At 41.0% G+C, this 54676-nt stretch carries 49 protein-coding genes, 2 tRNA genes and 3 rRNA genes (1 of these 54 only partly in view); 29 read left to right on the forward strand and 25 right to left on the reverse strand.

Features of this window, described 5'->3' with window-relative positions:
* The 4 genes from fahA to F968_RS03360 all read left to right on the forward strand — a co-directional run.
* On the forward strand, positions 1 to 49 hold the 3' portion of the coding sequence (fahA, locus tag F968_RS03345; RefSeq protein WP_004790181.1) for a fumarylacetoacetase. 1259 nt of this gene lie to the left of the window's left edge; 49 of the gene's 1308 nt are visible here — the last part of the coding sequence; the start codon falls outside the window, past its left edge; its stop codon occupies positions 47 to 49.
* Positions 36 to 668 (forward strand): maleylacetoacetate isomerase, encoded by a 633-nt coding sequence (gene maiA / locus F968_RS03350; RefSeq protein WP_004790182.1) that lies wholly within the window; start codon positions 36 to 38, stop codon positions 666 to 668. Before fahA ends, maiA begins: the two co-directional genes overlap by 14 nt.
* A gap of 17 nt (positions 669 to 685) precedes the next feature.
* Complete coding sequence (locus F968_RS03355; protein WP_004790185.1) at positions 686 to 1234, forward strand: VOC family protein; 549 nt, start codon at positions 686 to 688, stop codon at positions 1232 to 1234.
* Between the two features lie 296 nt (positions 1235 to 1530).
* Entirely contained in the window at positions 1531 to 2310 is a 780-nt protein-coding gene (locus F968_RS03360) for an IclR family transcriptional regulator (RefSeq protein ID WP_004790187.1), read from the forward strand.
* Between the two features lie 70 nt (positions 2311 to 2380).
* Here F968_RS03360 and hppD read toward each other — a convergent pair whose 3' ends face one another.
* Complete coding sequence (gene hppD / locus F968_RS03365; protein WP_004790189.1) at positions 2381 to 3436, reverse strand: 4-hydroxyphenylpyruvate dioxygenase; 1056 nt, start codon at positions 3434 to 3436, stop codon at positions 2381 to 2383.
* 525 nt (positions 3437 to 3961) lie between these two features.
* On the opposite strand from hppD, the gene F968_RS03370 reads away from it, so the two are divergent.
* The gene (locus F968_RS03370) at positions 3962 to 4432 is read left to right on the forward strand and encodes a 2-thiouracil desulfurase family protein (RefSeq protein ID WP_004790190.1); all 471 of its coding nucleotides are present in this window, start codon (positions 3962 to 3964) and stop codon (positions 4430 to 4432) included.
* A 3-nt stretch (positions 4433 to 4435) separates the two neighbouring features.
* Here F968_RS03370 and F968_RS03375 read toward each other — a convergent pair whose 3' ends face one another.
* Positions 4436 to 5398 (reverse strand): bile acid:sodium symporter family protein, encoded by a 963-nt coding sequence (locus F968_RS03375; RefSeq protein WP_004790192.1) that lies wholly within the window; start codon positions 5396 to 5398, stop codon positions 4436 to 4438.
* 53 nt (positions 5399 to 5451) lie between these two features.
* Positions 5452 to 6096 (reverse strand): bifunctional nicotinamidase/pyrazinamidase, encoded by a 645-nt coding sequence (gene pncA, locus F968_RS03380; RefSeq protein ID WP_034596109.1) that lies wholly within the window; start codon positions 6094 to 6096, stop codon positions 5452 to 5454.
* A gap of 329 nt (positions 6097 to 6425) precedes the next feature.
* On the opposite strand from pncA, the gene dapA reads away from it, so the two are divergent.
* The 5 genes from dapA to F968_RS03405 all read left to right on the forward strand — a co-directional run bounded on the left by dapA (position 6426) and on the right by F968_RS03405 (position 10091).
* Entirely contained in the window at positions 6426 to 7319 is an 894-nt protein-coding gene (gene dapA, locus F968_RS03385; RefSeq protein ID WP_004790197.1) for a 4-hydroxy-tetrahydrodipicolinate synthase, read from the forward strand.
* 15 nt (positions 7320 to 7334) lie between these two features.
* Positions 7335 to 7940, forward strand: coding sequence for a lipoprotein-34 precursor (NlpB) (locus tag F968_RS03390; protein ID WP_080645798.1), 606 nt, complete (start codon positions 7335 to 7337; stop codon positions 7938 to 7940).
* A gap of 35 nt (positions 7941 to 7975) precedes the next feature.
* Positions 7976 to 8695, forward strand: a complete 720-nt coding sequence (gene purC / locus F968_RS03395; RefSeq protein WP_004790203.1) for a phosphoribosylaminoimidazolesuccinocarboxamide synthase — start codon at positions 7976 to 7978, stop codon at positions 8693 to 8695.
* A gap of 191 nt (positions 8696 to 8886) precedes the next feature.
* Positions 8887 to 9090 (forward strand): hypothetical protein, encoded by a 204-nt coding sequence (locus F968_RS03400; protein WP_004790205.1) that lies wholly within the window; start codon positions 8887 to 8889, stop codon positions 9088 to 9090.
* 152 nt (positions 9091 to 9242) lie between these two features.
* On the forward strand, positions 9243 to 10091 hold the full coding sequence (locus tag F968_RS03405; RefSeq protein WP_004790207.1) for a formate/nitrite transporter family protein: 849 nt from the start codon (positions 9243 to 9245) through the stop codon (positions 10089 to 10091).
* A gap of 1 nt (position 10092) precedes the next feature.
* On the opposite strand, the gene F968_RS03410 is transcribed toward F968_RS03405, so the two are convergent.
* The 3 genes from F968_RS03410 to F968_RS03420 form a co-directional block, all read right to left on the reverse strand.
* Positions 10093 to 11358 (reverse strand): replication-associated recombination protein A, encoded by a 1266-nt coding sequence (locus F968_RS03410; protein WP_004790208.1) that lies wholly within the window; start codon positions 11356 to 11358, stop codon positions 10093 to 10095.
* Positions 11359 to 11463: 105 nt separating this feature from the next.
* Entirely contained in the window at positions 11464 to 12636 is a 1173-nt protein-coding gene (locus F968_RS03415) for a PQQ-dependent sugar dehydrogenase (RefSeq protein ID WP_034596112.1), read from the reverse strand.
* A 108-nt stretch (positions 12637 to 12744) separates the two neighbouring features.
* The gene (locus F968_RS03420) at positions 12745 to 13203 is read right to left on the reverse strand and encodes a YcgN family cysteine cluster protein (protein WP_004790211.1); all 459 of its coding nucleotides are present in this window, start codon (positions 13201 to 13203) and stop codon (positions 12745 to 12747) included.
* Positions 13204 to 13396: 193 nt separating this feature from the next.
* Here F968_RS03420 and F968_RS19530 point away from each other — a divergent pair, with 193 nt between their 5' ends.
* The 8 genes from F968_RS19530 (at position 13397) to ahr (ending at position 18681) form a co-directional block, all read left to right on the forward strand.
* The gene (locus F968_RS19530; RefSeq protein WP_002053759.1) at positions 13397 to 13555 is read left to right on the forward strand and encodes a DUF1328 domain-containing protein; all 159 of its coding nucleotides are present in this window, start codon (positions 13397 to 13399) and stop codon (positions 13553 to 13555) included.
* Positions 13556 to 13725: 170 nt separating this feature from the next.
* Positions 13726 to 14463 carry a dienelactone hydrolase family protein gene (locus F968_RS03430; protein WP_004790213.1) on the forward strand — a complete coding sequence of 246 codons (738 nt, stop codon included), beginning with the start codon at positions 13726 to 13728 and terminating at the stop codon, positions 14461 to 14463.
* A gap of 183 nt (positions 14464 to 14646) precedes the next feature.
* Complete coding sequence (locus tag F968_RS03435; protein WP_004790215.1) at positions 14647 to 15009, forward strand: HIT family protein; 363 nt, start codon at positions 14647 to 14649, stop codon at positions 15007 to 15009.
* Positions 15010 to 15150: 141 nt separating this feature from the next.
* Positions 15151 to 16185: an A/G-specific adenine glycosylase gene (mutY, locus tag F968_RS03440; protein ID WP_004790216.1), complete on the forward strand. Its 1035-nt coding sequence runs from the start codon at positions 15151 to 15153 to the stop codon at positions 16183 to 16185.
* Between the two features lie 47 nt (positions 16186 to 16232).
* The gene (locus tag F968_RS03445; protein ID WP_004790220.1) at positions 16233 to 16769 is read left to right on the forward strand and encodes a M23 family metallopeptidase; all 537 of its coding nucleotides are present in this window, start codon (positions 16233 to 16235) and stop codon (positions 16767 to 16769) included.
* Positions 16770 to 16778: 9 nt separating this feature from the next.
* Positions 16779 to 17024 carry a hypothetical protein gene (locus F968_RS03450; RefSeq protein WP_001287364.1) on the forward strand — a complete coding sequence of 82 codons (246 nt, stop codon included), beginning with the start codon at positions 16779 to 16781 and terminating at the stop codon, positions 17022 to 17024.
* A 30-nt stretch (positions 17025 to 17054) separates the two neighbouring features.
* Positions 17055 to 17615, forward strand: coding sequence for a DNA-3-methyladenine glycosylase I (locus F968_RS03455; protein WP_004790221.1), 561 nt, complete (start codon positions 17055 to 17057; stop codon positions 17613 to 17615).
* 37 nt (positions 17616 to 17652) lie between these two features.
* Complete coding sequence (gene ahr, locus F968_RS03460) at positions 17653 to 18681, forward strand: NADPH-dependent aldehyde reductase Ahr (protein WP_004790223.1); 1029 nt, start codon at positions 17653 to 17655, stop codon at positions 18679 to 18681.
* 2 nt (positions 18682 to 18683) lie between these two features.
* On the opposite strand, the gene F968_RS03465 is transcribed toward ahr, so the two are convergent.
* The gene (locus F968_RS03465; RefSeq protein WP_004790225.1) at positions 18684 to 20108 is read right to left on the reverse strand and encodes an aminotransferase-like domain-containing protein; all 1425 of its coding nucleotides are present in this window, start codon (positions 20106 to 20108) and stop codon (positions 18684 to 18686) included.
* Positions 20109 to 20198: 90 nt separating this feature from the next.
* On the opposite strand from F968_RS03465, the gene F968_RS03470 reads away from it, so the two are divergent.
* On the forward strand, positions 20199 to 20573 hold the full coding sequence (locus F968_RS03470; RefSeq protein ID WP_004790227.1) for a hypothetical protein: 375 nt from the start codon (positions 20199 to 20201) through the stop codon (positions 20571 to 20573).
* Here F968_RS03470 and F968_RS03475 read toward each other — a convergent pair.
* On the reverse strand, positions 20557 to 21459 hold the full coding sequence (locus F968_RS03475; RefSeq protein ID WP_004790228.1) for a LysR family transcriptional regulator: 903 nt from the start codon (positions 21457 to 21459) through the stop codon (positions 20557 to 20559). The genes F968_RS03470 and F968_RS03475 overlap by 17 nt on opposite strands.
* 120 nt (positions 21460 to 21579) lie before the next feature.
* Between F968_RS03475 and dkgB the strand changes: the two genes are divergently transcribed.
* Both dkgB and F968_RS03485 read left to right on the forward strand, forming a co-directional pair.
* On the forward strand, positions 21580 to 22383 hold the full coding sequence (dkgB, locus tag F968_RS03480; RefSeq protein WP_004790229.1) for a 2,5-didehydrogluconate reductase DkgB: 804 nt from the start codon (positions 21580 to 21582) through the stop codon (positions 22381 to 22383).
* Positions 22384 to 22387: 4 nt separating this feature from the next.
* A complete protein-coding gene (locus F968_RS03485; protein ID WP_004790230.1) occupies positions 22388 to 23578 on the forward strand; it encodes an MFS transporter in 1191 nt (396 codons plus the stop codon).
* A 40-nt stretch (positions 23579 to 23618) separates the two neighbouring features.
* On the opposite strand, the gene F968_RS03490 is transcribed toward F968_RS03485, so the two are convergent.
* Both F968_RS03490 and dapB read right to left on the reverse strand, forming a co-directional pair.
* Positions 23619 to 24272 (reverse strand): START domain-containing protein, encoded by a 654-nt coding sequence (locus F968_RS03490; protein WP_004790231.1) that lies wholly within the window; start codon positions 24270 to 24272, stop codon positions 23619 to 23621.
* Between the two features lie 50 nt (positions 24273 to 24322).
* Complete coding sequence (dapB, locus tag F968_RS03495; protein WP_004790232.1) at positions 24323 to 25144, reverse strand: 4-hydroxy-tetrahydrodipicolinate reductase; 822 nt, start codon at positions 25142 to 25144, stop codon at positions 24323 to 24325.
* Between the two features lie 183 nt (positions 25145 to 25327).
* On the opposite strand from dapB, the gene F968_RS03500 reads away from it, so the two are divergent.
* Positions 25328 to 25687 carry a hypothetical protein gene (locus F968_RS03500; RefSeq protein WP_004790233.1) on the forward strand — a complete coding sequence of 120 codons (360 nt, stop codon included), beginning with the start codon at positions 25328 to 25330 and terminating at the stop codon, positions 25685 to 25687.
* Between the two features lie 114 nt (positions 25688 to 25801).
* Here the strand turns inward: F968_RS03500 and dnaJ are convergent, their stop codons facing one another.
* The 4 genes from dnaJ to F968_RS03520 form a co-directional block, all read right to left on the reverse strand.
* Positions 25802 to 26911, reverse strand: coding sequence for a molecular chaperone DnaJ (gene dnaJ / locus F968_RS03505; RefSeq protein WP_004790235.1), 1110 nt, complete (start codon positions 26909 to 26911; stop codon positions 25802 to 25804).
* Positions 26912 to 27014: 103 nt separating this feature from the next.
* Entirely contained in the window at positions 27015 to 27392 is a 378-nt protein-coding gene (locus F968_RS03510; RefSeq protein ID WP_004790237.1) for a hypothetical protein, read from the reverse strand.
* A gap of 139 nt (positions 27393 to 27531) precedes the next feature.
* The gene (locus F968_RS03515) at positions 27532 to 30657 is read right to left on the reverse strand and encodes an efflux RND transporter permease subunit (protein ID WP_004790239.1); all 3126 of its coding nucleotides are present in this window, start codon (positions 30655 to 30657) and stop codon (positions 27532 to 27534) included.
* Positions 30654 to 31760: an efflux RND transporter periplasmic adaptor subunit gene (locus tag F968_RS03520; RefSeq protein WP_004790242.1), complete on the reverse strand. Its 1107-nt coding sequence runs from the start codon at positions 31758 to 31760 to the stop codon at positions 30654 to 30656. The genes F968_RS03515 and F968_RS03520 overlap by 4 nt, the downstream gene beginning before the upstream one ends.
* Positions 31761 to 31909: 149 nt before the next feature.
* Between F968_RS03520 and F968_RS03525 the strand changes: the two genes are divergently transcribed.
* The 4 genes from F968_RS03525 to F968_RS03540 all read left to right on the forward strand — a co-directional run bounded on the left by F968_RS03525 (position 31910) and on the right by F968_RS03540 (position 37952).
* Entirely contained in the window at positions 31910 to 32533 is a 624-nt protein-coding gene (locus F968_RS03525) for a TetR/AcrR family transcriptional regulator (RefSeq protein WP_034596129.1), read from the forward strand.
* 171 nt (positions 32534 to 32704) lie between these two features.
* Complete coding sequence (gene ppc / locus F968_RS03530; RefSeq protein WP_004790246.1) at positions 32705 to 35389, forward strand: phosphoenolpyruvate carboxylase; 2685 nt, start codon at positions 32705 to 32707, stop codon at positions 35387 to 35389.
* 297 nt (positions 35390 to 35686) lie between these two features.
* Positions 35687 to 36982, forward strand: coding sequence for a solute carrier family 23 protein (locus F968_RS03535; protein WP_004790247.1), 1296 nt, complete (start codon positions 35687 to 35689; stop codon positions 36980 to 36982).
* Positions 36983 to 37061: 79 nt separating this feature from the next.
* A complete protein-coding gene (locus tag F968_RS03540) occupies positions 37062 to 37952 on the forward strand; it encodes a LysR family transcriptional regulator (protein WP_004790249.1) in 891 nt (296 codons plus the stop codon).
* 9 nt (positions 37953 to 37961) lie between these two features.
* Here F968_RS03540 and F968_RS03545 read toward each other — a convergent pair whose 3' ends face one another.
* The 3 genes from F968_RS03545 to ilvD all read right to left on the reverse strand — a co-directional run bounded on the left by F968_RS03545 (position 37962) and on the right by ilvD (position 42213).
* On the reverse strand, positions 37962 to 38693 hold the full coding sequence (locus F968_RS03545) for a sulfite exporter TauE/SafE family protein (protein WP_004790251.1): 732 nt from the start codon (positions 38691 to 38693) through the stop codon (positions 37962 to 37964).
* A gap of 78 nt (positions 38694 to 38771) precedes the next feature.
* Entirely contained in the window at positions 38772 to 40061 is a 1290-nt protein-coding gene (locus F968_RS03550; protein WP_004790253.1) for a hypothetical protein, read from the reverse strand.
* A gap of 322 nt (positions 40062 to 40383) precedes the next feature.
* Positions 40384 to 42213: a dihydroxy-acid dehydratase gene (gene ilvD, locus F968_RS03555; RefSeq protein WP_034596113.1), complete on the reverse strand. Its 1830-nt coding sequence runs from the start codon at positions 42211 to 42213 to the stop codon at positions 40384 to 40386.
* A 348-nt stretch (positions 42214 to 42561) separates the two neighbouring features.
* Here ilvD and fmt point away from each other — a divergent pair, with 348 nt between their 5' ends.
* Both fmt and rsmB read left to right on the forward strand, forming a co-directional pair.
* Positions 42562 to 43524: a methionyl-tRNA formyltransferase gene (gene fmt, locus F968_RS03560; protein ID WP_004790257.1), complete on the forward strand. Its 963-nt coding sequence runs from the start codon at positions 42562 to 42564 to the stop codon at positions 43522 to 43524.
* Positions 43521 to 44825, forward strand: coding sequence for a 16S rRNA (cytosine(967)-C(5))-methyltransferase RsmB (gene rsmB, locus F968_RS03565; RefSeq protein ID WP_004790259.1), 1305 nt, complete (start codon positions 43521 to 43523; stop codon positions 44823 to 44825). Before fmt ends, rsmB begins: the two co-directional genes overlap by 4 nt.
* A 39-nt stretch (positions 44826 to 44864) precedes the next feature.
* Here rsmB and F968_RS19540 read toward each other — a convergent pair whose 3' ends face one another.
* Together F968_RS19540 and F968_RS03570 are read right to left on the reverse strand one after the other, a co-directional pair.
* Positions 44865 to 45008: a methionine/alanine import family NSS transporter small subunit gene (locus tag F968_RS19540; RefSeq protein ID WP_004790262.1), complete on the reverse strand. Its 144-nt coding sequence runs from the start codon at positions 45006 to 45008 to the stop codon at positions 44865 to 44867.
* Between the two features lie 12 nt (positions 45009 to 45020).
* A complete protein-coding gene (locus F968_RS03570) occupies positions 45021 to 46499 on the reverse strand; it encodes a sodium-dependent transporter (RefSeq protein ID WP_004790264.1) in 1479 nt (492 codons plus the stop codon).
* 658 nt (positions 46500 to 47157) lie between these two features.
* Here F968_RS03570 and F968_RS03575 point away from each other — a divergent pair.
* Positions 47158 to 47850 (forward strand): TIGR04219 family outer membrane beta-barrel protein, encoded by a 693-nt coding sequence (locus F968_RS03575; protein ID WP_004790265.1) that lies wholly within the window; start codon positions 47158 to 47160, stop codon positions 47848 to 47850.
* 63 nt (positions 47851 to 47913) lie between these two features.
* Here F968_RS03575 and F968_RS03580 read toward each other — a convergent pair whose 3' ends face one another.
* The 6 genes from F968_RS03580 to F968_RS03605 form a co-directional block, all read right to left on the reverse strand.
* Complete coding sequence (locus F968_RS03580; protein ID WP_004790266.1) at positions 47914 to 48510, reverse strand: glutathione S-transferase family protein; 597 nt, start codon at positions 48508 to 48510, stop codon at positions 47914 to 47916.
* Positions 48511 to 48665: 155 nt separating this feature from the next.
* Positions 48666 to 48780: ribosomal RNA gene (gene rrf, locus F968_RS03585) — 5S ribosomal RNA — on the reverse strand.
* A gap of 179 nt (positions 48781 to 48959) precedes the next feature.
* Positions 48960 to 51852 (reverse strand): 23S ribosomal RNA (locus F968_RS03590).
* Between the two features lie 352 nt (positions 51853 to 52204).
* Positions 52205 to 52280, reverse strand: a tRNA-Ala gene (locus F968_RS03595).
* Positions 52281 to 52335: 55 nt separating this feature from the next.
* A tRNA-Ile gene (locus tag F968_RS03600) sits at positions 52336 to 52412 on the reverse strand.
* 59 nt (positions 52413 to 52471) lie between these two features.
* Positions 52472 to 54009 (reverse strand): 16S ribosomal RNA (locus tag F968_RS03605).
* Together the 16S, 23S and 5S rRNA genes with 2 tRNA genes alongside form the textbook arrangement of a ribosomal RNA operon.
* Between the last annotated feature and the right edge of the window lie 667 nt (positions 54010 to 54676).

Genomic DNA, 54676 nt, shown 5'->3' on the forward strand with positions numbered 1-54676 from the left:
AACGTTCGACTTTGCAGAAACTTCGGAGCCAGACTATGAAGCTGTATAGTTACTTTCGTAGCTCTGCAGCTTACAGAGTACGGATTGGTCTAAACATTAAAGGTTTAGCTTATGAGACTGTTCCAGTTCATCTGGTAAAAAATGAACAGCAAAGCGAAGACTATTTAAAGTTAAACCGTAGTGCTCTGGTTCCGACATTAATTGACGGCGATTTAACCTTGTCTCAATCGTTAAGTATTTTGGAATATCTGGATGAGCAATATCCAGAAACCAAACTACTTCCAAGTGATGTGCAAGAGAGAGCCAAAATTCGTGCTTTTTCCCAAGCAATCGCTTGCGATATTCACCCGTTAAACAACTTACGCGTACTGAAATATTTAAAAAATGATTTAAACGTTTCAGACGAACAAAAAAATTATTGGTATCAGCACTGGATTATTGAAGGCTTTCAAAATCTCGAACAGCTACTTCAAGATTCAAACGGACAATTTTGCTTTGGAAACGAAGCAACAATTGCCGATTGCTGTCTGATTCCACAGGTTTACAACGCGAAACGCTTCAAGATTGATTTATCAGCGTTTCCAAAAATTGAATCGATTTATCACCATTGTTTGTCTATCCCAGCCTTCTATAACGCGGCGCCAGAACAACAACCAGATTGGGAATAGTAAAAAGGAGTTTTAATATGACATTTGCCATTAAAAAAATACATCACGTTGCATATCGCTGTAAGGATGCGAAAGAAACTGTTGAGTGGTATAAAAAAATGCTCAACATGGACTTCATTTTAGCTTTTGCTGAAGACCATGTACCTTCAACTAAAGCCTTTGACCCATATATGCATTTATTCTTAGATGCAGGTCAAGGCAACGTTTTGGCTTTCTTTGAATTACCAACTCAACCAGACATGGGCCGAGACGAAAATACGCCGCAATGGGTACAACATATTGCTTTTGAAGTTGAAGACTTAAATGCTTTGATGGCTGCGAAGCAACATTTAGAAGAAAATGGCGTGAAAGTTTTGGGCGTAACCAACCATGGCATTTTCCACTCAATTTATTTCTTCGATCCAAATGGCCATCGTTTAGAACTGACTTATAACGATGTACATGCTGAAGAAAAAATTGCAAAAATTACTGAAGAAATGAAAGCTGAAATGCTAGAGGAATGGAGCAAAACCAAACGTGCTCCACACCACACTCATTTCTTACATGAAGCAGAGTTAGGAACCTAATTTAAAAAGAGCAAAGTAAAAAGTCGGCATTGGTTAGAATTGTTTGAATGAACGGTTCTGTATCAATGCCGATTTATATTATTTAAAACTGCTAAATTTTTTAGAAAATCGCGCTATAAATAAGAGTATCGGGATTTTAGAAAATTGTTGATTATTAAACATGCCAATTTCGCTAATAGAAAAAGGTGATTTCTATTTCTCACTAGGCTCAGGCATGATGTAAATCGCAGCAATTTCAATTTATGTTTTGAACATCGCTGTTTAACAGCTGAAGTAACTTTATTAAGGGTATTTAAATGATTGAAGAAAAAGTATCTGGGGGGGTTCAATCACTTGAAGTCGGTTTATCTGTACTAAACGCCCTTTTAGAGCACAATCAACCTATTATTCTCAAAGACCTATCGAGCAAGCTAGAAATGCATCCTGCCAAGGTACACCGCTATCTGGTCAGCCTTATTCGCATGGAATATGCAAAACAACTTGATGATGGGCAATATGCCCTAGGTGATCAGGCATGGCGCTTAGGTCTCAACTGTGTTCAGCATAGCGATACACTACAGCTGGTACAGCATTTAATTTACGACCTACAAAACAAAATTGGTTGCGGCATACAAATTAGTAAATGGTCACCTAAAGGCCCTGTAGTTGTTCAATCGATTGAATCAAACCATCCTATTTCGATTGTCACTAAAGTCGGCTCGATTATGCCTTTAGTCAATTCTGCTGCGGGACGTTTGTTTGCTTCTTATCTTCCAGAGCATTTTGTTCGCCCCTTAATGGAAACAGAATGGCAAAAGCATCAAGAGCTTGGTCTAAACATCGCACCACAAAACTGGGAAGCGTTTACAGAGCTTAAAGAAACCATTCGCCAACAAGAAATGTCAGCAGCGAAAGGTGACTTACTGACAGGAATTAATGCGGTGGGTTTACCTGTGTTTAACTCAAACCAGAGCATTGAGTTTTGTATTGTTGCACTGGATAGCGAAATGTTTTTACCAGTCGACCCTTACAGTAAAACGATTGAAATCTTGAAAAATGAAGTGAAGCTCATCAATCAATATATTAAAAGCCGCTAATCAACACCAATAAAAAAACCAAGAGATCAAACTCTTGGTTTTTTTAAATCAGGAATAAAGCTCAGCTTATTTATTTAGTTTCTAAAACACCACGGCGAATCTGGTCACGTTCAATCGACTCAAATAACGCCTTGAAGTTACCTTCGCCAAAGCCATCATCATCTTTACGTTGAATAAATTCGAAGAAGACTGGGCCAATCATGTTTTCAGAGAAGATCTGCAATAACAGCTTTTTCTGGCCATCTTTAGTGTTGCCATCTAGCAAAATACCACGCTGTTTTAACTCTTCAGTTGGCTCACCATGCTCAGGTAAACGTTCTGGTAGCATTTCATAATACGTATTTGGCGGCGGTGTCATAAATTTCAGACCGAGACCTTTTAACTTATCCCAAGTCGAAATTAAGTCATCACAAATAAACGCGATATGTTGAATACCTTCGCCATTAAAGTCAGATAGGAACTCTGCAATTTGACCGTTTCCTTTGTCCGAATCTTCGTTTAATGGAATACGGATCTTGCCGTCTGGCGCTGTTAATGCTTTAGACGTTAAGCCCGTATATTCGCCCTTAATATCAAAGTAGCGAATTTCTTGGAAGTTAAAGATTTTTTCATAGAAGTTTGCCCAATACTCCATACGGCCTTTGTAGACATTATGAGTTAAATGGTCAATTTCGTTTAGGCCTGCACCCACTGGGTGTCTTTGAGCATCATCAAAGAAAGTAAAGTCGTTTTCATAAATATCGCGGTCAACTAAAAAGATCGGCATGCCACCAATACCTTTAATTGCCGGAATGTTGAGCTCCATTGGCCCAACTTTTGAATACATTGGTTCAGCACCAAGCTCTACTGCTTTTTGGAAAGCTTTTGCTGCATCACGTGTTTTGAAACCCATCGCACAAGCAGATGGACCATGTTCATTAAAGAAGAATGAAGCATAAGATTCTGGCTGATAATTCAGGATAATATTGATATTTCCTTGACGCCATAAGTACGCTTCTTTCGATTTATGCTTGGCTACTTTTGAAAAGCCGATTGTTTCAAAAACTGGATCTAATTCATTTTCTTTTGAAACAAACTCAATAAATGCAAAACCGCATAATTCTAATGGGTTCTCTAAAATATCCATCTAGTTTCCCTCTGGTGATTACCTGTTCCGTTTATCTCTATTGCTGATGAACTCAGCTCCTTTCTCTATAGAATACGTAATCATTGGGTGAGTATTTGAACCGTCAAAATGCCTTAACCCAACGCATCCTATGAGAAAAAAACGAGTCGCTAAAACGAAGATATGATGGGTGTAAAGCCTTTGATGATTAATTTCCGTTCCATGTGGTGTTTATTTTCCATACACACTGTCCTTTGTTATCTAAAAGTACGATTGAGATTTTTCAATAAACCTTTAAAAATCGTCTTTTCCTAAAAATCATTTATAGATTTATGGAGACCAACATCCTTGTTGGATCTCCAATGGCCATTTACCTTGAATTAGATGCTACTAAAAACAATTAAATTATGCAATACATAACTTAATTATGAATTACATAATTTTAGTAATCTTGAATTAAGCTATTTTAAAATTTATGGTCAGTTTTCAAATTTTGTTTATGATTTCTACAATAAGCCCCACCATCCATTTGATTTAGGAAAACTTATGATCTTAGTCAGCGCCTGTTTAATTGGTGAACCTGTTCGATATGATGGTAAATCTTGTCCAAATACTTTACTTAAGCAACTATTACTCAATAAAAAAGCCCAATCATTATGCCCAGAGTTATTAGGGGGTTTTACGACTCCTCGCTTACCCGCAGAAATTGTGGGCGGAACAGGTCAAGATGTACTTGATGGCAAAGCAAAAATTACCGATTCATCGGGTTTAGATGTGACTGATCTATATTTAAAAGGTGCTTATCGCACACTAGAAGTCGCACAACAAATAAAAGCAAGCTGTGTGGTTTTAAAAGAAAATAGCCCTTCTTGCGGCAGTCAAAAAATTTATAACGGAACTTTTCAAGGGGAAAAAATTGTGGGAACTGGAATTACCACAGCACTGTTACAGCGCCATGGTTTTGAAGTGATTTCTGAAAACGAAATTGAAGATTGGTTAGTAGATCACCCTCTTTAAAAGTTACTCAATTTTGTTTTTAGCAAGATCATTTACATCTTTACGACTTGCCCAGTAAGTCGCAAGCGCAGGACCAGAAATATTGTGCCAAAGGCTGAAAATTGCGCTGGGTACGGCCGTAATTGGAGATGCAGCAAAATGTACTGCTGCCAGCGCAACACCTAAGCCTGAGTTTTGCATTCCTACTTCTACGGCAATTGCCTTACTGTCCGCATAAGGTAATTTAAAGAAACGTGCCGCGGTAAAACCTAATAAATATCCAAGGCCATTATGCAATATCACCACAGCTAAAATGAGCAAACCCGACTGTAAAATTGCCGCTTTACTGCCGCCAATAATGGCTGCCACAATCGCGACAATTGCAATGACTGACACTAAAGGCATCACTTGAATATAGGACTCGACTTGACGCTTGAGCAACGTTCTTAAAATTAACCCAACTACAATAGGAAGCAATACCACCTGCAAGATTGAAATAAACATAGAAGCTGCATCAATCTTTAACCATTGGCTAGCAAGCAGATAGAAAATAGCAGGTGTTAACACAGGTGCTAAAAGCGTAGATACCGATGTACAAGCCACCGATAAAGCCACATTGCCTTTGGCCATGTAGGTAATCACATTTGAAGCAGTTCCGCCCGGACAACATCCCACTAAAATGACGCCGACGGCGATTTCAGGGGGTAAATTAAATAATTTACATAAGATAAATGCCAAGCCCGGCATCACTGCAAACTGCGCTACGACCCCAATTAATACTGCTTTAGGGCTTTGTAATACCCCTTTAAAGTCGTCTACAGTCATAGTCATTCCCATGCCGAGCATAATAATCCCCAAAATCCATGGAATGTATGCTTTGAGCCAAACAAAAAATTCAGGCTGCCATAGCGCTAGCGCTGCAAAAACAATCACCCATAGGGCAAAAGTTTTTTGAATAAATTGAGTAAAGCGCAAAAATGCAGCCATATTTTCTATCCCTAAAAATAAAATATGAAAGTTAAAATACTAGACCAATATACTTAGTGCTTACTCAACAGATCAGTCGATTGAATACGGACAACACCTTGTTGCTGCATGGTTTGCCACGCATTTTCTAATGAACCATTCAGATCAATACCTTTGCAGGCATCTTCAACCACTAAAGTTTTAAAACCTTGTTTTACTGCATCTAAAGCGGTCCATGCGATACAAAAATCTGTGGCAATTCCAACCACATAAACCGTATCAATGCCACGCTCTTTTAAATACCCCGTTAAACCCGTCATTGTGGTGTGGTCTGCTTCCATAAAAGCTGAATAGCTATCAATATGCGCATGAAAGCCCTTTCGAATAATCAGTTGAGCGGTCGATATATTTAAATTCGGATGAAATTCGGCATCTTGAGTACCCTGCACACAATGCTTAGGCCAAAGCACTTGTGGCCCATAGTCGAGTTCAATGGTTTCAAATGGCTGCTTACCCAAATGGTTTTGTGCAAAAGATATATGATTATCGGGATGCCAATCTTGCGTCAGCACAACATTTTCAAAATAACCTGCCAATTGGTTAATGGTTGGAATAATTGTATCGGCATCGGCAACTGCTAAGTTTCCACCCGGTGTAAAACCATTTTGTACATCAACTACGATTAAAACCGCATTTTGTGGTTGTTTATTCATATTCAGGCCATCTTCAATCCCAACCGGGAAAATTGCATTCTATCTTGCCATAAAAAAAGTACATATTAAGTAAGGTCCATTCGAATCAGGCTCTATTGTTATATTTACTGGCCTCTCTCAGCTGACAATAATGAAAACATCCTATCTTTTCCTCAAGTTTACCTTGCGATTATCCGTTAGGCGTATTGTTCTTATGCGTCTGATCAGTCATAATTTGCATAATTGTCATTCAACAATCTGTTATTGTTAGAACTGGACAATCAAAATACTGCAACCATCCCACATTTTGTTTTTCTTACCTCAGATTCGGATGGATAAATAGGATATTTTTAAAAATGACTCAGCAAGCACAGACCATTCAAGGCTCAATCGTCGCAATCGTCACACCAATGTTGAAAGACGGCGGTGTAGATTGGAAGGGTCTTGAGAAGCTGGTTGAGTGGCACATAGAACAAGGTACAAACAGTATTGTAGCCGTCGGTACAACCGGCGAAGCCTCAACATTGAGCATGGAAGAGCACACACAGGTTATTAAAGAAATTATTCGTGTAGCCAATAAACGTATTCCAATTATTGCCGGTACTGGTGCAAACTCAACCCGTGAAGCAATCGAATTAACTAAAGCTGCGAAAGATCTTGGCGCGGATGCAGCTTTACTTGTGACGCCGTACTATAACAAGCCAACTCAAGAAGGCCTATTCCAACACTATAAAGCGATTGCTGAAGCCGTAGAACTACCTCTTATTCTTTATAACGTACCAGGTCGTACTGGTGTAGATCTTGCAAACGATACAGCTGTACGTTTAGCAGAGATCTCGAATATTGTTGGTATTAAAGATGCGACAGGTGATGTACCTCGTGGTAAAGCATTAATCGAAGCTTTAAATGGCAAGATGGCTGTCTACTCAGGTGACGACGAAACTGCTTGGGAACTCATGCTTCTTGGCGCTGACGGTAATATTTCGGTTACTGCAAATGTTGCACCTAAAGCAATGAGTGAAGTATGCGCTGTTGCGATTGCTAAAGATGAACAACAAGCGAAGACGATTAACAATAAGATTGCAAATTTACACAATATTCTATTTTGCGAATCAAACCCAATTCCTGTGAAATGGGCACTACATGAGATGGGACTGATTGATACTGGTATTCGTTTACCACTCACTCCTCTCGCTGAGCAATATCGCGAACCTCTCCGCAATGCCCTAAAAGATGCGGGAATTATTTAATAAGAGCAATTTATGATGCAATTACGTCTTGGTTTAGTCCTTGCAGTTTCAGCCTTGAGTTTAGCTGGTTGTGGTCGCTTCGCAATTAATAATCACTCTTTAGATTATAAAAATGCCAAGCAACTTGCCCCGCTTGAGTATCCTGCCGATGCAACTGTACGACCAGTGACACCTTTGTATCCTGCACCAACTGTTGACCAGCTCGCTATTGAGCACGCGCCGAAGTTTGAAAACCAGCGTGGTAACCGTTTTGCATTGCCACGCCCTGAACAAACTCAAGGTAACAATGCAACAGCAGATGCATCTGCTCAAACGACAACTGCGCTTGGTCGTCCTCAGCTTGTGACCGACGGTAATAAAAACCCATTATTAAAAGTTGATGGGAATACGACCGAGATCTGGCAATATACCAAAGCGACATTAAGTACTTTAAATTACAACATCATCGCTCAAGGCAGTAATCAGGCGACGATTAAAGTAAATGACAATACTTATGTGCTTAAACTTACTGGTGTAGGTTCAAGTCATACTCTTGCTCTATTTAATGTAGACAACACTTTTGCAAGCCCAGATGTGGCCGCTGAAGTGTTAAACCAGATTTACCAAAATTGGCCAGCCTAGTCGTTTACTAGGCATTTTTTTTAAAAGGTTCCCTCATGTTAAAACAAACCTTGCTCTATACTGGTAAAGCAAAATCTGTATATGAAACAGACAATGCCGACCATCTGATTTTAGTCTTTCGTGATGATGCCTCTGCGTTCAACGGCGAAAAAATCGAACAACTAGATCGTAAAGGCAAGGTGAACAACCTTTTTAACGCCTTCATTATGGAAAAACTTGCTGCTGCGGGTATTGAAACGCATTTTGAAAAATTGCTTTCTCCAACTGAAGTGCTTGTTAAAAAACTTCAAATGATTCCAGTTGAATGTGTAATTCGTAACTACGCAGCTGGTTCTCTATGCCGTCGCTTAGGTGTAGAAGAAGGTAAAGAGTTAACTCCTCCTACATTTGAATTGTTCTATAAAGATGACGGTCTAGGCGACCCAATGGTTAACGAATCTCAAGCGATTGCTTTAGGTTGGGCGACTGCTGAACAATTAGAACAAATGAAAGTGTTAACTTACCAAGTAAACGATGTATTAAAAGCATTATTTGCTGAAGGCAACATGATCTTGGTGGACTTCAAGCTTGAATTCGGTGTTTTCCATGACCGTATCGTGCTTGGTGATGAATTCTCTCCAGACGGTTGCCGTCTATGGGATAAAGACTCTAAGAAGAAACTCGACAAAGACCGTTTCCGTCAAGGTTTAGGCGGTGTTGTTGAAGCTTATGAAGAAGTTGCTGCTCGTTTAGGCGTAGATTTATCTGCTCTCTAATCGTTCAAACTTCATGAAAAACCGGGCTTTAGCCCGGTTTTTTTATATAAGGTATTTTAGAAAATAAATAATGTAGACAGATTTGTCTATTAAAGTAAATTAGCACTTGCACAAACTCAATTTAAAACACTAAAATCTAAAAAAACATTAAGCACTTCACAATAATTAAATTTCAAAACTAGGGTAAAGCTATGGAAATATCTAAGCTTGAAAAGAGATTAATGAATCATCCAATCCATTTTGGTGAAAATCCTTTGGTCTTATTAACTAACTTTAGCAATTCAGCCTTAAAACAAGGCTGGAGTCAGGCAGAAGTCGAATCTGTTATTTCTAAAGCCTCTCAAGGTGATTATATGGCACTGATCCGCACGTTAAGGGCTTATACATTTCTTTAATCTTATTGCTGATGATCTGCTGCCATTTAACATTCAATTTATAAAAAGACACATAAAGCTGTTAGGAATCGACTGGATTTATTCCAAGCACTGCCTTATCAATGAATAAAAATAAGAAATATAAATTATTTATTCAGTGAGGAGTAAACCTGATGGATCATGAAATAGAGGAAAAAAAGGTCGAGAAAACCTTAAGCTGGCGTGAAAAAATGGCAGTTGAAGAACATGAAAAACTGTCACCCCGTTTGGTCTATGAAATTATCCGCCGTGATGGTGCCGAAGAGCTGGATCGTCCAACGGCTGCACTGATTTTTTCAGGGATTGCTGCGGGTTTAATCATCAGTTTTTCATTTGTATTTAAAGCGATTATTGCCTCTTACCTCCCAGCTGATGCGGTCTGGACCGATTTAATCACCAATATCGGTTATACCATTGGGTTTCTGATCGCTATTTTGGGTCACATGCAACTCTTTACCGAGAATACTATCACCACTGTTGTGCCTTTATTCAAACCCTTTACCTTCGATAAATTACGAGCAGTGGGCCGCTTATGGGGAATTGTGATTCTCTGCAATATTCTTGGGACAGCATTGGCAAGTTTATTTTTCTTAACTACTCACCTGTTTACTCCAGATATTGACAAGGCACTGGATGAACTCGCCCATCATGTTGGTTCCTTTTCTGCCACCCAGAATATGCTTAAAGGTATTATGTCAGGGCTGTTAATTGCTGCCTTAGTCTGGATGTTACCCTCAGTTAGTAATAAGTTCCTGCTCATCTTTTTCATGACTTACTTGATAGGACTGGGTGACTTTACCCATGTAGTGGTGGGCTCTACAGAAATGTCCTATCTCGTCTGGCAAGGAGAGGCTTCCATTAATGACTATCTGTTTACTTTCCTCGTCCCCACCACTATTGGCAATATTATTGGTGGTACAGGCGTGTTTACACTACTGATTTATGGTCAAGTGACTGAAGAACTAGAGCGGAAGCATAAATAAACTATTGTTCCTGCTGCCATCTGCGTTGCTGTAAGCGCTCACCTTCAACCTCACGCTTATTTCTCGCAGATTCATAGAGTTTGGTTCCCTTTAACTCAGGTGGCAAATAGTCTTGCAACACAAAGTGCTCAGGATAATCGTGAGGATAGAGATAATTAATCCCATAACCTTGTTGCTTCATCAGCTTGGTCGGCGCATTTCTCAAATGCAAAGGCACAGGTAAATTTGCCGTTTTTTCAGCAAGTTCTAAGGCCTTATTAATCGCTAAATAAGTACTATTACTCTTTGCACTCGTTGCTAAATAAACCGCGGTTTGGCCCAAAATAATTCGAGCCTCAGGCATCCCCACCGCTTGTACAGAGCGGAAACACTCACCTGCAAGTAATAGCGCATTAGGGTTAGAGTTTCCAATGTCTTCTGAAGCTGCAATCAGCATACGTCTTGCAATAAAAACCGGATCTTCTCCGCCTTTGAGCATACGTGCCATCCAATACAGGGTTGCATCTGGATCACTACCACGAATTGATTTAATAAAAGCAGAAACGAGATCGTAATGCTGCTCACCCGATTTGTCATAACGCGCAATATTTTGCTGAGCGACTTTCACCACCACCGCATTGGTAATCGTGTTTTCAATTTCTGGTTCAAATGTACTTGCAATTAAATCCAGTAAATTAAGCGCTTTACGAGCATCGCCTGCTGCGAATTGAATGAGAGCATCGTATTCTTCAACATGAATATAACGCTCTTTTAAGAATTTATCGGCTTGAAGTGCATTATTGAGGAGTGTCTGAATTGCCTCACTGTCTAAACTATTTAAGGTATAGACCTGACAGCGAGATAAAAGCGCACTATTCACCTCAAAAGATGGGTTTTCAGTCGTCGCGCCAATTAAGGTAATTTTGCCTTTTTCAACTGCACCCAATAATGCATCTTGCTGTGATTTATTAAAACGATGAATTTCGTCAATGAAAACTACAGGTGTCAGTAAATCACCACTTTCTGCAATCACTTCACGTAATTCTTTTACACCCGTATTCAGCGCAGATAAGCTTACAAATGGGCGATCTATCGCTTGAGCCAAAAGCAAAGCAATTGTTGTTTTACCAACGCCTGGTGGCCCCCAAAAAATAATAGAAGGCAAATGTCCCTGATCAATCATTTGACGCAGTGGCGCATGTTCACCTAATAAATGATCTTGCCCAATAATTTCAGACAAGTCTCTCGGGCGCAGGCGTTCAGGAAGTGGAATATGGGTGTCTGACATCTCAAATGGCTTTATCGTCTTTTCACTATAGTCTATTGTGTCTCACAGAAATCTACAATTTGAATCTATGAGACACGCCCTTTATTTACAAGCTATTTCCTAGCTTTAAGAGGGTTTCTTACTTAGCTTCAGTAAACGCGCATTTGAGCCGTCTTCAATGACCCAAATCGAGCCATCTTGTGCTTCATGTAATCCACGAATACGTTTTTTCATATCTAATCTTTGAACTTCTTTCACTGGTTTATGCTCTAAATCCACCACAATAATTGCTTCTGAAGATAGCCCGCCAATTAACGCCTTATTTTTCCATGCAGGAAATTGTTGTCCCTGATAAATGATTAGGCTCGATGGAGAGATTACGGGAGTCCAGTCAATTTCTGGTGCTTTAAATTCTGGGCGAGTGTGATGGTCTGGAATAGGTTGACCTGAATAATGGTCTCCATTTGAAACGATTGGATAACCATAATTTTCACCTTTTACGATGACGTTAAGCTCATCACCACCTTTAGGCCCCATTTCAACTACCCAGAGCTGTCCTTGGCGATCAAAAGCCATACCTAATGGATTACGATGTCCTAGTGACCATATTTCAGCAGTGACCCCACCTTGCTTATAAAAAGGGTTATCTACAACCGCAGAACCATCCTCATTTAAATGCAAGATTTTACCCAAGTTACTTTTCATGTTTTGAGCAGGGTCAAACTTTTGTCGTTCACCTGAACTGACCCATAGCTTACCGTCTGCACCAAAAAGCATACGATGTCCATAATGGCCTTGTCCTGAAACTTTGGGTACTTGCTGCCAAATCTGCTTTATATCGTTAAGTTTTGGCTGATTGGCATTAGATAAATCTAATTTAGCGCGTGAAATTACTGCTCCAGATCCGCCTTGCCCTTTCGCAGCATAGCTGAGATAAACCCAGTGATTCTTCGCAAAGTCAGGGTGTAAAACGACATCTCCTAAACCACCTTGCCCCCCATAGTTCACTGCTGGAACGCCTTGAACATCCAAGATTTGTTTATTTTTAGGGTTAAAAATTTTTAATTTACCTTGCCGTTCAGTGACTAATAAACGCTGATCAGGCAAGTTGGTCAAAGCCCAAGGTTCATTGAATTGAGCAAATATTTCAGTTTGATAAGGTTGTTTGGTTAAAGCAGTCTGCTCTGTTTTTACAGACGTATTTTGTTCAAGATTTTTTGAATTTGTATTATTAGACCCACAAGCTATCAACAAAAAAAAGCTACTACATAATAATGGAGTTGCTAATCGTCTCATCATTCTTGTCTCCTTTTGTTTTTATTGTTATATAACGGAGATGAGCAAAAAATTTACGATAAAATGTTACTTTATAATACGTTGTAATTAAAAATGCCCATCACGAGCATATTAACGCACCCATCGTACGACATAATCTTCAAGATCATCTTCATGGACATCAACTTCTGAAAGACAACGTCCAGCAACTGACTTTTTCGCCTTAACAACGCTTTGTCTCGAACCTGTATTTAAATAATGCCAAGAAGGTAGATTTTTGCCTTCATTCAAGCGCTTATAAGCACAGCTCGATGGTAACCAATGAATTGTTTTTAAAGACTCTGGGGTTAATTGCAAACAGTCAGGCACTTGCTGCTGACGATTTGGATAATCGGTACAACGTCCTGTATCACAATCGAGTAACTTACAAGCCACTTTGGTATAAGCCACCTCATGGGTATCTTCATCTTCAAGCTTGACCAAACAGCACAAACCACACCCATCGCATAAAGCTTCCCACTCAATTTGAGTGAGTTGCTCTAATGGATAGTTTTTCCAGAAGAGTGGTCGAAGTGAGGTCTCGGTAGACATAATGTTTTAGCAGCTGATGAGATGAAACAATGACTAAGTATAACATTGAAGTCGTCTGTACGAAAAAAGAAGCTGTATTCCTAGCATCACAAAATGATTGTTTAATATACATTTCAACCACATAAACGACACATTCGGTGCAAAAAACAAGCTATATAGTTAAACAACAATGAAAAAATAAGGAGAACAGCATATGTTCCGTTGGGCTATAATTTTTGCAGTGATTGCACTCATTGCCAGTCTATTAGGGTTTGGTGGTGTTGCAGGACTATCTAAAGACTTTGCCGTGATTTTATTAGTTGTGGCTGTAATTCTGGCTGTAATTGGGTTCATTTCCCGAGGCAGAACGTAACTTAATCATGATCACCTAAAAAGAAGGAACTGGTTTCCTTCTTTTTTATTGCGTGAAGATTTCTATCTTTTGTTTTGATGTAGATTCTTACACAGTTATTTATATTACTTTTATCTTTTTATGCTTTAATCAAGCGTGTTTAAATCTCTTTAAATTTCAGGATTAAGGTTATGAGTACAGCAATTAAAACCCGTGAAATTCAATATACTGCACCAGATGGCAGCCATTTAATTGGTTACTTTGCGGCTCCAGATAGTGAAACACCTGTTGCGGGTGTAATTGTTGGTCCTGAGTGGTGGGGTCGTAACGAATATACTGAACAACGTGCACGTGAGCTTGCTGAACATGGCTATGCTGCGCTTGCAATTGATATGTATGGCGATAAAAAAGTAACCTCGACTGCCGCTCAAGCCTATGAATGGATGATGCAGACATTTGAAAATTTAGATACGGTTACTGATCGTGCCAATGCAGCACTTCAAACTCTAGCGGCCCAACCAGAAGTAAACAGTGAAAAACTTGCTGCAATTGGCTTCTGCTATGGTGGAAAAGTCGTGCTAGATCTTGCTCGCTCAGGTGCACCACTTAAATCAATTATAACATTCCATGCGACATTAGCTCCGAAAGCACCTGCTCAAAAAGGCAGCATTCAGGGTGAAGTTTTAGTACTACATGGTGAACTAGACAGCATGGTCACCTTAGAAGATGTTGCTAATTTTGAAAAAGAGATGCAAGCTGCTGAGGTTAAACACGAAGTAGTGGTTTTAGAAGGTGCTAAACATGGCTTTAGTAACCCACTTGCAGATGAGAAAGCTAAAGCGAACGGTGTAGACCTTGGCTACAATAGCGAAGCTGAAAAACAAGGCCTTGCTAAAATGTACGCTTTGTTAGATCGTACTTTAAAATAAAAGAAGCCAATTTGGAGCAAATGTTTTTTCGCATTTGCTCCCTTAAATGTTTATGACTTTGCAATATTTTTACTGTATTTTTTAAACCATACTTCAATAACTATACTCCCGTTGAGCTAGACCAAAGCCTAGTCTTATTTCCCGCACTCGGGGTTTAATGGAATAACATGAGAGGATACAACAATGACTGACAAGAAATGTCCGTATTGCGAATTTGATGAATATGACATCATTGATAAGAATGAATTTGCTGTAATTTTGCCTGATTCTAATCCACTAGCTAAAGGCCACTGTGTAGTAACACCACTGCGCCATGTTCGTTCTTTTTTTGATATCACTTCTAAAGAACATCAAGGCTTGCTTACACTCCTTGAAATTGCTCGCCACGAAACACAGCTTCGCCATCAACCAGACGGTTTCCATATCGGCTTCAATGATGGTGAAGTTTTTGGACAAAATTCAGATCATTTCCACATTCATGTCATTCCGTACTACAAAAACCAACCATTGAAACTTGACCAACGTTGGGGTGTACAAAAGGATTAATCCTTTTTATACATGAAACAGAGATTGCTCATTATCAAGTAATCTCTGTTTTAACACACTCTCGCTGTTCGCCTGCTTTAAACAAAATTTCATCTAAATTTCAGCTATAATTTAGCCCTTACTTCTCTTCTATAGCTGTTCATGCCTGAATTTTCTTTTTCTGATGCCCTTTTAAACTGGTTCGATCAACATGGTCGTCACGATTTGCCTTGGCAAGTTGCAGATGATCCGTACAAAGTTTGGGTTTCTGAAATTATGTTGCAGCAGACTCAGGTGAAAACGGTTCTGCAATATTTTGACCGTTTTATGGAGCGCTTTCCTACGGTAGAAACATTAGGTCATGCAACTTGGGATGAAGTAGCGCCTTACTGGGCGGGTCTTGGCTATTACGCTCGTGCACGTAATTTGCATAAAGCTGCTGGTCTTGTTACTCAGCAGGGCAAGTTTCCTGAAACACTAGAAGAATGGATTGCACTACCCGGCATTGGTCCCTCTACCGCAGGTGCACTCATGTCTTTGGGTTTACGTCAGTACGGCGTGATTATGGATGGCAACGTAAAACGCGTTTTAGCTCGCTTCTTTGCCATTGAAGATGATTTAAGCAAACCACAGCACGAACGTGAAATGTGGAAACTCGCTGAAGAGCTTTGCCCGACACATCGTAATCATGACTACACTCAAGCAATTATGGACTTGGGTGCAACTATTTGTACGCCCAAAAAACCGCTGTGTTTATATTGTCCAATGCAAGCTCATTGTCAGGCTTATCAGCAAGGTTTAGAACAAGAATTACCTTTTAAAAAACCGAAAAAAACACCGCCTGTTAAAACAGCAGATGTTCTTATTATTCAGTGCGAAGGTGAATGGTTCTGGCAACAACGCCAAGCCCATGGTCTATGGGGCGGTTTAATCTGTTTACCTATTTTAGAAAATGAACAAGAGCGACTGAGCTTAAGTCAGCAATTTAAACTGCAACCTCAACCGCAGACTTTCCAGATCAGTCATAGCTTCACTCACTTTACATGGCTACTTAATACTCACACGTTCCACGTGGAACCTGATCAAAAAGAACATCTGGCAATTGAACTTGAAGGCCAATGGCTAAGCCCAGAACAAGCTATTGCTAAAGGTGTTCCAACAGCTATGAAAAAATTGATCTCGACGAGTCGTTCGTGACATAGTGAGCAAAATAATTTTGATATGACTGTGACAGGGAGTATTTTGTGCGACGTTTTGTTTCTCATTTCTCACTTGGTTTTCTGATTATTCTATTGGCGGCCTGTGCCAGCGCGCCTAAAAAACCTGCCCCTCTTCCACCCGCTCAAGTCATCAAGCTCAAAAGCATGCAGCTTCCAAATCGACTGCCTGTACCAGTAAAAGGTGTCGATCGAGATGAGTTAAAAGACACATGGGGAGCTGCTCGCAGTCAGGGTCGTAGTCACGAAGGAATTGATATTTTGGCTCCACGTGGAACCAAAGTGTACAGTGCAACCGAAGGACTCGTTGCTGATCTTCGCAATAACAACTTAGGTGGCAAAGTCATCTGGATTTTAGGCCCAGCGGGAACATGGCATTATTATGCCCACCTTGATGACCACAAACGTGGCTTAAATGTTGGTGACTATGTCAAAAAAGGCGATCTAATTGGCTATGTCGGCAATACGGGCAATGCGCGTTATACTTCACCTCATCTTCATTATGGTCTTTACCTAGATGGTAAAGGACGTGGTGCTGTTAATCCTTATTCATATTTACGCTAGGAACATTTTATGTCGGAAGCGCTAATCAATCGCTTAGTAGAATTTGCCGAGTCTGGCAACCAGCAAAAGATCATTTTAAATGGCAATAGCTATCAAGGCTGGATCATGGAAATCAGCGATGATGCCCTGCTAATCAGTACCGGTTTTTCAGATAAAGTAGGTAAAGACTTTTGGCTAAAGTTTGAAGACTTAACTCAAGCTGAACTGTATTATTGGGATACTCGCCCAAATGAATGGGTGTTATTTAAACTTTAAAATTCTAAGATAAATATAAGGAGCATTATCATGAAAACTCAACGTTGCGGATGGTGTTCCGATGATCCACTCTATATTGCCTACCATGATGAAGAATGGGGCAAACCGGAACATGACGAAGCACGTTTATTTGAAATGCTGTGTCTTGAAGGCCAGCAAGCTGGTTTATCTTGGATTACCGTACTGAAAAAAAGAGAAAGCTATCGTCAGCATTTTTTTAATCATCCGATTGCAGATATTGCGTCATTTACTGATGACTTTTTAGAACTAAAACTATCCGATGCTGGCTTAATTCGTCACTTAGGCAAACTCAAAGCTATTCGTGATAATGCATTTGCTTGGCAAGCGCTCAAAGCACAAGTCGGTGACGTTCCTACATGGCTTTGGCAGTTTGTGGATGCAGCCCCACAAAATAATGATGTTGAAGATTACCGCCAAGCTCCTGCACAAACTGAACTCAGCGTAAAACTTTCCAAAACGCTTAAAAAGAATGGTTTCAAATTTGTCGGCCCAACCACCTGCTATGCTTTTATGCAAGCAGTAGGCATGGTCGATGATCATGAAAATAATTGTCAATTTAAAGCTTCATAACCCACCAGAACGGTTCAAAGCCGCTTAAGGAGTTCCAATGAGCAATAATACGATTCAGGCTTATGCTGCAATGCAGGCAGGTGAAAAACTAGTTCCCTATCAATTTGACGCTGGTGAATTGCAGCCGCATCAAGTTGAGGTAAAAGTTGAATACTGTGGTTTATGTCATTCTGATATTTCTGTTTTAAACAATGAATGGCGTTCTACGGTCTACCCTGTAGTTGCAGGCCATGAAATTATTGGACGAATTGTTGCTTTGGGTTCAGAAGCCAAAGGTCTACAAATCGGGCAACGTGTCGGCATTGGCTGGACCGCGGAAAGTTGCCAAGCCTGCGATGAATGTATTGGTGGTCAGCAAGTACTTTGTACGGGCGAAAATGTTGCAACAATCGTGGGACATGCCGGTGGCTTTGCAGATAAAGTCCGTGCGGGTTGGCAATGGGCCATTCCCCTCCCTGAGGATTTAGACGCTGAAAGTGCTGGTCCTTTACTTTGTGGCGGAATTACCGTTTTTGACCCACTCCTTAAACATAAGATTCAAGCCACACATCATGTCGGTGTGATTGGTATTGGTGGCTTAGGTCATATAGCTATTAAACTACTCAAAGCTTGGGGCTGTGAAATCACTGCATTTAGTTCTAACCCAGATAAAACAGAAGAACTCAAAGCAATGGGAGCCGACCATGTGGTGAATAGCCGCGATACTGACGCAGTAAAAGCTCAAAAAGGTAAATTTGATTTATTGCTGAGTACTGTGAATGTGACCCTAAATTGGCGTGCTTTCATCTCTACCCTAGCACCAAACGGTTCTTTGCACTTCTTGGGACTTACTCTAGAACCTGTTCCTGTTTCTGTCGGCTCTCTCATTGACGGCGCTAAGTCAGTGACTGGTTCACCTACGGGCTCTCCTGCTGCATTACGTCAGCTCTTAAAGTTTGCAGCACGTAAAAAAATCGCACCTCAAATTGAGCTATTTCCAATGTCACAGCTCAACGAGGCAATTGACCGTCTACACTCAGGTCAGGCACGCTACCGTATTGTGCTTAAAGCAGACTTCGCAGAATAAAACTAATTCACTGTTTTCATCTGTTGTCGTGACCATTCCGCCAAGTCACTAATTGCTTGGCGGACATCTGCTGTTAATTCATGACCCGCATTTAAACGAATGAAGTGCCGATATCGTTCATCCTCACCAAAAACATGGCCCGGTACCACGGTAATTCCTTCAGCTTTCGCAGTATAATAAAGCGCTAAGGTATCTACTTCCTTTGGTAATTGTATCCAAAGTGCGTAGCCCCCTTCTGGCTGACTTAACGCAATGGGAAGGCCGTCAAAGGCTCTTAAAATACAACTGCGATATTGCTCGACCTGTCGCATTAGATTTGGTCGTAGCTGCTCTAAATGCTCTCGATAACCACGGCTATAAATAAAATCAGCTAAGCCTAATTGTAGCGGTGTATTTACGCCAATATTGCTTGCCAGTAGCTCAAGTCTTAAATGCTGTAGCTTCGAACTTAAACAAAACCACCCCACCCGATATGCGCTCGACAGTGACTTAGAAACTGACCCACACCAAATGACATAGCCTTCGCGGTCCCAATAGCGAATCGGTAGCGGGCGTTCATTGCTGTAACCACATTCACCAAAAATATCGTCTTCAATAATAAAGCACTGATACTTTGCAGCTAATTCAGCAATCTTTTGTTTTTCCGCATTACTTAAACAATATCCTAAAGGATTTTGATAGTTGGCTGTCATCAGGCAAACCTTCGCCAAACCCTGATGCATCAATGATTCTAAGCGCTCAAGATCGACACCTCGATGATGCGCTGGAATTTCAATAATTTGCCGTTTTAAACTGGCTAAAAGCTGTAGTTGCCCATTGAAAGTAGGTGTCGGAATTAAAATACTATCGCCTACTTCTGTTAGGTGCTGAATGACTAACGACAAAGCGGGGATGCAACCATTGGTAATAAAAATATCTTCCGTTGCTATGAAGATTCCGTCTTCGCGCCAATGATCAGAAAGGGCTTTTCTTAATTGCTCATGTCCTTGTTTATTACAATAGAGAAAGTCTTGTGGCTGGCAATTTTTTAAAGCACGTTGAATAGAACGCCGTAAACCTTCTACTGGAATAAAATGAGGCGTTAACTGAATAGAGCCTAATGGTACAAGATGACTTTGTAAGGAAGCTTCTTGAATTTGATTATGCAGCTCTAGATTTGAGACTTGCCGAGGTAAAGACAAAAAGTCTGGACTATCAGGAATAGGACTAGATTGAGTACGAGCAACCACAAAATAACCTGATTTCGGCTTTACATAAATCAGTCCCCTCGCCTCAAGTAATTCATAGCAACTTTTTGCCGTGCTTAAGCTAATACTGTGCTGACGAGCGAAATCTCGTAAAGAAATCAGCTTCTGATGAGGCTTGAGCTCATCTTGATAAATTCGATGTGCTAATTGATTGGCAAGAACCTGATATTGAAAAGTCATTCTGTGCTGCTTTTTTAAAAATTTCTGTATCTGTACTGGTTTATAGAACACCTTTACGCTATAGAAATCAACTCAAAGAGTAGCAAGATCATGAAATTAAAAGCTATATTGTTATTTACTATTGTTTTAGCAGGTTGCCAGCCACAACCAAAAAACGAGCAGTACAGACATGCCGTTTGCCAAAGTCTCATTGAAGGTTATTTAAAAATGACCAATCAACAAGACTATAAAATGGAGCAACGCACTGATGATGAGGCCAGTACGATTTCTCATTATCAATATAAGCGTAATAGCTCAAATGAAGTTGTCATGGTGAATTCGCCTTATTCCAAATTATATTTTAGTTGTCGACAACAGCAAAAAAGCTATTTTCTGGCACAGCATTCATCAAAGGGACAAATCACTCCAATTTTAGAAGTTCATTTTCCGAGTGATGTCTATGGTTCTTTTAGAGAGCGTTTTTAAAGCCATCTTTTAACTGTTCTGCCAAAAACTCAATGAATAAACGGATTCGTTTTGGTAGATGCTCTTGTTGATAATATACAGCATGGATGCTTTGATATTGATGTTCAATTTGATCTTCGAATAATGCAATCAATCGCCCTTCTTGAATATCTTTCCAAATTTCAAATTCAGATAGTCGTGCAATACCATGGCCTCTAATCGTGAGTTGGCGTACCGTCTCACCACTAGAAGCTTTAATATTTGCTTGTGCAAAAAAATATTCATCGCCGATTTTAATCGGCCAGCTATTAATATAGGCAGGTCTGGTAAAACCAATCAGGTCATGCTGTTCGAGTTGTTCAGGCTGTGTTGGTGTGCCCTTAATCGCTAGATATTCTGGGCTCGCAACAATAAATAAGCGACTTTTACACACCAGTTTGGCATGCAGACTCGAATCATTAAGCTCCCCAAACCGAAATGCCACATCGGTTTTATGCTGCAATAGATCAATCACCTGATCATTACTATTTAACTCAATTTCAATATTTGGATAACACTCTCGAAACTTATGCATTAACGGCGCAATCACGTGTAAAACAAACGGCGTTGCTGAATCAATACGGATGAGTCCCGCGGTGCCCTGATCAGATTTTTGTAGTTCTTCTTCAGCCGCATTTAGTTCATTTAAGATTTTACGGGCCTTTACCAGAAACTGTTGCCCTTCTTGAGTGAGTTTCAATTTACGTGTCGTTCGCTCAAGTAAGGTTACATCTAGCTTCGCTTCCAAGCGTGTTAAAGATCGACTAACTCCCGAAGGTGTTTGTTTTAAATGCTCTGCTGCCGCAACAAAAGAACCCGTATCAACGATTGCGATAAACGCGACGAGTTCTTCAATTGTTGATTTCATGTCTTATTCCATTATTGACTAATGATCAAAGATATTTTGCTTATTCATCTATTTTTTCGCAACAATAAAAAAAGCAAAATGCATATCAAGTTAAATGATTATTCAAATTTAGGTAAACACATGAATATTCCACGTTTTGGTCTAGGTACTTTCCGTCTTAAAGAACAAGCAGTCATTGATTCTGTAAAAACTGCTTTAGACGTAGGTTACCGTGTAATTGATACTGCTCAAATTTATGACAATGAAGCAGCGATTGGTCAAGCCATTGCCGAAAGCGGTGTATCGCGTCAGGACTTATTTCTAACCACAAAAATCTGGGTAGATAATTTTGCTCAAGATAAGTTTATTCCAAGCTTAAAAGAAAGCTTAGAAAAGCTTCGTACTGACCACGTCGATTTAACTTTGATTCATTGGCCAGCACCAGATTTAGGCGTTTCGATTCCTGAAATCATGACGCTTTTACTTGAAGCGAAAGAACAAGGTCTTACTAAACAAATTGGTATTTCAAATTTCAATATTGAGCTTACCCAACAAGCGATTGATACAATTGGTGCTGAAAATATTGCAACCAACCAGATTGAGTTAAGCCCTTATCTTCAAAACCATAAACTTGTAAATTTCTTACAAGAGAAGAATATTGATGTCACTTCATATATGACGCTTGCGTACGGTAAAGTACTTCAAGACCCTGTTTTAGCTGAAATTGCAGCAGCTCATAAAGCAACGACAGCGCAAATCGCACTTGCGTGGGCATTGCAACGTGGTTTTGCAGTCATTCCATCTTCGACTAAACGTGAAAACCTGATTAGCAACTTAAAAGCACAGGATATCGAGTTAGCTTCAGCTGAAATGCAAATGATTGCCGAACTTGATCGTAACAGTCGTGAAGTTAGCCCAGAGCCATGGGCACCAGTTTGGGACTAAACTCATGAACACTCAATCAAATACGGCATTCTCGTTATTGGCATTGGCAATTGGTGCCTTTGCCATTGGCACCACAGAATTCTCACCAATGGGACTGTTGCCGAATATCGCTAATGATTTAGGGATTTCAATTCCAACAGCCGGAATGTTAATTACGGGCTATGCACTTGGCGTCATGCTAGGTGCCCCGTTCATGACCCTGTGGTTTGGTGGTTTTGCACGACGTAATGCGCTTATCTTCCTGATGGCGATCTTTACGGTAGGTAACCTGATAGCAGCGTTTTCACCAAGCTATATGAGCTTATTAGGTGCGCGTCTCATCACAAGCCTTAACCATGGTGCTTTCTTCGGGATAGGTTCAGTTGTAGCAGCAAGCATTGTGCCCGCACATAAACAGGCCAGTGCTGTAGCAACCATGTTTATGGGATTAACAATTGCCAATATTGGTGGTGTACCGTTGGCAACATGGGTTGGGCAAAACATTGGCTGGCGTATGTCTTTCCTTGCGATTTCATTGCTTGGTGTGATTACCATGCTCGCTTTATGGAAAGCATTACCACAAGGTATGGTTGCCCAAAAACCAAATGTGAAAGCTGAATTAAAGGTATTAACACGCACTCCTGTAATACTTGCTCTACTCACTACAGTGCTTGGTGCGGGTGCAATGTTTACGCTCTATACCTATATCGCGCCAAGTTTGACTGAGTTTACACATGCTTCACCGACCTTCATTACGTTTATGCTGATGTTGATTGGTGTCGGTTTCTCAGTTGGTAACCATTTAGGCGGTCGCTTTGCAGATTTGTCTATTAACAAAACTCTGATTGGTTTCTTGGTTCTGTTAATTGTGATGATGATGACTTTCCCAATCCTTGCACAAAGCCAGATTGGAGCAGCCATTGCATTAGTGATCTGGGGTGCTGCAACTTTTGCTTTAGTTCCACCATTACAAATGCGTGTAATGTCTGTCGCTCACGAAGCACCAGGGCTTGCCTCTTCAGTAAATATCGGCGCCTTTAACTTAGGTAACGCAGTTGGAGCAGCAGCAGGTGCGTTAGTACTCGATTTAGGTTGGGGTTATAGCGCAGTATCATTTGCTGGTGCTTTGCTAGCAGGGTTAGGTTTGTTATTGGTTTTATTCCAAATCAAACGCGAGACTATTCCCGCCCAAGCATTACAGCAGTGTTCAGATTAATAAAAAAAGCGCCTAATCTCAGGCGCTTTTTTTAAGTTATTTATTTTAAAATATCTGGTAATTTAGGTTGTTCATAAATCGGACTAGTCACTTCCCGCTTCATTTTCAACAACATCTGGTAAGGCTGTTGTTGAACAAACATATTTACGAAGCTGAGCGGAATCGCACCGGCTGGGTCAGCATAACCACTTGTGGTTACTTTAACTTTGTTATTCGCTAATTTCTGGAAGGTCCAATCCCCTTCATAGCGTGTTAAGCGCACTACATCAGGTTGTATCGGATAATTACTATTAATCGCCGTGTTCTTAATGGTAATGAGACCATTGGCCGCTTTACTCATTTTTCCTTTCACGACCACATCACGATCTTTTAAAGGAAAAGGAAAATCTAATAGCATATAGAGTGTGAATTCACCCTTTTTCTCATCTTGAGACAACATCTGAACCTTGCCCATATAAGGCACCCACTGATCAGCACGATTTACATCTAAAATCACAGCGACAGCGCGTTCAAGTGGCACATCAAAAGTCGTTTCAGCCTTATATTGAAAGACTGGATTATCAGTCTTTTGATAGGTCCAGACTTTAATATTATTACGGTCTAAGCTGAGTTTAGCTTTTTCCGTAGAAGCAGCCCCCGTCCAGAGGCTGCTTAAGCAAAGAAGAGTGGTCAAGGCAATTTGTTTTTTATTCATGTTCTGCTCTATCTTTTTTTTCTCGCTACACATGGAATACGTACAGGGTTTTAAACCTGTACGTCGTTCAATCCTAAAACATCTTTCATGTCATATTTACGCGCTTCACGGCCCACAACCCATGCAGCAGCTCGCACTGCACCAGCAGCAAAGTTCATACGGTTAGTTGCTTTATGAGTCACTTCAACGCGCTCACCTTCACCAATAAACATCACAGTGTGTTCACCAACAATATCCCCACCACGAATGGTTTCAAAACCAATCGTTTGACGGTCACGCGGACCTGTGTGCCCTTCACGTCCATAGACAGCAACTTCTTTTAGGTTACGGCCTAAAGTATCTGCAATCGCTTCACCCATCATTAACGCTGTACCAGATGGCGCATCTACTTTATGACGGTGATGAGCTTCAATCACTTCAATATCTACTGTATCGCCAAATACTTTTGCTGCAAGCTCAAGTAACTTGATTGATACATTTACACCTACTGAATAGTTCGCTGCATAAACCACAGGTGTATGAGTGGCAACTTCGTCTAATTCAGCTTTTTGCTCATCTGACATACCTGTTGTACCAATAACCATGGCAACCCCAGCTTCACGGCAAAGCTTCAAATGCTGAGCAGTTGCAACTGGTGCAGTAAAATCAATAATTACATCGCAATCTTTCAGAACATCGGTCAAGCTTCCTGAAACCTTCACACCCACTGAACCAATACCAGCAAGCTCACCAGCGTCAGTGCCCACCAAACTACTTTCCGGACGCTCTACCGCAGCAGCTAGTTGATAGCCTGCTTGTTGAACTGCTTGAATAAGCGTACGGCCCATACGACCGCCTGCACCTAAAATACCAATGCGTGGAGCTGCTGACATAATCCTTCTCAATCTTCTGTTTTACGTAATTTGTCTACTATATCAAAACTCTTTGCTCACAATAAAAAGTAAAAATTATTTTTTGAGATGAACTGAAATTTAAGCTGTTTTCACAAAAGTTAAAGAATTGATCTGCACACTACGGACCACGAATGAAAAAAAGATGACTATAAGGAGTTCAGCATGCATTCGAGAATTATTGGCTTTACCGTAATGATGGGGATTATGAGTTCAGTGGCTTTTGCAGAACCTGCAATCCAGCCAGGAGACACATTAGAAAGCTTATCTAAAGCACGTATTACAACTAACGTAAGTACTCAAACAGCAACACCTACAGCTCAAACAATAGCAACTGATGCCAACACTGACGTTAAAGTTGAAGATATTGACCCGATTATGGGCGAAATAGCAGCAGAGGCACCGAAAGTAGCTGTACAGGCAGAAACATTAGCCGCACCAGTAATCGAAAATGCTCCTACTCTTGCTTCTAGCGAACCGACTGTAAGCGTTAATGATATTGATGTTGCTCATCCTACAGAGTAAGCAGACGTAATTTTCTTTTAAGCAGAATAAAAATAATAAGATGAATCAGCGCAATAAAAAGGCGGATATTTTATCAATATCCGCCTTCTTTTTAATTTCTTGTCTAATCAAGCATTAATCGAACAAACGATCAAAGAATGATTTTTTCTTCGGTGAAGAAGCACTGTCTTCGCCATCAAAAGAAGCTTGCAACTCTTTAAGTAATTCACGTTGGCGAGAATTTAGGTTGACTGGAGTCTCGACTACAATACGGCAGAGTAAATCACCCACCATGCTGCTACGTACTGGACGAACGCCTTTGCCACGTAAGCGGAATAATTTACCTGTTTGAGTTCCCTCAGGAATTTTCAGGCTAACACGGCCTTCCAGAGTTGGAATTTCAATTTCTTTACCAAGTGCAGCATCAGCAATGCTTACTGGTACATCCATATAAAGATCTGCACCGTCACGTTGGAAAATTTCGTGTTCACGAACTACAACTTCAACGTACAAGTCACCTGATTGGCCATCACGAATTGCTTCGCCTTTACCACTCAAACGAACGCGGTCACCATTATCTACACCCGCTGGAATTGTAACTTCCAACGTTTGCTGGCGATCAGCTACACCTGAACCATGACATGCCTGACAAGGGTTTTTAATAATTTTACCTTGGCCACGACAAGTACCACATGTTTGTTGTACAGAGAAGAAACCTTGCTGCATACGTACTTGTCCTGAACCATGACAAGTTTTACAGGTTTCAACATCTTTTGGATTTTTTGAACCTTTACCATCACACACATCACAAGGTGCTGGAGCAGTAAAGGTAATGGTTTTTTTCACCCCTTTTACAGCTTCTTCAAGGGTAAGTTCCATTACATAGCGTAGATCTGATCCGCGACGTTGACGCTGTTGACGCCCACCGCCACCGAATGCACCACCGAAGATATCACCGAACTGGCTGAAAATGTCTTCGGCACTAAATCCACCAAAGCCACCACCACCACCAAAGCCACCTTCGAACGCATTATGACCCATGCGATCGTACATGCTACGCTTTTCGCTGTCCGATAAAACTTCATAAGCTTCAGCAGCTTCTTTAAATTTTTCTTCAGCTTCGGCATTGTCAGGGTTTCTATCTGGATGATATTTCATCGCCAATTTACGGTAGGCTTTTTTGATCTCATCATCACTTGCGGTTTTTGAAACGCCTAAAACCTCATAATAATCACGTTTAGCCATTTTTGGCGGTGCTCCTCACGGAATTTTATCAATACTCTATTGCCGACTAAATGGGGGGCTTTAGCCGAATTTACAAGGGTAAAATGTTTAAAAAATAGATATATTAAAAAACTGCCTTATTTTTTAAATATTTAGACAAGCCTTTTAACCATGCATTTAATAGAAATAACCACGCAATAGCGCTAAATACCACACCCGCAACCGTAGAGGCGGTTACCCAAAGGTTACTGTCCCATGCAAAAAAGAAGAGCGGAATAAACCAGACCACAGCAAAAATTGCCATACAAAGAAATAGAATCCCGTTTCGCATAATCCATAGTGCATGCGCATGAATCCAAACTTCTGCATTATCTACAACCGCCACTTTACGAGCAACCAAATAAGCAAAGGCCGCAAAAATAACCGTAAACAATGCAAGAAACATGAACGCATAAGAAATTACTATATAACGGCGATGCTGTTCGATATGGTCTTGCCCCATCTGTATTTCACCTCAATTCACTGCACTTAGCCTATTTTTTATGCAGTGAAATAATCCTGTATTTTTTGTGTAAAGACAGGTGCTACTATATTGGAGTTTTCAATATTTCGCACCTTTATTCACAAAAAATTTATGTATTTTATGCGGTTTTTTTCACCTTAAACCATGCTGCGTAGAGCGCAGGTAAGAAAAATAATGTCAGTAAGGTGGCAACAATCAAGCCGCCCATGATCGCAACTGCCATTGGACCAAAGAAAATACTTCGTGAAAGTGGAATCATGGCCAAAACTGCGGCTAATGCAGTCAAAATAATCGGGCGGAATCGACGTACTGTCGCCTCGATAATCGCCTCCCACGTCGGATGCCCTGCTTGCCTGTCTTGTTCAATTTGATCAATTAAAATAAGCGAGTTACGCATGATCATGCCAGAGAGTGCAATTGTGCCCAACATGGCCACAAAGCCAAATGGTTTGTTAAATAGAAGTAAGAATAAAACCACCCCAATTAAACCAAGCGGAGCTGTTAATAACACAATAGTCGCACGGGATAAGCTTTTGAGCTGAATCATCAGTAATGTCATGACCACAGCCAAGAACAGTGGCATACCCGCATTAACAGAGTTTTGCCCACGTGCAGACTCTTCTACAGTTCCACCGACTTCAACAAGATAGCCACTTGGTAATTCAGCACGTAATTTATCCATTGATTCAGCTAATTCACCAACAACAGTCGCTGGCTGCAATTTGGTACGAATATCTGCACGCACAGTAATCGTTGGTAAGCGGTTACGATGCCAAATTAAACCATCTTCAAATTTATACTCAATTTTAGCGATTTGAGCTAAAGGCACAGTCGTTCCATTGGTTGTTGGCACGGCTAAACTTGCCAGTGAAGCTACTTCAACTCGCTCGCTCTGATCACCACGTAAACGGATTTCAATGAGTTCACGCTTTTCACGATATTGCTCAATCGCACTACCAGTAATTGATGCATTAATAAAGTTCGCTAAATCCAAACTAGAGACACCCATTTGTCGAGCGCGATCTTGGTCAATTTGAATTGAAATAATCTTACTCGGCTCACCCCAATCTAAATGCACATTGGTGGTATTCGGGTTTTCGCTAATCAGCTTAGCGACTTTCTGTGCTTCTTGACGGACCAGATTTTGATCTTCACCCGACACCCTATATTGCAATGGATAACCAACAGGAGGGCCATTCTCCAGTAATGACACGCGAGTACGAACTTGCGGAAGTAATTGCTTAATTTGTGTGTCTAACGAGCGTCGAATTTCATCACGATCATCCAGAGATGATGCGAGTACAACAAACTGCGCAAAGCTGGCTTGCGGTAATTGCTGGTCTAACGGTAAATAAAAACGTGGTGAACCTGTACCGACATATGCCACATAGTTATCAATACCTTTTTGTTTAGAAAGGAATTTTTCAACCTTTTTCACAGCTTGTTCTGTCGCTGTTAAGGAAGCGCCTTCTTCAAGTTTTAAATCGACTAAAATCTCGGCACGATTCGAAGGTGGGAAAAACTGCTGAGGCACTATCTTAAACATCAGCACAGATAGCACAAAAATACCCACCGTCGTCGCAATTACGGTTTTACGGTAAGTCACACAAAACTCGACCATCTTTCTAAAACGTAAATAGAAATTAGATTGATAAGGATCGTAGTGATGGTCCTGTGAAATGGCCACAGTTTGCGGTTGCGGTTTTTTAGTTAATCTCGCCCATAAACGAACATACCAAGGTGCCTGATGCCCTGTTTTAGTAAAATCGGGTAATAGCTTTTCGCCTAAATAAGGTACGAATAAAACTGCTGCAATCCAAGAGACTAATAAGGCAATCGTCACCACCTGAAAGATAGAGCGAGTGTATTCACCTGTACCAGACTGAGCGGTAGCGATCGGTAAGAAACCAGCCGCAGTAATCAGTGTTCCGGTGAGCATCGGAAATGCTGTTGTTTTCCACGCAAATCCGGCAGCTTTAATTCGGCTATAACCCTGCTCCATCTTAATTGCCATCATCTCGACGGCAATAATGGCGTCATCGACTAACAAACCTAGCGCCAGAATCAAGGCACCTAGTGAAATCTTATGCAGCCCAACATCGAATAGATTCATCCCCGCAAAGGTCATTGCTAAAACTAAAGGAATAGAAAAAGCGACAACCAATCCTGTACGGAAACCTAAAGAGAAAAAACTCACTAACAAGACAATAATAACTGCTTCAGCGAGTACCTTGATAAACTCATGAATACTGCGTTGTACCGCTACAGGTTGGTCAGAAACTTTTTGGAGCTTCATACCTAAAGGTAAAGTTTTTTGTAGTTGGGCAAATTCTGTGTCGAGATTTTTACCTAAGGCAATAATGTCACCGCCCTTACGCATTGATAAAGCAATACCAATCCCATTTTCACCCATGAAGCGCATGCGTGGCTGAGCAGGTTGACTAAAACCACGGTAGACATCAGCGACATCTCCGAGCTGAATGGTTTTATCACCTACCAGTAAAGGCATTTTCTTAATTTCATCAATGTTTTGTAAATGACCGCTTACCCGAATCTGGATGCGGTCTGTGCCTGTTTCAAAAAAACCTGCACTTGCCATACTGTTTTGCTTTTGTAAGGCATCTTGAATCGCTGTAACTGGAATACCAAGCTGTACCGCTTTGGTGTTAGAAATCTCAATCCAGATTTTTTGATCTTGCAGACCAATTAGTTCGACCTTACTGACATCCTTGACGCGTTGAAGCTGTAATTGCAAACGATCTGCATATTCCTTAAGAAGTGCGTAGTCAAAGTCTTTGCCTGTCAGTACATAAATATTGCCGTAAGTGTCTCCAAATTCGTCATTGAAAAATGGACCTTGTACCCCGTTTGGCAGTTCATGACGTATATCATTTACCTTTTTACGAACGTTGTACCAAACATCGGGAATCTTGTCAGAAGTCAGTGAATCCTTCGCCACAAAAGTGACCAACGACTCACCTGGACGGGAGTAAGCCATAATCTTGTCATACTGCCCTGTTGTCATGAGTTCCTTTTCGATACGGTCCGTAACTAAAGTAGAAACTTCTTTGGCAGTCGCCCCCGGCCAGTAGGTCTGCACCACCATGACCTTAAAGGTAAATGGTGGATCTTCACTTTGTGATAATTTTGAATAAGAGATTGCACCGATAATGCCAAGCAACAGCATAAAATAAAGGACAATGCCTTTATTATTTAATGCCCATTCCGAGAGATTGAATTTCATGGCTGGGTTGCTCCCTGAATTTTCACTCCACGATTTTCACGATCAATCGGATGAATCTTCTGTTTATCACGTAGCAAATGTACGCCGCCAATCACAACCCAATCATTTGGAGCCAATCCAGATAACACAGGTACACTATCTTTGCCATATGCACCAATCGTTACAGGTACTTTACGCAAAGTCTGGTTCGCATTAACCACCCACACATAAGGTTGATTATCTGTTGCTGAAACACTTGAAAGTGGCACACTCATCACATTGGTTTGAGTCGAGCTAAAAAATACACGTGCACTTTGTCCAAGCTGAATAGCAGATTGACCTTCTTTGAGTGCAACTTTCACTGTAAATGTACGGGACTGATCCGCCGCTGGGGAAACTTCACGCACATAACCAGCAAATCGGTCATTCGGTTTAGACCATAAAGTCACCCAAGCTGCTTGGCCAACCTTGATCTCGGAAACCGCTTGTTCTGGCACACCAATGACAACTTCACGCTCTCCATCAATGGCCAGTTGATAAGCCGCTTGGCCCGCAGCAACGACTTGTCCAATCTCAATGTTTCGTGCAGTAATCACCCCGTTTTTATTAGAAACGAGTTGGTTATAACCAGTTTGGTTTGCAGAAACTTCATAGTTAGAACGAGCTTGCTGTAGAGCCGCTTGCGCAGCGTCATATTGATTTTTTACCGTATCGAATTGCGAACGACTCACCGCATTAATCGGCAATAATTGCTGAAAACGTTTAAGTTCGTCTGCTGCTGTTTTTGCTGAAGCCTGTGCATTGTCCAGTTGGGCTTTAGCGGCATTTAATTGTAGCTGAGCATCTGCCACGTCAAGCTTTGCTAAAACTTGTCCGACTTTAACTCGATCTCCTACATCCACGTAACGTGCCGTAACCTGTCCACCGACCCGAAATGCTAAAGCTGTTTGCTGTCTAGCCTGCACATCCCCTGCATAGCTTTTTTGTTCATTGAGTGTGGTCAAGGGTTGGACCACCATCACATAGGGTATTTCTTCTGTTTTGGGAGCTTCTTTACTACACCCCATTAATGTGACCGTACAAACAATCACCATACTCATGATGAGAGGTTTTAACAGATTCATATCTTATCGCTCTTATTCAAACTGATTTTTTAAGGCACAATATGCTTTCATCATAAATTGTTTATTTTTTAATTAATATACCCATGGGTACATTAATTAAAGAAAAACTTATAAATTGCTATCTTTTTAAATTTTTATCAGAGGGTTTTGTGCAAACAGTTAATCAAAGTGGTCGCCCCAAAGATCTGGAAAAACGTGCTCGTATCTTACAAGCCGCGAAAGCTATTTTTTTAAAATCTGGCTATCACGGTACCAGCATGAACCAAATCGCACAGGAAGCAGAGGTCACTAAACTCACGGTTTATAACCACTTTCAAGACAAAGCAAACCTGTTTATCTGTGCGATTACAGAAACCTGTGAAGAGACACTGTGCACTAAACAATTTGAATTAGATGCATCAGCAGACTTTTATCAAGCACTCTTTATTGTTTGTTCAGGCGCCTTGCAGATTATTTACTCACCTGAAGCATTAAAGCTTGAACATGTATTATTTGAGCTCGCAGCAGAACAAAGTCCTCTCACTCTACAGTTTTTTGATGCTTCACATACACGACTGCAAAATCAGTTAACTGAGTTTTTGCAAAAAGCGGCTCAATTAGGTTTTATTCAAACCGATGACCCTAATTATCAAACCGAGCTTCTTTTGTCTTTATTGCTTGGCGTACGCCACCAGAAGGTTCTACTTAGAATTATTGCTGTACCAAATGCACAAGAGCTAGAAAAAATTATTAGAGATGCAATTCATTTATTTTTGCTCAAATATCGGAATTAAACCAAAGTCCGATTGCCAAAAGTTGCACTGAGTGCATGTCTACTTTTAAGACGCAATAAGCGAATTAAATGTTATTTTTTAAGCAAAAATTCACATTTTCTTACGCTCAAAGCTTGGAATGTTCGCTAATCGCGCTATATTCGATAAGAATAAGAACAGGAGAAAAATAGCATGGTTCAGCAAATCGATGCGCCACTGCGTGAGGACGTCCGCTTACTTGGCAACTTGTTAGGTGAAACCCTAAAACAACATGCAGGACAAGAACTGTTTAATCAGATCGAGCAAATCCGTGCTCTTGCCAAAGGTGCACGTGATGGTCAAGCTGAAGCCGAAAAGCAATTAGAACAATTATTTTTAGAATTGCCCGATGAAGAGCTACTTCCTCTTACCCGCGCTTTTTCTCATTTTTTAAATTTTGCTAATATTGCCGAGCAATATCATGTTGTTCGTAGCCGCAGACAGGCAGAGTTTGATTCGGAGGCTAATTCTCCGAACCCCCTTGTTCACTTATTTCAAAAATTTAAAGATAAAAGTATTTCGACAGAAAAACTGTTTCAGCAAATTTGTGATCTCAATATTGAGTTAGTACTTACGGCGCACCCAACCGAAGTCAGCCGTCGTACACTCATTCAAAAATATGATGATATCAATGCTTGTCTTTCTCAACTTGACCAGCAGAAACTTACTCCGCGCGAACGACAAAATGCACTTGCCAACTTAAAGCAACAAATTAGTTCGGCATGGCAAACAGATGAAATCAGACAGCATCGCCCGACTCCAGTCGATGAAGCAAAATGGGGCTTTGCCACAATTGAGCAAACACTTTGGAATGCTGTACCTAAATTTATTCGCGAATTAAATGAGTTGGTTCAAGATAATTGCCAACAAAACTTACCCCTTAACATTGCGCCTGTGCGCTTTGCTTCTTGGATGGGCGGAGACCGTGATGGCAACCCAAATGTTACTCATCAAATTACCCAAGAAGTACTGTGGTTATCACGCTGGCAAGCTGCCGACCTTTACCTAAGAGATATCGAAAACTTACGTTGGGAACTTTCAATCCAAACCTGTTCTGAAGAAATGATTCAGGCTATTGGTAACCAACATGCAGAACCTTATCGTGAATATTTACGTGCTACACGCGAACGTTTAAAAGCGACTCGCCACTGGTTAGCTCAACGCTTACAAGGTTTAGAAGCAGATGACAGCAATGTCATTAAAAGCAAAGACGAACTCTTACAACCGTTATTACTGTGCTATCGCTCTTTAATCGACAGTAACTTACCTGAAATTGCGAATGGTCAACTCCTCGACTTTATTTACCGTGTGAACTGTTTTGGTATTGAACTACTTAAACTCGACATTCGCCAAGAATCAGGTCGTCATCGTCAAGCGATTTCAGCAATTACCGAATATTTAGGTTTAGGTAATTTTGAATCGTGGACTGAACAAGCGCGCCAAAACTTCCTGATTCAGGAATTACAGAGCAAGCGCCCGCTTTTACCGAAATATATTAATGAACCTGAAGGCAGTTTGATTGGTCATCCAGATGTTCAAGAAGTATTTGCAACCATGCGTACTTTGGCAGACCAACCGCCAGAGTCTTTAGGGGCTTATATTATTTCGATGGCTGAATATCCAAGTGATGTTTTAGCTGTGTTGCTATTGCAAAAAGAAGCAGGTATTCAGCACCCTTTACGTGTAGTTCCTCTGTTTGAAACTTTAAAAGATTTAGATGGCGCTGCAACTACTATGAATACGCTGTTCAATATGCATTGGTATAAACAGCACATTCAGGGTAAACACGAAGTGATGATCGGTTACTCCGACTCTGCAAAAGATGCCGGTTTCATGTCAGCTAACTGGGCGCAATATCGTGCTCAAGAAGAGCTCACTGCAATTGCTCAAAAACACGGCGTACAGTTAACGCTATTCCATGGCCGTGGTGGTTCAATTAGTCGTGGTGGTGCTCCAACACAACAGGCACTATTTTCGCAGCCACCGGGTTCGATCTCTGGTGCAATCCGTGTCACAGAACAAGGTGAAATGATTCGCTTCAAGTTCGGTCTAGAAGGGATTGCTATGCAAAACCTTGAAATCTATACCGCCGCAACACTCGAAGCGACTTTATTACCACCACCAGAGCCTAAAGCCGAGTGGCGTGAAATCATGAACCGTATGACAGATCATTCTGTTAAGGTTTATCGCCAGACAGTGCGTGAAAATCCACATTTTGTGAAGTATTTACGGACCGTTACCCCTGAACTTGAATTACAAATGTTGCCATTAGGCTCACGTCCAGCAAAACGTAAAGTGAGTGGTGGTATTGAGTCGTTACGTGCGATTCCATGGGTATTTGCATGGACTCAAATCCGTTTGATGCTACCTGCATGGCTAGGTACTGGTGCAGCAATTAATGAAGTGATTGCCGATCAGCAAAAAGCAACGCTTGATGAAATGCTCCAGCAATGGCCTTATTTCCAGACGCTTATTGATATGCTGGAAATGGTATTGTCTAAATCCGACGCCAACATTGCACTCTATTACGAGTCTCATTTGACTGACGATGAAGATTTAAAAGTGCTCGGTAATCAATTACGTCAGCGCCTAAAAGATGCTGTTGAAACACTCCTTAAATTGAAAGATGAATCAAAGCTTCTTAGTAACAACGAAGTTCTTGATCAATCAATGCAGGTTCGTAAACCGTACTTACTTCCTTTGCATCTTTTACAGGCTGAACTCATGAAACGCCGCCGTGATTATCTTGCTGAGCGTCAGGCAGAGAACACACCTGTTGACCATGCACTTATGGTGAGTATTGCGGGTATTGCTGCTGGTTTACGTAATACGGGCTAAGCTAATTTTACCAATTGTTTAACAAAGCAGTGCATCTCGATGTGCTGCTTTTTACTTGCAAAATTCTCTATTTTTCTTAAATTTTCCTCGATTTTCTATTTTTTTGAATATTTTTTTAAAATCAAAAAATTAGTCTTTATTAGAAAAAAATAACTAATTCCTTATATTTAGAATTCATAAAATTATACCAATCGTTAAAAAATAATTATTTTTCACTAACATACTTCTCTCTAGAGATTAAATGCATTCTCAAGAAAGAGTATCATGGCACCAATTAAAGAATAATGAGCTTATTTTATGTCCAATTGGTTTCCAAAATGGCAGCCTTACCAAGGTGATATTGACCACCGACCGGTCTCTACCAACGAATATCTCCCTCCAGTTCAGAGTGCTATTTTAGGTATTCAACATGCATTTGCCATGTTTGGAGCAACTGTTTTAGCACCATTACTCATGGGCTTTAATCCTAACCTTGCCATTCTAATGTCTGGTATCTGTACCATCCTGTTCTTTTTAATTACGGGTGGTCGTGTTCCGAGTTACTTAGGCTCAAGTTTTGCATTTATTGGTGTGGTTGCAGCAGCAACTGGACATATTACAGGTTCAGGTGCCAATCCAAACCTTTCGATGGCTTTAGGTGGAATCGTAGCATGTGGTGTGTTTTATGCCATTATCGGTTTTATTGTGATGCTTACGGGTACACGCTGGATTGAAAAACTCATGCCGCCTGTGGTGACTGGCGCCATTGTGATGATTATTGGTCTAAACCTCGCACCCGTTACCATTAAAGGTGTTGCAGGCCAACCATTTGAAATGTGGATGGCCTTAATTACCGTACTTTGTATGGGTAGTATTGCAGTCTTTACGCGTGGCTTATTGCAACGTCTGCTTCTATTGGTCGGTTTAATTTTGGCTTATGCAATTTACGCTATCACCACCAATGGGCTAGGTTTTGGTAAACCAATTGATTTTAGTCAAATCTCACAGGCTGCATGGTTCGGTATTCCAAGCTTTTCACATCCTACTTTTGATACTAAGGCTATGCTAATTATTGCGCCAGTTGCATTAATTTTAGTGGCAGAAAACTTAGGCCATATTAAAGCTGTTGGTGCAATGACTGGCGAAAACCTGACACCACAATTAGGCAAAGCATTTGTTGCAGATGGTTTGGCAACGACACTTTCTGGTAGTGTTGGGGCGCCGGGGATGACCACTTATGGTGAAAACATTGGGGTCATGGCAGTCACTCGTGTGTACTCAACCATTGTATTTGTGATTGCTGGTGTCTTTGCTATTTTCTTGGGTCTATCTCCAAAATTTGGTGCGGTAATTAGTACGATTCCAAGTGCTGTCTTAACAGGCGCGTCTATTGTCGTGTTTGGTTTAATTACCATTGCCGGTGCAAAAATCTGGATTGAAAACAAAGTTGATTTTTCTAACAATAAAAATCTGATTGTTGCTTCAGTAACAATTATTTTGGGTGCCGGAAATTTTGAATTAATGTTTGGTAATTTCAATTTAGGTGGTATTGGTACCGCAACATTTGCAGCCATTATTCTAAATTGGTTGTTTAGTTTAAAAGATAAAACCTAAGTTCAAAAAGGCAGCGTAAGCTGCCTTTTTTCATTACGATTTAGTATGATGAATTTTTGCGTTTCAATACGTTCCTATCATGCGTTTTGATTTTTTTGATTTACAGTTGGTTCTTCATATTGTCTCGACTGGTAGCCTAACCAAAGGTGCAGACCGCTCTGCTATTTCACTTCAAGCAGCGAGCGAGCGTATAAAAAAACTCGAACAATATTTTGAGACACCCTTATTTATTCGCCAAACCACTGGGGTAGAACTCACCACAGCTGGACATGCTTTTGTAGAACATGCCCGTCAGCTTTTAGTACAAAAAGATCAACTCGAACAAGAAATGCAGCGGTTTAGGCACCCTACCACAGAGGCATTAACGCTTTGGTGTAACTCTTCTGCTCAAAGTGAATATTTGCCTACGTTATTACCGCAATATCTGGTGCTTCATCCAGAAATGAATATTGATTTACATGAGGCAGAAAGCTCAGAAATTGTAGATGCATTAACCCAAGGAATTGCGAGTCTAGGTCTAGTCTCAAGCTTTTTTGATACCCGACATTTGCAAACTAAGGAATTTGCGAGTGATTCGTTAGTTTTGATTTGCCCTACTACCCACAATTTAGCTCAATACCAAGAGCTGAATTTGGTAGAGGCTTTAAGCTATGGTTTTATTGGTCTTAAACCCCACCACTCTTTGCAACAGTCCATTGAAACTCAAGCTAAGCTATTAGGCTTTAACATACAGTACCGTTTGCGCCTACCTAACTTTAGTGCAATTGCTGAGGTTGTCGCCAAAGGTGTGGGAATTGCGATTATGCCAGCTCGTGCGGCACAGCGTTTGCAATCGGATTATGATTTTCATTCCATTCAACTGCTAGGTGCATGGGCAAATCGTAAACTACTTTTAGCCGCACAAAATTTCAATCAGCTGCCTAACAGTTACCAACAATTTGCAGATTTTTTATTACAGCATCGCCCTTAAACACTTGGCTTAGTGCAAAACCATATAAAGCCCTAATGACACCAAACCTATAAAAAAGATACGACGAAATAATTGCTCGTTGAGTCGATAGCGAATTTTTTTACCTAACCACATTCCAACGAGTGCAGCCACCAACGCAGCAAAAGATAAACGATAGTCCAGTGTTATTCCTGACATCGGGTTGTGATGTAAAAACACCGCAAGACAAATGGTAGACACCGTAAAAGTCAGTCCGAGAGCTTGTACCAGCTCATCACGTTTTAAATGTAAAGACTGCAAATAAGGAACTATCGGAATAATAATAACGCCTGTTGCTACGGTCACTGCCCCACCAATATAACCAATAATCGGCGATAGCCAACGCTCATGCTTCCCTAAGTGCGGAAGCTTTTTGACACATAGTCCATAAAGCCCATATAAGGCCAACATACAGCCTAATAAAATTTCACTACTCTGCCCATGGCTTTGACTTAAAGTCGGTAGAAAACTCCATATTGAACCGACTACAATGCCTACGAGTAAGGTCCAGAAACGGCGAATGAAAGCCCAGACATGTCCTTCAGCAAAAAGCTGCCAAACATTGGTGACCATTGAAGGAACAATGAGTAAAGAGGCTGCTTGAAAAGGACTCATTGCGATGGTGAGTAAGCCCATCGATACTGCGGGCAACCCTAGACCGATCATGCCTTTAATCATGCCAGCAAAGGCAAACACCACCATAATAATTGCTAGAAATGTCACTGTTTATCTCCGATTCCTTACAAGGTTATGCTACGGAAAAAACAGGCTTTGCCCTATTCTTGTTTTTAGGAGTAGGCCTCAATTAGAAGTTGAGGCCGTTTTGTATTTTTCTTCTAAAACATTACTAAAAATACTTTCAATCATCCAAACTCGGTACAAGCTATTAAATACATAACTTTGCCCATCAATACGCAACTCTAGAACTGGTAAATCAGGCTGATGCTTATCTTTGCAAAAAGCATCATTTTGTGCCAGAACAGCTGGCACATCCTGCTCGGTTAACTGCTCAATTCCCAGCTGCTGCTGTAATTCTTGGAAATGCTTTTGGAAAGATAAATCTTTGCCTTTTGTCCAAACCGCTTGCAAAATCGTAAAAATCGTATCGATTTGCTGATTTTCCTGCACACTATAAAAAAGCTTTGCCATTTCAAGCGTACTTTCTTCTGTAGGGCGGCAAAAAGGAGTAAAAGCGACGTCTGTTCGTTTAGAGACACGGGTTGCCAAACTCCAGTCAAACCAGTCTCGACCTTGATAACTCAAAGGATAAACTTTTAATTGAATGTCGTAATAATCAGCCAGTTCTTCCTTAATATAAGCAAGCAACAGCCAGCTCATTGGATCTTCTAAAGCAATATATATATCGAGTTCAGGACGAAGTGTCTGAATTTCGGTAAGTGCCTCAGCATCATTAATTAAATGCTCACGCCATTCGATATGATTAATTAAAAAGATCGGATTACCAGTCAGTAACTTTTGCTGCTTTAGACGACGAGTTAAACGTAATAAATCATCTACTGCATGATATTTACGTCCACCAAACTCAAAGTAAGCTGCTGGTACAGGCTCATCCGTAAAAATACGTTCTGAAAAATGTTGAGGAAGCTGATGTTTAACTGCCATGGCATGTAAAGTACGTAGCTTTCCGTATTGCTGCTGCCAAAGCATGTGAAAAATATCTTCAAGTAAATGTAAGAAATTCTGACCTTGTAATGGAGTTCTTTTTAATATGACAGCGGCTTGTTTTAAAGATTCTTGGCTTGGGATTTCTGGAAATTCATCAAAAGCAAAACGGTGTTGTTTGGCTAATATTTTGGCATCATTCAGACAATAATTTTGCCACTCTGTATGTGACATACCATTCGGAGGTTCAGAAGCCGTATGAGAAATAATAATTTTTAAAGGCTTAAGTTCATCACTTAAAATCTCATCGAGCTGAGATAGTTGCTGAACAGCTAAATAGCTATACACATCATCAAGTCGTAAATAAATACTTAAACCATTTTCCGTGGGTAACACCGCTTGACGTGAAGGTTTTTGGTAGAACCAACTCGATCGGATAGGGTCAAACCAACGGCGTAGCAGTGACATGAGAGTAGAGCCTCTAAAAAATAATCCTAAGCAAGACCAAAAAACTGCTTTGATCGCAGTACTAAGTGCCGCAGAAACTTCATATACAAAATGTTGTTGAAGAGCTCTGCTTACGCAAAACAAAAATCGTGTTATTGCATGTATTTCTGCATCGGTGAAGATTTTATCATCATTTTATGGCAAACCCATAGAATGACTTGCAAGACCTTCATCTACAAGCCTATTTTTTCCAACAGATGTAAAAAATGCACCCATCAGCATGATAATAATTAATCATGCAAATGGATGCATAGTTTCTATTCAATTAATAAAATTGAATATTTTATAGAACGCGTACAGCTCCTTTCGCTGCACTTGTTGTATGCATTGCATAAACTTTTAACGCTTTTGATACCTTACGTTTACGTTCTTCTTTCGGATGCCAGCCTTTCGCTTCTTGAACTGTACGACGGTGCGCCATAGTCGCATCATCAACGTTTAAGTGAATAGTACGGTTCGGAATATCGATTTCAATGGTATCGCCATCTTCTACCAAACCAATTGCACCACCTTCAGCAGCTTCTGGCGAAACATGTCCAATTGAAAGACCTGATGAACCCCCAGAGAAACGACCATCTGTCACCAATGCGCAGTCTTTTCCTAAACCTTTCGATTTAAGGTAGCTGGTTGGGTAAAGCATTTCTTGCATACCCGGACCGCCACGTGGGCCTTCATAACGAATCACAACAACATCACCAGCCTTAATGTCATGACCCAAGATTGCATCTACAGCGGCATCTTGGCTCTCAAATACACGCGCTGTGCCCGTAAATTTCAAGATCGATTCATCTACACCCGCAGTTTTCACGATACAACCATCAAGCGCGATGTTGCCGTATAGAACTGCTAAACCACCATCTTTAGAGAAAGCATGTTCTGCATTACGGATAACGCCTTTTTCACGGTCGCCATCTAATGTTGAATAATAACGATTTTGCGAGAAGGCAACTTGAGTTGGAACACCACCTGGAGATGAGCGATAGAACTCATATACATCTGCATCTTCAGTACGGATAATATCCCACTTATCTAATGCATCTTTTAAAGTTTTCTCATGTACGGTTGGTAGTGATACATCAAGTAAGTTCGCACGATCAAGCTCACCCAAAATGGCCATAATACCACCTGCACGGTGTACATCTTCCATATGAACGTCTTGTTTTGCAGGCGCTACTTTAGACAACACAGGCACTCGACGTGATAATTCATCAATATCGTCCATGGTAAAATCAACTTCTGCTTCACTCGCAGCAGCTAATAAATGTAGAACCGTATTGGTTGAACCACCCATTGCAATATCAAGCGTCATTGCATTTTTAAATGCAGCCTTTGTTGCAATTGAACGCGGTAAAATACTTGCGTCGTTTTGTTCATAATAGCGTTTAGCCAATTCAACAATAAGCTGACCCGCTTTTAGGAATAATTTTTTACGATTCGCATGAGTTGCAACAATCGAACCATTGCCCGGTAAAGATAAACCCAAAGCTTCTGTTAAACAGTTCATTGAGTTTGCAGTGAACATACCTGAACATGAACCACATGTTGGACATGCTGAACGTTCAAATTCCGCTACTTCTTCATCTGTATAACTTTCATCAGCCGCAACAACCATTGCATCAACAAGGTCAATCGCTTTTTCATCACCGCGGAACTTAACCTTACCAGCTTCCATTGGTCCGCCAGACACGAAAACAACAGGAATATTCAGACGCATCGCAGCCATGAGCATTCCCGGAGTAATCTTGTCACAGTTTGAAATACACACCATGGCATCTGCACAGTGTGCATTCACCATATATTCAACTGAGTCAGCAATCAAATCACGTGATGGTAGTGAATAAAGCATGCCGTCATGCCCCATTGCGATCCCGTCATCTACTGCGATCGTATTGAACTCTTTAGCAACACCACCTGCTGCCTGAATTTCTGCTGCGACTAGTTGCCCTAAATCTTTAAGGTGTACATGGCCCGGAACAAATTGAGTAAATGAGTTGACCACCGCAATAATCGGTTTGCCGAAATCCTCATCTTTCATTCCTGTTGCACGCCATAAGCCACGTGCGCCAGCCATATTTCTTCCGTGTGTCGATGTTTTTGAACGATAGTCAGGCATTAGTGTTTCCAACAAGTTGTGCTTGAGCGGAATTTCTCCCACTCTGGCTGAATGATACTGATATAGCGTTAGATCAGTCGGAATATTGACTCATCATCATAATTTGATCATTCTCCATTCTATAGAAGCAAATAATATTCGGAAAGCCAAGAACCGTAATAGTCAGTCAATATTTAGCAAAACTTACATGAATAATTTTTTATTTTTTCATAACCTTTTTTTATCAATAAAAGTTTTTCAATAATTTTTTGTTCACTATTTAAAAATCAAATCTCTCAATAGCTGTGAGTTTAGGGCTTCAAACGTTTTTCACGTATACTACCCATAAACTCTTTTTGGATTGCATTTGTGAAAATTATTTTTGCTGGCACCCCCGAATTTGCTGCAACAGCATTGGCGGCATTATTAAAAACTTCCCATGAAATTATCGCCGTTTATACTCAGCCGGATCGTAAAGCAGGCCGTGGACAAAAACTAACGCCATCCCCTGTAAAACAGCTTGCGCTTGAACATGGTATCCCTGTTTATCAACCACTTCATTTTAAAGCATCTATAGAAGAAGGGCTCGCAGCCCAACAAGAACTTGCAGCTTTAGGTGCCGATGTGATGGTCGTTGCAGCCTATGGCTTGATTCTTCCACAAGCTGTGCTTGATACACCTAAATATGGCTGTTTAAATATTCATGGTTCACTATTACCACGTTGGCGCGGTGCAGCACCAATTCAGCGTGCGATTGCAACAGGTGATGAAGAAACCGGAATCACAATCATGCAAATGGCTGCTGGTTTAGATACGGGCGATATGATGTATAAAACCTATTGCCCAATCACTAACGAAGATACATCAGCGACTTTACACGACAAACTCGCAGCTCAAGGTGCAACGGCAATTTGTGCGGTACTCGAGTCGGAAGAAACACTACAAAAATATTTAGCAGAACGCGAAGTTCAAGACGAAAGCTTAACGGTCTATGCACATAAATTAGTGAAATCAGAAGCTCGTATTGACTGGTCAACTGAAGCTGTGCAAATTGACCGAAATATCCGTGCATTTAATCCTTGGCCCGTCGCTTTTGTTCAACTAGATGAAAATAGTGCTTTGCGTGTTTGGAATTCAACAATTTCTAGTCAAAGCAAAGCAAATGCTCAAGCTGGTGAAATTATTGCAATCGATAAACAAGGCGTACACGTTGCTTGTGGTCAAAACTCTTTTATTTGTCTGACCAGTGTGCAATGGCCAGGCGGTAAAGCAATGAATGCTCAACAAATTGCACAAACTCAAAAACTTCACGTAGGACAAATTCTACCATGAGTCAGGTTTCATCAAATTCGTCACGATTTAACTTACGTGCTCAAGTCGTTCAGACGTTATTAAAAGTTCAGCAAGGGCAATCACTTGCTAGTATTTTAAATACACAGCTGAATCAAGTTGCAGAACGTGATCGCGCACTATTTCATGAACTTGTTCTAGGTACGCTACGCCAATGGTTTGCTCTTAAATCAATTAGCCTACCTTTACTCAGTAAACCTTTAAATAATGAAACTGTTGAAACCTGTCTGTATGTTGGGCTTTATCAAGTTTTATGCACGCGTATTGCAGCGCATGCTGCTATTTCAGAAACAGTAGATGCCACCAAACAACTTGGATTTCCTGCACTCGGCGGTATTGTGAATGCTATTTTGCGTCGAGCTACTCGTGAAACTGATGACTTTCAGCAAGGTCTACAGCAAGCGCATGGCTTACCAAGTTGGCTTTTCAAAAGGTTAAAAAAGGATTGGGGAGAACAAACTGAATCTCTTTGCCAATCATTAAAACAAGTCGCACCTTTAACCTTACGAGTTAACCAACGTCATATTGGCCGTGATGCTTATTTAGCAAAACTACAAAGTCTAGATATTCAGGCACGTGCATGTACTCTGTCTGAAGTAGGTATTGTTCTTGAACAATCTGTACAAATTACCCAGCTTCCCGGCTTTGAAGAGGGATGGTTTTCTGTACAAGATGAACATGCCCAGCTATGTGCAACATTATTGCCAGATCTAAATAATAAAATGGTAATTGATGCCTGTGCAGCCCCTGGTGGAAAAACAGCTCATTTACTCGAAAAGTTTAAACCGGCTAAACTCATTGCTATTGACCAAGATTCTAATCGTTTAATCCGTGTAACTGAGAATTTAAACCGCTTAGCACTTGATCAAAGTCAAACAGAAATTTTGGCAGCCGATGCAACCGAGTGGACTCCGACTGAACCAGTAGATTGTATTGTGCTTGATGCACCTTGCTCCGCTACAGGCGTTATTCGTCGTCATCCTGATATACGTTTATTGCGCCAATCTAGCGATATAGCTCAAACGATCCAACTGCAAAAGCAAATTTTGGAACACATGTGGCAACAGCTTAATGTTGGAGGCACATTGCTTTATATTACCTGTTCAGTTTTAAAAGCTGAAAATGAACATCAAATGATAAATTTCTTTGCAGAACATACTGATGCGAAAGAAGTTAAAATTGAAGCGAATTGGGGACTTGAACAAATTCATGGCCGACAATTATTACCGCAAGCACAATCAGGCGATGGATTTTATTATTGTAAAATTCAAAAAATTGCATAAAAAAAGCAGGCTTTAAGCCTGCTTTTTATTAGATCAGCATCAAAGCGTGTGCTGATCTTTTACATCTTCTAAAACGTCATCTAACTCTTCAGGATGTTTCGATAAATGTAGAATGGATAAAGCCAATCCACCCCATAAAAACACCATCGAAATCACCATCATCACGATTGCCGAAGTATTCATTATTTTATCCTCCTAGCGATCTTTCATTTTGCTTAACACGATTGCAACGACCGCACAGAAAATCACACTGCCCCAGCCGAATACACCTTGTAAGCTCATACTATAAGTATCATAGCCATTTTTGATCAAATTAAAAACAGTCATACTGAGTGTAGTTAACAAGATTAAAGATGTAATGACTGTTAAAGTGAAATCCCATCCCTTACCTAATTGAATAGTAGAGATGCGATTTACGTGATCACGAAGTTCTTTAAGAGCAGAACGTTTAAACCAAGTAATGGCAATAATAGAAATTAAAGCACCACCAATAATACCGATGTTATTGATAAAGTGGTCAACAATATCAACTAGTTTAATTGCGTTTACACTTGAGAATAAAATAATTGATACAAGCGCACTTCCACCACCAATAATGGTTACAGCTTTTTTACGGCCCCATTTCAATTTATCTTGCATTGCAGCAATAGGCACTTCCAAAATACTGACCATCGAAGAAATACCTGCGACGAAAAGTGAAGAGAAGAATAAGAAACCAAATAAATCAGCACCTGTACCTAAACTTGAAATAATTTTAGGGAATGCAATAAATGCTAATCCAATTCCGCCACTTACGACATCTTTAACTTCAGTACCCGCGGCATGTGCCATAAAGCCAAGCGCAGCAAAAATACCAATCCCTGCCAAAATCTCAGTTGATGCATTTGCAAAACCAACGATTAAGCCAGAACCTGTTAAATTCGTTTTTGGTTTTAAATAAGATGCATATGTCACCATGATCCCGAAACCAACAGATAATGAAAAGAAGGTATGACCATAAGCGGCTAACCATACTTTATAGTCCATCATTGCTGACCAGTTTGGCGTAAAGAATGCATTCAAACCTTGAGCAGCACCCGGCAAACGCAATGACTGAATCACCAAAATAGTGAATAGAATGAACAATAATGGCATGAAAATTTTATTGGATAATTCCACACCCTTTTTCACTCCACCATAAAGAATGATTAAAGTAAGTGCCCAAATTCCAATAATCGGCCAGAATAAATGACTTACAAACTGTAAATCAAAGCCAGTTGCTTTTGAGGTTTGCAAATAAGTATTAAAGAAGAAACCTTCTGGATCACTTCCCCACATTTGACCAATAGAGAAGTAAACATAACTACCAGCCCAAGTGAGCACACTTGCATAGTACAAACCAATAATGATACAGACACAAACCTGCCACCAACCTAATGTTTCCCCGCCTTTAAATAAGGCACGATATGCTTTAGGAGGTGAACCAGTACTACGATGCCCTACCGCATAATCTAAAAATAGTAACGGTAAACCAGCAGTAATGAGTGCTAGTAGATAGGGAATAAGAAACGCACCACCACCATTTTCATAAGCAACGTATGGAAAGCGCCAAATATTACCTAAACCTACAGCCGAGCCAACGGCTGCAATAATAAAACCAGATCGTGACGTCCAGTTTTCACGAGAATCTGTCATAGAACACCTAATGTTAAAAGATTACTTATTTTTACTGCTATTGTTGATTGTTATTCCGCATGCAAAAAAAGAACCAAAAAATACTTTTGTGTTTGTAGAAAATAAAATGAACCTTTTGAGTATTTTTATTCCCTTAACAAACAAGCAAAAATAGAAAATTCTTCCTTAAAGATTTTTGTCCATTTTTTGCCCCTATATAGCTGAACAATACCTGTTTTTATTTCTTTTTACTGTAATTTCCGTCAGAAATTTTACGAATTTTCTGAATTTTTTTCACAATTGGTTATTTTTCAGCTGATATTTACGTTCTACTACTTGTAGATCAATATTTTTATTTAATGACTTTTTCTTCCAACTCTTAAAAAAGCTTCCTTAATTACTCTACTTCTCCACTAATTTATTCATACCTCTCTGATTTTTCAAATTAGACTTAATACCCTCATATAATTAAATGACAAAATTTATACTAAAATTTTTAGCTAATCAGAATCTCCCAAATTAAAAATCTAATAATAATCATTTGAAATAAATAAACTTTTTCTCTATATAAAAATTTATTCCTATTATACGTACCAGATCTTTATTTTTTATCAATGCATCGGTAGCAAGATGTCTATATGATGCGCTCAAAGATTTCTTTTATACGCGGATGTTCAAAATGAAAATATTAAAAATATCTCTATTAACGCTCGGGATGGGCTTAAGTGGCCTTGCTCAAGCAGACTTTGTTGGAGTAAAAGGAGATGTCGGCTACTGGTTTTATGATGGTAATGCGAATATGTCATCTCAATTTCCTGATAATCAAGATCTTGATCAGAAAGGTAGTGCTCAACTCTCATTAGCAATAGAACACCCAATCCCATTTATTCCAAATGCAAAAATTCGTTACGTAAATTTAGATACTCAAACTAAATCGGAAACTTTGGGTCAAGCCAACTATAAAGTTGATTTGGATCATAGCGATTTTATCCTTTACTATGAGTTACTAGACAATATTGTGAGTGTAGATGCTGGACTTGGTGCAACTGTACTAAATGGTGATATTACTGCTTATACAGGTAAACGCGTGGATATTGATAAAACATATCCTATTGCTTATTTATCCGGTGAAGTTAAACTTCCATTTACAGGCTTAAGTGCTAAAGGTGAAGCAACCTATACAAACTTTGATGATGCACGAATCACAGATGCATTAGCAGAAGTAAAATATAAATTTGCAGATAATTTACTCATTGATCTGGGTTTAACAGCAGGATATCGCGTACTCAACATTGATTTAGATGACTACGATAATAATGATCTTAAGTTTGAATTTAAGGGTCCGTATATCGGTTTAGAAGCCCATTTCTAACTTGGCACGGATTTGAAGTTTCCTTCCTATATAAAAAAGGACTCTTATAAAGTCCTTTTTTTATTAGCCCATGCCTACATAACCTGAATATTTTCGAATTCTTTGGCACCACGCTTGAATATTTGGATATAGCTCCAAATCAAAACCACCTTCCTCCGCAACATGCGTATATGCATATAAGGCAATATCAGCAATAGTTAATTGACTTCCAACAAGATAGTCATGCTTTACTAAAGCTTTATCCATAATAGATAGTGCTTTATGGCCTTTCGGTTGTAAATTATGATATTCCTCTATTCTTTCTGGTGGTAATCCTAAATATTTATTAATAAAACGAGCAACTGCAATAAATGGTTCATGACTATACTGTTCAAAGAACATCCACTGATACATTTTTGCTTTCGTATAGGAATCTGTAGCAATAAACTCTGTTCCCTCCGCCAGATAACCTAAAATAGCGTTAGATTCACTTAAAACACGACCATCATCTAGAACCAGTACAGGTATTTTTCCATTAGGATTTAAGAATAAAAAATCTGCTGTTTGAGTGTCTTTTTTTAAAATATCAATATGGACCCATCTATGTTTAATATTTAATAAGGAAAGTAATAGTTTAACCTTATAACAATTACCTGAACCTACATCACCATAAATTATCATAGATGCTTTTCCCTTGTTATTCATATTTAAGTATGTGATTTTCTTATTATTTATAGCATGAATCTTTCATAATATTTTCAGTTTTATTTTTTCTCATTTAATTTCCCATAAGGAAACACCCCGGCCTCTTTCGGGGTCGGGGTGTTTGAATAATGAGCTGGCGATGACTTACTCTCACATGGGAAACCCCACACTACCATCAGCGCTAAGAGGTTTCACTTCTGAGTTCGGGAAGGGATCAGGTGGTTCACTCTTGCTATGGTCGCCAGCACAACTGGTATGGATACTTGCATTGGTCTTAATATGCCGATGCGTTTTCCAAATCTTTACAGATGGGCTGATTGAATCTTACTTTATTTGTTCATTTTAGCTAAGCATATAACTAAATCAAGTTGCTTTGCATATTAATGAATCGATTGATGCTTTATATACAACTGCTTGGGTGTTGTATAGTCAAGCCTCACGAGCAATTAGTATTGGTCAGCTTCACATATCACTATGCTTCCACATCCAACCTATCAACGTCCTAGTCTCGAACGGCTCTTTAGAGGACATAAAGTCCTAGGGAAATCTTATCTTGAGGTAGGCTTCCCGCTTAGATGCTTTCAGCGGTTATCCCTTCCGAACATAGCTACCCGGCGATGCGACTGGCGTCACAACCGGTACACCAGAGGTTCGTCCACTCTGGTCCTCTCGTACTAGGAGCAGATCCTCTCAAATTTCCAGCGCCCACGGTAGATAGGGACCGAACTGTCTCACGACGTTCTAAACCCAGCTCGCGTACCTCTTTAAATGGCGAACAGCCATACCCTTGGGACCTGCTTCAGCCCCAGGATGAGATGAGCCGACATCGAGGTGCCAAACACCGCCGTCGATATGAACTCTTGGGCGGTATCAGCCTGTTATCCCCAGAGTACCTTTTATCCGTTGAGCGATGGCCCTTCCATACAGAACCACCGGATCACTAAGACCTACTTTCGTACCTGCTCGACTTGTGGGTCTCGCAGTTAAGCGCGCTTTTGCCTTTATACTCTACGCGTGATTTCCGACCACGCTGAGCGCACCTTCGTACTCCTCCGTTACTCTTTAGGAGGAGACCGCCCCAGTCAAACTACCCACCAGACATGGTCCTCGCCCCGGATTACGGGGCAGAGTTAGAACCTCAACATTACCAGGGTGGTATTTCAAGGACGGCTCCATTGGAACTAGCGTTCCAACTTCAAAGCCTCCCACCTATCCTACACAAGTAAGGTCAAAGTTCAATGTCAAGCTGCAGTAAAGGTTCACGGGGTCTTTCCGTCTAGCCGCGGGTACACTGCATCTTCACAGCGATTTCGATTTCACTGAGCCTCTGCTGGAGACAGCGCCGCCATCATTATGCCATTCGTGCAGGTCGGAACTTACCCGACAAGGAATTTCGCTACCTTAGGACCGTTATAGTTACGGCCGCCGTTTACTGGGGCTTCGATCAAGAGCTTCGCTTACGCTAACCCCATCAATTAACCTTCCAGCACCGGGCAGGCATCACACCCTATACGTCCACTTTCGTGTTTGCAGAGTGCTATGTTTTTAATAAACAGTTGCAGCGGCCTGGTTTCTGTGGCTGCCAATAGCTCAGACCGCGAGGGTCATCACCGTCAGCAGCGTACCTTCTCCCGAAGTTACGGTACCATTTTGCCTAGTTCCTTCAGCAGAGTTCTCTCAAGCGCCTTGGTCTACTCGACCTGACCACCTGTGTCGGTTTCGGGTACGATTCCTGTGTAACTGAAGCTTAGAGACTTTTCCTGGAAGCATGGTATCAGCCACTTCGCTGTACAAGTACAGCTTGCTATCAGATCTCAGCATAGAGCACCCCGGATTTGCCTAAGATGCATGCCTACTTCCTTCCACCTGGACAACCAACGCCAGGCTGACTTAACCTTCTCCGTCCTCTCATCGCATTACACAGAAGTATTGGAATATTAACCAATTTCCCATCGACTACGCCTTTCGGCCTCGCCTTAGGGGTCGACTCACCCAGCCCCGATTAACGTTGGACTGGAACCCTTGGTCTTTCGGCGAACGGGTTTTTCACCCGTTTTGTCGTTACTCACGTCAGCATTCGCACTTCTGATACCTCCAGCATACTTCTCAATACACCTTCATCGGCTTACAGAACGCTCCCCTACCACTTGACTAAAAGTCAAATCCGCAGCTTCGGCACATAGTTTTAGCCCCGTTACATCTTCCGCGCAGGCCGACTCGACTAGTGAGCTATTACGCTTTCTTTAAAGGGTGGCTGCTTCTAAGCCAACCTCCTAGCTGTCTATGCCTTCCCACATCGTTTCCCACTTAACTATGATTTTGGGGCCTTAGCTGGCGGTCTGGATTGTTTTCCTCTTGACTACGGACGTTAGCACCCGCAGTCTGTCTCCCGGATAGTACTCATAGGTATTCGGAGTTTGCATCGGTTTGGTAAGTCGGGATGACCCCCTAGCCGAAACAGTGCTCTACCCCCTATGGTATTCGTCCGAGGCGCTACCTAAATAGCTTTCGGGGAGAACCAGCTATCACCAGGCTTGATTAGCCTTTCACCCCTATCCACAAGTCATCCCCTGGCTTTTCAACGACAGTGGGTTCGGTCCTCCAGTTAGTGTTACCCAACCTTCAACCTGCTCATGGATAGATCGCCTGGTTTCGGGTCTATACCCAGCAACTAAACGCCCTATTAAGACTCGATTTCTCTACGGCTCCCCTATACGGTTAACCTCGCTACTGAATATAAGTCGCTGACCCATTATACAAAAGGTACGCAGTCACCGAACAAGTCGGCTCCCACTGCTTGTATGCATGCGGTTTCAGGATCTATTTCACTCCCCTCACAGGGGTTCTTTTCGCCTTTCCCTCACGGTACTGGTTCACTATCGGTCAGTCAGGAGTATTTAGCCTTGGAGGATGGTCCCCCCATATTCAGACAAGGTTTCACGTGCCTCGCCCTACTCGTCATCATTATGTGTGCCCTTTCGTGTACGGGAATATCACCCTCTACGTTCGCACTTCCCAGAGCGTTCCACTAAAACACACATAACTTAATGGGCTGATCCCCGTTCGCTCGCCGCTACTAAGGGAATCTCAATTGATTTCTTTTCCTAAGGGTACTGAGATGTTTCACTTCCCCTCGTTCGCCTTGCAACACTATGTATTCATGTTGCAATACCTACCTTAAAGTAGGTGGGTTCCCCCATTCAGAAATCTCCGGATCAAAGGATATTTGCCGCCTCCCCGGAGCTTATCGCAGGCTATTACGTCTTTCATCGCCTCTGACTGCCAAGGCATCCACCACATGCACTTAATTACTTGACTATACAACCCCAAACAGTCGTCAACACTTACAAGTGAGTGTTGTCCGTGCGATTCTTCATCGCTACTATCTGTTGTCTGTGTACTTAAACACTGTACAGCTTCAATCTAAATTCATATACCAAAACGCTTGATTCAGTTAATTTGCTAGTTCTCAATTCATCTAGATTAATTGCTTAATCTAAACTCTTGAGTGAACAATTTATTTCAGACTCAATTTTGCCAATCTGTTAATGAATAAACACGCCTTCGTCAGGTCATGCTTAATACCGTGATACTTAAATCACAGAAGTTAATAAACTAAGATCTAAATCTTTATTTACTAATTTCTGTAATCCGAACTTCTCTTAAGTTCTGGTGGAGACTAGGAGAGTCGAACTCCTGACCTCCTGCGTGCAAAGCAGGCGCTCTACCAACTAAGCTAAGTCCCCAGCTTACATCATCAGTCATGTATCTTTTATCTATAACTTCAACCAGTCAAAGTCATGGTGGGTCTGACAAGACTTGAACTTGTGACCCCACGCTTATCAAGCGTGTGCTCTAACCAACTGAGCTACAGACCCTCAGATACATCTATGAAGAACAACTTGTTGTGGATTCTTACCAATCGTCAATCTTTCGTTAAGGAGGTGATCCAGCCGCAGGTTCCCCTACGGCTACCTTGTTACGACTTCACCCCAGTCATCGGCCACACCGTGGTAACCGCCCTCTTTGCAGTTAGGCTAGCTACTTCTGGTGCAACAAACTCCCATGGTGTGACGGGCGGTGTGTACAAGGCCCGGGAACGTATTCACCGCGGCATTCTGATCCGCGATTACTAGCGATTCCGACTTCATGGAGTCGAGTTGCAGACTCCAATCCGGACTACGATCGGCTTTTTGAGATTAGCATCCTATCGCTAGGTAGCAACCCTTTGTACCGACCATTGTAGCACGTGTGTAGCCCTGGCCGTAAGGGCCATGATGACTTGACGTCGTCCCCGCCTTCCTCCAGTTTGTCACTGGCAGTATCCTTAAAGTTCCCGACATTACTCGCTGGCAAATAAGGAAAAGGGTTGCGCTCGTTGCGGGACTTAACCCAACATCTCACGACACGAGCTGACGACAGCCATGCAGCACCTGTATGTAAGTTCCCGAAGGCACCAATCCATCTCTGGAAAGTTCTTACTATGTCAAGGCCAGGTAAGGTTCTTCGCGTTGCATCGAATTAAACCACATGCTCCACCGCTTGTGCGGGCCCCCGTCAATTCATTTGAGTTTTAGTCTTGCGACCGTACTCCCCAGGCGGTCTACTTATCGCGTTAGCTGCGCCACTAAAGCCTCAAAGGCCCCAACGGCTAGTAGACATCGTTTACGGCATGGACTACCAGGGTATCTAATCCTGTTTGCTCCCCATGCTTTCGCACCTCAGCGTCAGTGTTAGGCCAGATGGCTGCCTTCGCCATCGGTATTCCTCCAGATCTCTACGCATTTCACCGCTACACCTGGAATTCTACCATCCTCTCCCACACTCTAGCTAACCAGTATCGAATGCAATTCCCAAGTTAAGCTCGGGGATTTCACATTTGACTTAATTAGCCGCCTACGCGCGCTTTACGCCCAGTAAATCCGATTAACGCTTGCACCCTCTGTATTACCGCGGCTGCTGGCACAGAGTTAGCCGGTGCTTATTCTGCGAGTAACGTCCACTATCTCTAGGTATTAACTAAAGTAGCCTCCTCCTCGCTTAAAGTGCTTTACAACCATAAGGCCTTCTTCACACACGCGGCATGGCTGGATCAGGCTTCCGCCCATTGTCCAATATTCCCCACTGCTGCCTCCCGTAGGAGTCTGGGCCGTGTCTCAGTCCCAGTGTGGCGGATCATCCTCTCAGACCCGCTACAGATCGTCGCCTTGGTAGGCCTTTACCCCACCAACTAGCTAATCCGACTTAGGCTCATCTATTAGCGCAAGGTCCGAAGATCCCCTGCTTTCTCCCGTAGGACGTATGCGGTATTAGCATTCCTTTCGAAATGTTGTCCCCCACTAATAGGCAGATTCCTAAGCATTACTCACCCGTCCGCCGCTAAGTGATAGTGCAAGCACCATCACCCCGCTCGACTTGCATGTGTTAAGCCTGCCGCCAGCGTTCAATCTGAGCCATGATCAAACTCTTCAGTTAAAAATCATTTTGCACCTTATTAAAGACAAGGTGCCAATTCTGGCTCATCAATTTTCTGACTTAAATTTCGCTCAAATAAACTTCGAGTAATTTAAACCAATCAATCAATGATAATATTTCGATTAATCAATCAGTAAAAATCCACACAAGTTGTTCTTCAATTCTCTTAATGATCTTCTTCCTGGTTCGTCACCAGCAAGCTAGGTCGGCTATATTACTCTTAATCTCTTAAAAGTCAACAGGTAATTTCGATATTTTTAAAACTTATTCTCAAAACCAACTTCTCATCAAATTCATCACTTAAAGCAACCAATCTAATTCCAAGTAACTGTTTTTCAACAAGTTCTTATCTGCATCACCGCCGATGGATGTGCATTATAGACCATTAAAAACCTTTAGCAAGGGGTATTTCAGCCTTTTTCTTTTGAGTGCCGCTTTTTTCTACTATTTTGCGAAAAAAGTGATATATGTGCCTTTTTTTTAGGCATTTTTACTACTTTTTCTTAATTCTTATATTCAGAAATGTAGGTTATCTTGAGTTTTATATGACTTCTATAGAGCTTAGAGGCATATATAGGTTCTTCTAATCCAAAGATTCCAAAGATTCCAAAGATTCCAAAGATTCCAAAGATTCCAAAGATTCCAAAGATTCCAAAGATTCCAAAGA

It is taken from the genome of Acinetobacter sp. NIPH 817 (assembly GCF_000368405.1).
Lineage (GTDB): Bacteria > Pseudomonadota > Gammaproteobacteria > Pseudomonadales > Moraxellaceae > Acinetobacter.

What these genes read in the sequence shown, in the direction of transcription:
- maiA (WP_004790182.1), top strand. Translation starts at nt 36, where the DNA reads ATGAAGCTGTATAGTTACTTTCGTAGCTCTGCAGCTTACAGAGTACGG.
- F968_RS03355 (WP_004790185.1), top strand. Translation starts at nt 686, where the DNA reads ATGACATTTGCCATTAAAAAAATACATCACGTTGCATATCGCTGTAAG.
- F968_RS03360 (WP_004790187.1), top strand. Translation starts at nt 1,531, where the DNA reads ATGATTGAAGAAAAAGTATCTGGGGGGGTTCAATCACTTGAAGTCGGT.
- hppD (WP_004790189.1), bottom strand. Translation starts at nt 3,436, where the DNA reads ATGGATATTTTAGAGAACCCATTAGAATTATGCGGTTTTGCATTTATT.
- F968_RS03370 (WP_004790190.1), top strand. Translation starts at nt 3,962, where the DNA reads ATGATCTTAGTCAGCGCCTGTTTAATTGGTGAACCTGTTCGATATGAT.
- F968_RS03375 (WP_004790192.1), bottom strand. Translation starts at nt 5,398, where the DNA reads ATGGCTGCATTTTTGCGCTTTACTCAATTTATTCAAAAAACTTTTGCC.
- dapA (WP_004790197.1), top strand. Translation starts at nt 6,426, where the DNA reads ATGACTCAGCAAGCACAGACCATTCAAGGCTCAATCGTCGCAATCGTC.
- F968_RS03390 (WP_080645798.1), top strand. Translation starts at nt 7,335, where the DNA reads ATGCAATTACGTCTTGGTTTAGTCCTTGCAGTTTCAGCCTTGAGTTTA.
- purC (WP_004790203.1), top strand. Translation starts at nt 7,976, where the DNA reads ATGTTAAAACAAACCTTGCTCTATACTGGTAAAGCAAAATCTGTATAT.
- F968_RS03400 (WP_004790205.1), top strand. Translation starts at nt 8,887, where the DNA reads ATGGAAATATCTAAGCTTGAAAAGAGATTAATGAATCATCCAATCCAT.
- F968_RS03405 (WP_004790207.1), top strand. Translation starts at nt 9,243, where the DNA reads ATGGATCATGAAATAGAGGAAAAAAAGGTCGAGAAAACCTTAAGCTGG.
- F968_RS03410 (WP_004790208.1), bottom strand. Translation starts at nt 11,358, where the DNA reads ATGTCAGACACCCATATTCCACTTCCTGAACGCCTGCGCCCGAGAGAC.
- F968_RS03415 (WP_034596112.1), bottom strand. Translation starts at nt 12,636, where the DNA reads ATGATGAGACGATTAGCAACTCCATTATTATGTAGTAGCTTTTTTTTG.
- F968_RS03420 (WP_004790211.1), bottom strand. Translation starts at nt 13,203, where the DNA reads ATGTCTACCGAGACCTCACTTCGACCACTCTTCTGGAAAAACTATCCA.
- F968_RS19530 (WP_002053759.1), top strand. Translation starts at nt 13,397, where the DNA reads ATGTTCCGTTGGGCTATAATTTTTGCAGTGATTGCACTCATTGCCAGT.
- F968_RS03430 (WP_004790213.1), top strand. Translation starts at nt 13,726, where the DNA reads ATGAGTACAGCAATTAAAACCCGTGAAATTCAATATACTGCACCAGAT.
- F968_RS03435 (WP_004790215.1), top strand. Translation starts at nt 14,647, where the DNA reads ATGACTGACAAGAAATGTCCGTATTGCGAATTTGATGAATATGACATC.
- mutY (WP_004790216.1), top strand. Translation starts at nt 15,151, where the DNA reads ATGCCTGAATTTTCTTTTTCTGATGCCCTTTTAAACTGGTTCGATCAA.
- F968_RS03450 (WP_001287364.1), top strand. Translation starts at nt 16,779, where the DNA reads ATGTCGGAAGCGCTAATCAATCGCTTAGTAGAATTTGCCGAGTCTGGC.
- F968_RS03455 (WP_004790221.1), top strand. Translation starts at nt 17,055, where the DNA reads ATGAAAACTCAACGTTGCGGATGGTGTTCCGATGATCCACTCTATATT.
- ahr (WP_004790223.1), top strand. Translation starts at nt 17,653, where the DNA reads ATGAGCAATAATACGATTCAGGCTTATGCTGCAATGCAGGCAGGTGAA.
- F968_RS03465 (WP_004790225.1), bottom strand. Translation starts at nt 20,108, where the DNA reads ATGACTTTTCAATATCAGGTTCTTGCCAATCAATTAGCACATCGAATT.
- F968_RS03470 (WP_004790227.1), top strand. Translation starts at nt 20,199, where the DNA reads ATGAAATTAAAAGCTATATTGTTATTTACTATTGTTTTAGCAGGTTGC.
- F968_RS03475 (WP_004790228.1), bottom strand. Translation starts at nt 21,459, where the DNA reads ATGAAATCAACAATTGAAGAACTCGTCGCGTTTATCGCAATCGTTGAT.
- dkgB (WP_004790229.1), top strand. Translation starts at nt 21,580, where the DNA reads ATGAATATTCCACGTTTTGGTCTAGGTACTTTCCGTCTTAAAGAACAA.
- F968_RS03485 (WP_004790230.1), top strand. Translation starts at nt 22,388, where the DNA reads ATGAACACTCAATCAAATACGGCATTCTCGTTATTGGCATTGGCAATT.
- F968_RS03490 (WP_004790231.1), bottom strand. Translation starts at nt 24,272, where the DNA reads ATGAATAAAAAACAAATTGCCTTGACCACTCTTCTTTGCTTAAGCAGC.
- dapB (WP_004790232.1), bottom strand. Translation starts at nt 25,144, where the DNA reads ATGTCAGCAGCTCCACGCATTGGTATTTTAGGTGCAGGCGGTCGTATG.
- F968_RS03500 (WP_004790233.1), top strand. Translation starts at nt 25,328, where the DNA reads ATGCATTCGAGAATTATTGGCTTTACCGTAATGATGGGGATTATGAGT.
- dnaJ (WP_004790235.1), bottom strand. Translation starts at nt 26,911, where the DNA reads ATGGCTAAACGTGATTATTATGAGGTTTTAGGCGTTTCAAAAACCGCA.
- F968_RS03510 (WP_004790237.1), bottom strand. Translation starts at nt 27,392, where the DNA reads ATGGGGCAAGACCATATCGAACAGCATCGCCGTTATATAGTAATTTCT.
- F968_RS03515 (WP_004790239.1), bottom strand. Translation starts at nt 30,657, where the DNA reads ATGAAATTCAATCTCTCGGAATGGGCATTAAATAATAAAGGCATTGTC.
- F968_RS03520 (WP_004790242.1), bottom strand. Translation starts at nt 31,760, where the DNA reads ATGAATCTGTTAAAACCTCTCATCATGAGTATGGTGATTGTTTGTACG.
- ppc (WP_004790246.1), top strand. Translation starts at nt 32,705, where the DNA reads ATGGTTCAGCAAATCGATGCGCCACTGCGTGAGGACGTCCGCTTACTT.
- F968_RS03535 (WP_004790247.1), top strand. Translation starts at nt 35,687, where the DNA reads ATGTCCAATTGGTTTCCAAAATGGCAGCCTTACCAAGGTGATATTGAC.
- F968_RS03540 (WP_004790249.1), top strand. Translation starts at nt 37,062, where the DNA reads ATGCGTTTTGATTTTTTTGATTTACAGTTGGTTCTTCATATTGTCTCG.
- F968_RS03550 (WP_004790253.1), bottom strand. Translation starts at nt 40,061, where the DNA reads ATGTCACTGCTACGCCGTTGGTTTGACCCTATCCGATCGAGTTGGTTC.
- ilvD (WP_034596113.1), bottom strand. Translation starts at nt 42,213, where the DNA reads ATGCCTGACTATCGTTCAAAAACATCGACACACGGAAGAAATATGGCT.
- rsmB (WP_004790259.1), top strand. Translation starts at nt 43,521, where the DNA reads ATGAGTCAGGTTTCATCAAATTCGTCACGATTTAACTTACGTGCTCAA.
- F968_RS19540 (WP_004790262.1), bottom strand. Translation starts at nt 45,008, where the DNA reads ATGAATACTTCGGCAATCGTGATGATGGTGATTTCGATGGTGTTTTTA.
- F968_RS03570 (WP_004790264.1), bottom strand. Translation starts at nt 46,499, where the DNA reads ATGACAGATTCTCGTGAAAACTGGACGTCACGATCTGGTTTTATTATT.
- F968_RS03575 (WP_004790265.1), top strand. Translation starts at nt 47,158, where the DNA reads ATGAAAATATTAAAAATATCTCTATTAACGCTCGGGATGGGCTTAAGT.
- F968_RS03580 (WP_004790266.1), bottom strand. Translation starts at nt 48,510, where the DNA reads ATGATAATTTATGGTGATGTAGGTTCAGGTAATTGTTATAAGGTTAAA.